We start from the raw sequence: 57,671 nt of genomic DNA on the forward strand, positions 1-57,671 counted from the left end.
ACGCATCCGCTCCGTCGGAGGCACGGACCGCGCGCACGCGCGATGATCCCGACACGATGTAGACCGCTGCATCGCTCCGCTGGATCAGCCGGACGCGCACGGCGTCCACGACCCCGCTCACAGCGACCGCCGCCGCAACCGGGATCCTCGCCGCTTCGCGATCCACCGGCGCCAGGCCGGCAAACCGTTCCGCTTCCGTCAGCGACGGAAACGGCACGAAGTGCATCACGATCCCCGTCGCGAACCACATCGCGAACAGCAGGCAGAACGCGATCCCGAGCCAGCGATGCGTAAGGACGATCGCGCCCATCATGCGTTCATGATCCTACCATTTGAACGCGGCCGAGAGCTCGTAGGTCCTGGGCGCGCCGAGCAGGATCTGGTCGGGATAGAACGGATCGCCCCAGATCGCATAGCGCTTATCGGTGATGTTGCGGACGCGGAAGGTCAGGCGTGCCTGGTCGACCGCGCTGAACACCGTCTTGGGGATATCGACGAAGGCATAGACGTCGGCGACGGTATACGCCTTCATCGTCACGACATTGGCATCGGTGTTGTAGCGGTCGCCGACATGGCGGCCAGTGATGCCGAGCTCTACCGGCCAGGGCGTGAAGAAGCGCCAGGACGCGCCAGCATTCGCCACAATGCGCGGCACGTTTGGCGGCGTATTGCCGGAGAACGAGCCGCCGGCGAAATTGTAGTCGGCATAGCGGGCATCGACATAGGCGATGTTGCCCCACAGACGCAGCGGATCGATCGGACGAACCGAAGCGGCAAGCTCGACGCCCTTCGATTCCTGGCGCCCGGCGATGTTGAGCGCCATGCCGCCCGCCGCTGCATAGACGTTCTTGCGCACGATGTCGTAGGCCGAGAACGACCACTCCGCCCTGTTGTCCCAGAACAGGTGCTTGACGCCGGTCTCGTAGGTACGCGAGGTCGTCAGATCGAGCGGCTGGGTCGGCAACAGCAGGAAGCTGGTGTTCGCGGAGACGTCGGCGCCGGTGGCGTACTGGCTGAAGAAGGTCAGGCCGGGCACGGCCTCCCAGCTGTAACCGATGCGGCCCGTCACCGGCGCCCAGTCTTTCGTGAACGGAAAGCCGGCTCTCACAAGCCCGGCGGAATCGGTCGAATTGCGGTCGAGCCCGATATGCTCGACGCGCAGGCCGCCGATCAGCGCGAAGGTCCGCGTCAGCTTCAGCCGGTCCTCGAACGACAGCGCCTCGTTGTTGATGCGCGCGGTCTGCTGCTGCGTCGTGAGCGAGCCGTAAAAGCCGCGGTTCGGATCGACCAGCGAGACATAATCGTTCGGGAAATTTGCCGCGCCCGGCCTGACGAAGTCGAGATAGCTCGATGACAACGTCGTGACCAAGCGATTGTCGAAGCCCGCGATATTCGCGTCCCAGATCAAATCGGTGATGTTGCCGACCAGGCGCTGGCTGTGCGCGACATAGAAGCGCTCGCGATACACCTGGTTGTTGGTGGAATCGAACGCCTCGATCTCGTTGTTGAACCAGGTACGCTCCGCGCCGTAGCCATAGGCTTGACTCTTCAGCGTCAGGTCCGGCGCCAGCTTCAGCTCGAAGCCGCCGCGCAGCCACACCTCCTGCGCGACATTGCGATTGTCGAGGACGTTGTAGTTGGTATTGAAGGTGCGGTCGTCGATCGTGACCGCGCCAAGATCAGTCCTGTTGAAGTAGTTGCCGGAGACGATCCCCGTCGTCGCGTGCGAGCCGCTGAAGGCGATCGGCACCAGCGGCGCGCCCCAATAGGCTTTCGAACGGTCCTCGCGATACTCGATCGCGCCCCAGATCTTGAGACTGTCGGAGATGCGGTAATTGAGCTGGCCGGACACATCGAGCATCTTGGTATTGGTGTCGTCGGCAAAGCCGTTGAGCGCCGAACGGCTGATGTCGAAGCGATAGTCGAGGCCTTGGACGTTGGTGCTGCCGCCCGAGCCGTAATGCGCGCGGAACGAATTCAGCGAATCCCAGGAGAAATCAGCTTCGTTCCGGATCGGTCCCGTGTGCGGCTGCTTGGTCACAAAATTGATCGCGCCGCCGGCGGCGCCTTCACCCGAGATCAGCGAGGCCGGGCCCTTCAGGAATTCCACGGCTTCCAGATTGGCGGTGTCCATGATCCGCGAGGTCATGTTCTGCGGGCCGATCTTGATGCCGTTGTAGAGCGTGTTGATCTGGCTGTTGGTGAAGCCGCGCATCGAGAAGGCGGAAGGTTCGGCCGGATTATCGCCGGCGGTGACGCCGACCGCGCCCTGGGCCACGTCGGACACAGTGCGATAGCCCTGCTCGCGCATGGTCTCGGCGGAGATCACCTCGACGGTCGCGGGCGTCTGTCGCACCGTCAGGCCGAGCCGCGAGGCACTTTCGGCGACGGCATTGCTGTTGAGCGGCGTCGGGAGTGCCGTAGCCGGCACGACGGGTTTCGGCATCGCTGCCGCGGCCGCCGGCCTGCGCGCTGCTGCCCGGCGCGTGCTCTGCGCCTCCCGGCCGGCAGGCTTGGCCTGCGTGCGGGATTGGGCCGGCGATACTTCGACGGGCGGCAGGGGTTCCCGGGCCTGCTGCGCCAGCGCAGCGGGCAGATCGAGTGCGGCAAGGGATGTGAGCGCAGCGGATGCGAGCAGGAATTGTCGCGGTCGTACGATACGGATGGAAGACACGGTTTTCGGACCTCGGTATGACGTCAGTGGCACGTCACAGCGAACGAGGTCTCACCTTTTGGCTCTTCAGCCGTCCGATGAAGCCGAATGTCTGTACTCCCCGACCGACATCTTCGCGTGTGACCACGGCTGACGGCAGGTCTCCTGGCTCGCGGGTCATCACCACTTCGTCGCCTTCCCGGGACCGAGGACCCAGTGGCTTCTGACGAAGGATTATCCGCTCACAGTTGCGGGGGCAGCCACGGCGTTGGGGACAATGTCCCCGCACCGTATTCCCTTTTCATCCCCTCTCGGGGAAACCGTCGCAAGCATCTAGGATTACCATCACAACAGAGTCAATGTGCCAGTTGCGGCGTTATGGCCACAACGACCAACTTCCTTGGAGATGAGCATGGAAGGCGAGACCTTCCTCTGGTTGATACGGCACGCGCCCGTCGCGGGCGTCACAGGCACCATCCATGCCGCCGACGCGCCGGCCGATCTCAGCGATCGCGTGCAACTGGACGCTGTGCGACGGCGCCTGCCACCGGATGCCGCCGGCTATGCCAGCCCGTCGCGGCGCACGATCGAGACGGCACGCGCGCTGGGACTCGAACCGAAGCTGGTCAGTGAATTCCGCGAGCAGGATTTTGGTGACTGGACCGGCCATCGCCATGACCAACTCGAGGCGACCCGCGGTGAGGCTTACGCGCAGTTCTGGAGCGATCCGGCTGGCGGACGGCCGCCGGGCGGCGAGAGCTTTGCGGATCAGGTCGCGCGCGTCCGGCTGGGTCTGTCGCGGATCGCAGCCGGATCGGCCACGCTCGTCGTGCATTCCGGCACCATCCGCGCCGCGCTCTGCATCGCGCTGGATCTGACGCCGCAGGCCGCCTTGCGCTTCGTGGTCGATCCGCTGTCGCTGACCCGGATCGATCGCCTTGCGAGCGGCTGGCGCGTCGTCTCCGTCAATCAGCCGATCAGTTAGGTCTGTCAGGCACATTGGCCTGCGCGAACGTCGCCATGCCGTTGTGAAGGCTACAGGCGAGCCGTACCAGCGGCAGCGCGATGGCGGCGCCCGATCCCTCGCCGAGCCTGAGATCGAGGCTGATCAACGGCTGCACGTTCAGCGCGCGCAACACCAGCCGATGCCCCTGCTCCGCCGATTGATGCGACGGCAGCAGGAACGGCTGGCACGACGGATTGAGCCGCACTGCTGCCAGCGCCGCCACCGAGACGATGAAGCCATCGATCAATACGGGAATACGGCGCTGCGCCGCCGCAATGATCGCACCTGAGATCGCCGCGATCTCCAGGCCGCCAACGGCGCATAGGATTTTTTCCGGCGAAGCGCCGCCAACGCCGTGACGCGCGATCGCCGCGTCGATCACGCGGGCCTTATGTGCGCGGCCGGCCGCATCGACGCCGGTGCCGCTGCCCGCGATCTCTTCGGCGCTGATGCCGAGCAGGCCCGCCGCGATCGCCGCCGACGTGGTGGTGTTGCCGATCCCCATCTCGCCGAAGATCAAGAGATCGGGCTGATTGGCTTGCGCGCGCGCAACCGCGCGCTGGCCGGCCTCGAACGCATACGCCAACTCGGCGGGTGCGAGCGCGGCTTCAACGCTGAAATCGCGCGTGCCATGGCGCGGCTTGTCGGTGATGACACCCGCCATCGCCTCTGTTGCCAGCGTGCCGGCGTCGACGACGTCCAGGCTCGAGCCAAGCTCGCGCGCCAGCACCGAGATCGCGGCGCCGCCGGAGGCAAAATTCGCCATCATCGCGATGGTCACGGCTTGCGGATAGGCTGAGACGCCCTGCGCGACGATGCCGTGGTCGCCGGCGAAGACAATGATCGGCACCCGTGCGGCACGCGGCTGTTCGGTCGCCTGCAGGCCCGCGAGCTCGATCGCGAGCTGCTCCAGCCGGCCGAGTGCGCCGGTCGGCTTTGTCAATTGCGCCTGCCGCGCGATCGCCGCCTCGCGATGCACGGCGGAGACATCGGGGCAATTTCGGGTGACCCATTCGGGGAGCATGCTGCCTCGCTTACGGCCTGCGCTTGAGAATGTAGCTGTCCATGATCCAGCCATGCCGCTCGCGCGCTTCCTGCCGCGTCGCGACGATGCGCGGGCCAACCTCGGCGAGCACGCCGGACATGACGATCTGGTCGGGCATGCCGAGATAGGCGCCCCAATAGATTTGAATCCCGGCTGGATCAAGCGACTGGAATGCCGTGCCGCCGTCGAGCATTACAACAACGGTATCCACACCGGCCGGCCAGCCGCCTTCACGCAAGCGCCGCCCCGTCGTGACCAGAAAAGGCTCGCCGATGTCGTTGAGCGGCAGCGCATGCGCCGCGCACAGCGCCTGGATCGAGGTGATGCCGGGCACGACCTCGATGTCAGGCAAGGGATTGAGCCGCCGCGCAATGCGCAGCGAGGAGTCGTAGAGCGAGGGATCGCCCCAGATCAGCAGCGCAACCTTGCCCTCGCCTTCGAGATGGTTCGCAATCGCTTTCGACCAAGTCGCGGCAACCGCATCGTGCCAATCGTCCACGCCCTTGCGGTATTCCGCCTCACCTGCATCGCGCACGGGAAGGTCGAATTCAGCGATGGCTGTGTTATCGCTGGTGAGCACATCCGCGCAGATCGTCCGCCTGAGATCGGCGAGATCGGACTTCGCGGCACCCTTGCGCGGGATCAGGACGAGATCGGCGGCGTTGATCGCTTGAACAGCGGCGCGCGTGAGCTGGTCGGGATCGCCGCAACCGATACCTATCAGGGAGAGCGTGAGCATCGCGAACGCGACGGGCGGCCCTGCTGGCCGCCCGTTCGCTTGTCTCTCAGGCCGCGTTATGCAGGCGCGGGGTGACGAGACCGGGCGCGGTGACGCCGCGCAGCGACTTCGCCAGCGCCAGTACCGCGAGATCGGCGAGCGGCTCGATCACGATGACCAGCGCATAGGACGCCGCGAACGTCGCGATGTTGGCGAGGTTGCTCATCGCAAAGCCCGAGCCATAGAGCGCCCAGAACGCCACCCAGGCGATCACGCCGGCCTGGTAGGTCGTCGAGAGCGCCAACGCCTGCCGATACTTCAAATCGACATAGGCGGTGTTGCGCGAGATGATCCGTGTGGCGATCGCCTGGATCGCGAACAGCGGCACCAGCAGCGTCGTGACGTTCATGCCGTATTGCGGGATGTCGACCGGCTCGAAGAATACGCCCTGGAGCAGCAGGCCGAATGCGAGGCCGAAGGCCGCGGGCGCTGCGCCGAACAGCAGGAACAGTGTCGAGCCGAGAATGAAGTGCACCTCGGAGACGCCGACCGGGAAGTGCGGCAGGATCTCGAAGAAGATGAACACAAGGACTGTGGTGGCGAGCGTCCGCGCTGCGAACGACGTGATGCCCTGCTCACGCACGGTCTCCACCGCAAGCTTCAGCGCAACGCCGCCTGCGGCGATGCCGGTTGCGTAACTCAACACGAGCTTGGCGCCCGTCACGACCCCGGGTTCGATATGCATGGCTCAATTCCTTCCTGCCGTCACACCCGACGGCCTTGGCCTCAAAACGTGCAGGGCCGGTCTCCTGGCTCGCGGTTCCCCGGGATTTCCGGCCTTCCCGGACCTTGCGGCCCAGTGGCTGTCGGAGTCCCTCACCGCTTACAGTCGCGGGGGCGGCTGGGTTTTGGGCGCCGCAACTGGGTCCGCCCACCCCCATTCCCGATTATGCTCCGGCGCTTTGCGCCGCGTCGAGCACCATGCCTCTCTTGTGTGCCCCTTTCGCTGAGCCTGCGTCAAGGGGCGAACGGCGGCCAAGGCCGTCATGACGGATAATCCCCCGCCAGCGCCCCAAACAGGATCACGGCGGCCGTCGACGCGGCGCCGCCGCGCGCAAGCTGCTCGGCAAGCTCGGCGATGGTGGTGCGGACCAGCCGTTCGTCGGGGCGGCCGAGGGATTCGGCGAACAGCGCGGGGGTATCCGCAGCGAGGCCGTGCGCGATCAACTTTGCGACAAGCGCGGGGAAGGTGCGCCGGCCCATATAGACCACGGTCGTCGCCTCAGGATCGGCCAGGGCCGCCCAATTCAGATTCGGCGGCAACTCGCCGGTGACATCAGCGCCGGTGACGAATTGCACCCGGCGCGAGGTGTGGCGCCGGGTCAGGGGGATGCCGGCTTGCGCTGCGGCAACGCAGGCCGATGTGACGCCGGGAACGATCTCGTAGCCGATGCCGGCCTCACGCAGCGTCTCCAGCTCCTCCTCGAGCCGGCCGAAAATGCCGGCATCGCCCGACTTGAGCCGAACCACGCGCGCACCTGTTGCGGCATAGTCGACCAGCAGGCGGTTGACGTGGTGCTGCTTGGTCGAGGGACGCCCTGCCCGTTTCCCCACCGCGACGAGATTGGCGCCGGGCCGGGCGAGATCAAGGATCGCGCCGGAGGCGAGATCGTCATAGAGCACGACGTCGGCCTCGCGCAGCCGCGCGGCGCCCTTGAGCGTGAGAAGCTCGGGGTCGCCGGGTCCGGCGGAGATGAAGGAGACGAATCCGCTCACCGGTCCTCCGCGATCAGATGAAAGAACGTGCCGGTGGCGTGGCCGCGCTGCGAGCCGGTCTCGGCAATGACCGCGCCGGTTGCATCGTGCACGACTGCCAACGGCGTATCAGGCTGGGCAAGAATGGTCGAATAGTGGAACTCATGGCCGCGCAGACGTGCACTGGGGCGATGTCCCGGCATCGGCGCGGCCAGCGTCGCGAGACGATAACCGAGATGCATGCGACGTTTGGCAAAGCTGGTCTCGAGGCCAAGCAGGCCTGTCATCTCATGGCGAACACCGTCCGCATCGGTCAAAGCGGTTCCCAGCACCATATAGCCTCCGCATTCGCCGTGCACCGGTCGCGTTTCGGCGAAGGCGCGCAGGCCGCTGCGAAAACGCGCATTGGCCGCGATCTTGCCGGCATGCAGCTCGGGATAACCGCCGGGCAGCCAGCACACATCGGCGCTCGCGTCGGGCGCTTCATCGGAGAGCGGCGAGAATGTCGAGATCTCCGCGCCCGCCCCGCGCCAGGCTTCCAGCATGTGCGGATAGACGAAAGAGAACGCCGCATCGCGCGCGAGCGCGATGCGCTGGCCCGGCGGCGTCACGTTCAGCCCATTCGCGGCGGGTTGTGGTGTCCAGGACGCAGCCGATCGCAGCACCGCATCGAGATCGACATGCTCGGCAACGAAGCGCGCGGCCTCGTCGATCAGCTTGCCGATCTCGGCCTGCTCCTCGGCCTGCACCAGGCCGAGATGCCGCTTCGGCAGGCTGATCTCGGCATGGCGCGGCAGCGCGCCGAACACGGCAATGCCGGCGTCGTTGAGCGCACGCCGCACGAGGTCTTCGTGGCGCGGGCTGGCAACGCGGTTGAGCACGACGCCGGCGAGCCGTACGCCGGGGCGATAATCACGAAGACCCGCGGCGATCGCCGCCGCGGTCTGCGCTTGTCCGGAAGGATCGATCACCAGCACCACCGGCCAGCCCAGCATCTCCGCAATGTCGGCGGTGGCACCGGTGCCGGAAACACCGGGCGCGGCGACGCCGTCGAACAGGCCCATCGATCCCTCGGCAAGCACGACATCGGCGTCCGCGCCGCGGCTGACGAGATGCGAGATCGCCCCGCGATCCATCGCCCAGCTATCGACGTTGACGGAAGCGCGCCCCGTGGCGGCGGCGTGGAAGGCGGGATCGATGTAATCGGGACCGCTCTTGAAGCATTGCACGTTCAATCCGCGATGGCGCCAGGCGCGCGCGAGCGCCAGCGTCAGCGTGGTCTTGCCGACGCCGGAGGCCGGTGCGGAGATGACGAGGCCTGCCGCCATCACGAGCCCTCCGGAAAACGCGGCTCGGCGCCGACCGGCCGATAGCGGCGATCGTAATCGGCGGCGTAAAGGCGGCTCTCGTCGAAATCCGCAGCGCCGAGCGTCTTGCCGACCAGAATGATCGCGGTGCGCTCCATCTCGGTGCCGACGGCAGCATCGAGCGTCGCCAGCGTGGCGCGGACGATGCGCTGATCCGGCCAGCTCGCGCGCCAGACGATCGCGACCGGGCAATCCGCGCCATAATGCGGCGCGAGCTCGGCGACGACCTTGTCGAGCAGATGGATCGACAGATGAATCGCGAGCACCGCGCCGGTCGCGGCGAAGGCGGCAAGCTTCTCGCCCTCCGGCATCGCGCTGGCGCGGCCCGGCGTGCGCGTCAGCACGACTGTCTGGGCAAGGCCCGGCAGCGTCAGCTCGACCTCGAGCGCTGCCGCTGCGGCCGAGAAGGACGGCACACCAGGCGTCACAGTGAACGGAATGCCAAGTGCGCGCAGGCGGCGGAGCTGCTCGCCCATCGCCGACCAGATCGAGAGATCGCCCGAATGCAGGCGGGCGACGTCCTTGCCCGCCGCATGCGCGGCGGCGATCTCGGCAATGATCTCGTCGAGCGACAGCGGCGCGGTATTGACGATGCGCGCGCCGGGCGGACAATGCGCCAGCACGCCCTCGGGGACCAGCGAGCCGGCATAGAGGCAGACCGGACAGGCCGCGATCAAGTCACGGCCACGCAACGTCAGGAGATCAGGCGCGCCCGGCCCCGCGCCAATGAAATGCACCGTCATGCGCCGTCTCCTTCCGCGATCGCGGCCGTCGCCGTGCGATCCTGCGAGACAACGCGTGTCGAAATCAGCCGAGCGCGAGGCCCGGCCGCAGCGAGCGCCGCGGCTTCCGCGACCGATCCAGTGCCGAACTTCTCCATCACGAGATTGGACTGGGTCGGCGTGGCGATGCCGGCCAACATATCGGCTGGAACAGCCTTGATCGGCACACCGCACTCACGCGCGAGCTCCTGCAGCGGCTCCGCATCAGCCTTGTCGCTAACGGTTGCAATCGCCATAAGACCTTCGGGATCACCCGCCGCCAGCAGTGCTTCGCGCAGCGAAGCGAGACTGACATCTCTCCTGAACCCAAACCCGGCCACCTTCATCGGACCGTACTCCACTGCACCACCGGCCGTGCCGTCTCCCAGGAGCGGTAACGGCCGAGCGGGCCAGCATAAGCGATGTCGACCCGCATCAGCTCGCCGCCGTGGCGCTGGTGCAGATCGCCGAGCAACGCTTCCGTCTCCAATGTGACTGAATGTGCAACCAGCCGCGTGCCCGGCGCAAGCCGCGACCAGATCGCATCGAACATCGCGCTATCGAGGCCGCCGCCGATGAAGACCGCATCCGGTGCTTCCAGGGCAGCAACAGCCTCGGGCGCCCTCCCTTTGACGACGGTGATCCGGTGCGAAAGTCCAAACGCCGCTGCATTGCTGCGGATGTTTGCGGCGCGTTCCTCGCGCGCCTCGATCGCAGTCGCCGTCCCGCCGCACAGCGCCCACTCGACCGAGATCGACCCCGAGCCGGCGCCGATATCCCACAGCCGCTCGCCCGGACGCGGCGCCAGCGCCGAGAGCGCGAGCGCGCGCACTGGCCGCTTGGTGATCTGGCCGTCATGGACGAACAGATCGTCCGAAAGTCCCGAGCTGCGGGGAATGCCTTGCGTGCCCCTCGCCTCAACGGCGACTGCGACCAGGTTTCCAGCGGGATCACCGGCGAAACCGTCGGCGCGATGTTCTTGGATGCTTTCGCGCGGACCACCGAGTGCGGCGAGCGTCCAGAAGGCCGAGGCGCCCCATCCGCGCTCGCTCAACCATTTTGCGAGATCGCTTGCCGCTTTCCCATCGCGCACGAGGCAGATGATGCGCGCTCCTCGCACCAGATGCGGAACGAGACGTTCGAACGGTGCGGCGTGAAGCCCCAGGCAGACGGTGGATTCGAGCCGCCAGCCCAGCCGCGCGGCCGCAAGCGAGAAGGTCGACGGTGCCGAATGCGCGATCCACTCGCCGGCCTGCAGCTTCTCGGCGAGAGCTGCACCGGCGCCATGCCAGAACGGATCACCGGAGGCGAGCACCGCCGTCGGCCTGCCGCGGCTGCTCAGAACGATATCGGCGTCGAACGGCACCGGCCACGGACGGCCGCGGCTGCCGACGCCGGCAAGCGCGAGATGCCGTTCACCACCGAAGACGGTTTCGGCCTCATTGAGCGCCTTTCGGCTTGCCTCCGACAGCCCGGCAAGGCCATCTTCGCCGATACCGATGATGGTCAGCCAGGGATCAGCCAAGGAATCAACCATGAGGCGCGCCCTCATTCTGGGCGGAACTGCCGATGCGAGCTTGCTCGCCGCGGCGATCGCGCGCGCAGGCATCGAGGCCGTCTACTCCTATGGCGGTCGCACCCGCGCGCCTGCCGATCAGCCGCTGCCGACCCGCATCGGCGGCTTCGGCGGCGTTAGCGGACTGGCCGATTACATCCGCCGCGAAGGCATCACGCACGTGATCGACGCGACGCATCCTTTCGCAGCCGAAATGAGCCGCAGTGCGGTCGAAGCGTGCGCGGAAACCGCCACACCGCTGATTGCGCTGGAGCGCCCGCGTTGGACGAAAGCGCCCGGCGACAACTGGATCGAAGTCACGGACGTCAGCGCCGCGGTCGCCGCGCTGCCCGAGGCGCCCGCAAAAGTGTTCCTCGCCATCGGACGCCAGCATATCGCGCCGTTTGCGAACAAGCCGCAGCATACCTATACGCTGCGGTTCGTCGATCCGCCGGAGGCTCCCCCGCCCTTCGTCGCCGACGTGATCGTGTCGCGCGGGCCGTTCACATTCGACAGTGAGCTTGATCTGTTGCGTAGGCGCGGCATCGGCTGGATCGTCGCCCGCAATTCCGGCGGCGACGGCGCGCGCGCCAAGATCGACGCGGCCCGCATGCTCGGCCTGCCCGTGATGATGATATCGCGGCCGGAGCTGCCCGAGCGGTTGCGGGTCGAGAGCGTGGCCGAGATCATGCAGTGGCTCGGTCATTCTACCCGCCTCGGCGCATAGACCCAGCGGCCGACCCGGCGCGTCTGCGAATTTCCCACGATCACCAGCGTCCGCATGTCGGCCATCTCGGGCCGAGCTTCGTTCAGCGTGACAGTTTCGATGCTCTCATCAGAAGCGCTGACCGCGCGCGCAAAGATCACGAGGCGCTCGCCGCAGCCGGCCTCTTTCAACACCGCAAGCGCGCGGCCGAATCCTTCCGGCCGGCTTGCCGAGCGCGGATTATACATCGCAATCGAAAAATCGGCTTCGGCGGCGAGCCGCAGGCGCTTCTCGATGACTGCCCATGGCTTGAGATTGTCGGAGAGATTGATCGCGCAGAAATCATGGCCGAGCGGCGCGCCGGCGCGTGCGGCCGCCGCCAGCATTGCCGTGATGCCAGGCAGCACGCGAATCGAAAGATCCCGCCATTGCGGCGCCTGTTCGAGCGCCTCGAACACGGCCGAGGCCATCGCGAAGACGCCGGGATCGCCGGAGGAGACGACGACGACCTGCCCGCCTTTGGCGGCAAGCCGCAGCGCTTCGCTCGCACGCTGCAGCTCCTCGCGGTTATCCGAGGGATGCAGCTTAAGCCCAGCACGCGGCGGCAAGCGCGCGACATAGGGCGCGTAACCCAGAATGTCGGTTGCGGCCGCCAGCGCAGCCGTGACCTCGGGCGTCACCAGCGCATCGCTGCCCGGCCCGAGGCCCGCGATGGTCAACGTGCCCGTCATTCGGCGGCGTCCAGGTGCCGGCCCTTGCCGTGCACGAGCACGATCGCGAAATAGGGACAGTCGGCGCCATCGACCTCGGCGAGCCGCACCACGCGCTCGCCCGCCATGGTGCCGCGCTCCACCAGCCAGGCATCGTCTAGCCGGCCGGCAGAGCTGAGCGCGCGGCGCACCTTTGCGAGATTGCGGCCGGTCTTCATGACGACGAGCGCATCGGAATCGCGCATACGCCGCTCGAGCTCGTCTTCAGCCAGCGTCCCCATCAGCACCGTCGTCACGTCATCGCCGAGCGCGATCGGCTGTCCGACGCCATTCCAGCAGCCGACCATGCCGGGAATGCCCGCGATCACCTCGATCTCGACGCGGCCCTGCAGGCGCGTGTGCAGATGCATGAAGGAGCCGTAGAAGTAGGGGTCGCCCTCGCAAAGCACGACGACATCGACGGCGCGCGCCAGCCGCGCCAGACGCTCGGCCCATTCGTCATAGAAGCCGGCCAGCAACTGAACATATTCGGGACTGTCGAATGCGATCTCCGTGGTGACAGGATACTCCATCGGATATTCGGTGACATCAGCAGCCAGGATGCCTTCGACGATGCGCCGCGCCTGGCCCGGCCGGCCCTTCTTGCGGAAATAGGCGACGTGCTGCGCGGCGCGCACGGTGCGATCGGCGCGCACGCTCATCAGATCAGGATCGCCGGGGCCGAGACCGCAGCAGATGATGCGTCCCATCGCTATTCGCTCCGGCTCGCCAGCGCATTGACGGCGGCGACGGTGATCGCGGAGCCGCCGAGGCGGCCCTGGACCGTCAGCGCCGGCACGGGCGGATTGGCCATCAGCGCGGCCTTGGACTCGGCCGCGCCGACGAAGCCGACGGGACAGCCGATGATCGCCGCGGGCCGTGGGCAGTCACGGTCCTCCAGCATGTTGAGCAGATGAAACAGCGCGGTCGGCGCATTGCCGATCGCAACCACCGCACCATCGAGATGCGGGCGCCACAGCTCTAGCGCCGCGGCCGAGCGGGTGTTGCGCATGGATTGTGCGAGTGCAGGCACGGTCTCGTCGCCAAGCGTGCAGATGACGGCGTTGGCTGCGGGCAACCTTGCGCGCGTAATCCCTTCCGAGACCATCCGCGCGTCGCAGAGGATCGGCGCGCCCTTCTGCAAGGCGGCGCGCGCAGCGATCGCCATGCCCGGGGTGAAGCGGATATGCGCCTCAAGACCCACCATGCCGGCGGCATGGATCATCCGCACCACGATTTGCTCCTCGTCGGGCGAAAAGCGCGCGAGATCGGCTTCGGCGCGGATGGTCGCAAAGGACTGCCGGTAGATCGCAGCGCCATCGGTCTCGTAAGTGTGCGGCATCAATGCCCTCCCACCAGGATGGAGGGATCGCTGACGATGTCGGCGCCGTTCAGGCCGCGCAGCACCGGCTCGTCGCGGATCGAGCCGTCACGGACGAGATCGAATCCGGCACGGGTCGCCACCAGCGTGACCGCGGCCGTGCCGGAATGGGCACAGCCCTTGCCGCAGCCGGAGACGTGGAGCCGCGTATCGGCGGCGATGCGCGGGGCGAGCGCTGCTGCGAGCGCACGCGTATCGGCATGGGCTTCGCGGCAGCGCGGTGCGCCACTGCAGGCAATGACGCGCAGCGCGGGATCAAACGGCTCGGTGATCAGGCCCGGCGCGCTCGGCATCTCGCGCTTGCCCTCGCTCAGCACCATCCGCCAGGGCGTCATGCGCAGCGCATGACCGCACCCGGCGAACTGATGCAGCGTCGTGTGCAGCATCTGCCCGAACGCGACGCCCACCATCGCGCCTTGCGGATAGTGCCCGGGACGCGAGGCGGCCATCACGGGCGCGGGCTCGGTCTCGCCGCGCAGCGATTGAGGCAATGCCGCGCCGGAGGCGATGTAGGCCGCCATGCGCCCTCGCCCGCCCGTCGCGCCGCCGGAGACCAGGAACCAGCTTGCGAGCGCGAGCGCCGTGCTCACGGCCTCTCCGCGTGCGACGGAGCGGCCGAGCTTTGCGCCGTTGGCCCGCACCAGGAGACCGCCTGTGCGATCGCGCTCGATGCGTATGTCAGCGGAATCGCCGGCGAGCACGCGCGAGGTCCCGTCATCGATCGCGAAACCGAACTTGGATGGAAGCGCGAGCGCGTTATCCTCGAGCGCTTCTTCGAGCTCGGCTGCTAGCGATTGAGTCGCGTCGCCAGCGCGCCAGAACGGCGTGACGAGGATGTTGCGACGGGCTTCCGTCGCCGGATCGGGATCGAGCAGCGCCAGTCGCGCAAGGCCGTCGATCAACGGCCGATGGCCTTCTTCGCTAACTCCCCTGATCTGCAGATTGGCACGGCTCGTCACGTCGATCAGACCATTGCCGTGTTGCCCGGCGAGCTCGGCAAGTCCTGTGATTTGTGGTGCTTCGAGCCGCCCACCGAACGGACGCACGCGCACCACGAGCCCGTCGCCCGAGAGCATCGGGCGCAGCGCGCCGGGACACCAGCCCTTGACCGTGGCCGCGCTCATGAGGCCTCCCGCAGCGCCGCCGCGATCGAATTGCGGCGCGTTTGCCAAAGCGCCGCATCGTGCAGGCGCGCGAAACAGGTTTCCATCGCGGCGAGTGCGGATGGATTTTCACGCGCCATGAAGGCGCGGACGTCGTCATTGCCGAGCGTCGCATCGTAGTAGAGATCGAACAGATGCGGCGGCACGGCGCCGGCGAGATGAGCGAAAGCGGCCATGTGCTCTAGCGTCGCGGCGATCTCGGCGGCGCCGCGAAAACCATGACGCATCATGCCGGCGATCCACGCCGGGTTGGCGGCGCGCGCTCGGACGACGCGCGAGATCTCCTCGGTCAGCGTGCGCGCGTGGGGCTGCTCGGGACGAGTCGTGTCGAGGTGATAGAGCGAGGGTCCTGCCGCGCCGAGATGCGCTGCAGCCGCCGCAACGCCGGCTTCATGCGCGGCATAATCGGCCGCGAGCAGCAGATCAGTTTCCGGCAAGTCCTGGACATGGACGAAGCCATCAGCCGAAGCAAGGCGCTGCTCGATGCCGGCGCGATTCAGCTGCATCTCGCCGTCGGCCGAGAACGCCCAGGACGATGCCGACAACCAGGCTTCGCCCGCGGCTTCGCGTGTCTCGGGCGTGAAGGCATCGGGGATCGCCGATAGACCGACGCCGTATTGTCCGGGACGCGGCGCGAACACGCGGGAGGCGCGGTGGCGGTACGGATTCTCGTCGCCCTCGTCCTCGCGCGTCGCAAGCGCTTCGGAGGCGGCCTCGAACAATTGCGCAAGGCCTGAGAAGACGTCGCGGAACAGGCCCGACACCCGCAGCGTGACGTCGATGCGGGGACGGCCGAGTTCGGCCGGCGCGACGATGTCGTATCCGATGACGCGGCCGGAGGCGTGATCCCAGCGCGGCGCAAGGCCAGCCAGATGCAGCGCCATCGCAAATTCCTCGCCCGCGGTGCGCATCGTTGCCGAGCCCCAGAGATCGACCACGAAGCCCTTCGGCCAGTCGCCATGATCCTGCAGATGGCGGCGCAGCAGCTCTTCGGCAAGCTTGATGCCCTGCGCATGCGCCGACGGCGTCGGCACCGCGCGCGGATCGACGGCAAAGAGATTGCGTCCAGTCGGCAACACGTCCTGACGGCCGCGATAGGGCGAGCCCGACGGTCCCGGCGCAACGCGCTTGCCGGCAAGTGCCGAACGCAACGCGTCGCGCTCCGCATCGCCGCAGGCGCCGCGGCCGAACACATGCAGGCCGTCGCCGAACTGGCTTTCCTTGAGATCGCAGACGAAGCGATCGATCCGCGGAATGGCTTCGGCGGGCGCGGCCGAGGCATCCAAACCGAGATCGTCCTCGAGGCCCGCCGCGCGCGCCTCGTCGCGGATCGCAGCGATCAATCGCTGGCGGCGCGCGGGATCGAGACCATCGGCGGTCGAATATTCGTCGAGGAGCTGTTCGAGCCGGCGCAAGCCTTCCGGCACGGCGGATGCGGTGAGCGGCGGCGGCAGATGGCCGATGGTGACGGCCCCCAAGCGCCGTTTCGCCTGCGCGGCCTCGCCGGGATCGTTGACGATGAAGGGATAGATCACGGGAAGATCGCCGATCAGGGCTTCCGGCCAGCACGCGGACGACAGCGCCACGGATTTCCCGGGTAGCCATTCCAGCGTGCCATGTGCGCCCATGTGCACGACGGCGTCACAGCCCTGCTGCCGAAGCCAGAGATAGAACGCGACATAGGCGTGGCGCGGCGTGCGGGCGAGATCGTGATAATCGGTATCGCGCGTGGTCGCATCGCCGCGTTCCGGCTGGACCGCGATGACCGACTTGCCGCATTGGATCGCGGCGAAATGAAACGCGCCGTCGCGGCAGCTCGGATCACTCTCCGGCGCGCCCCAGGCTTGCGCAAGATCATCCTGCAAAACTTGCGGCAGGCGCGAAAGCGCCGCGCGATAATCGGCGATGCCCCAGGTGAGCTGCTGCCTCAGCAGCGCCTCGCCGAGCGCATGGACCGGCACAACATCGAAGCCGGCCTCAGCGAGATCGGACACCAACGCCTCGACCGAGGCCAGCGCATCGAGCCCGACCGCATGCGCGATCTGGTGCGGCCGGCCCGGATAGTTCGAGAGCACGAGCGCCAGGTGCTTCTCACCGGCCGGCGTCTCCGCCAGTCGCCGCCACGCCGCGACGCGCGCTGCGACGGCCGTCACGCGCTCCTCATCGGCGCGATGCGCCAGGTGCGCGAATTGCAGATCGGGATCGCGCATCCCTGCCGACTTGAAGCTCACCACGCCCGCGAACAGACGGCCATCGACCTCGGGCAGCACCACATGCATCGCGAGATCGCCGGGCGACAGGCCGCGCAGCGAGTCCGCCCAATCCTCGCGCCGCGCAGTGGAGAGCGCGACCTGGAACACCGGGCACGCTGCGGCATCGAACGGCGTCGTGCCGTCGTCGCCAGCCGCGGAGAACGCCGTCGCGTTGACGATCGCCGCCGAAGGATTTTGTGCAAGATGCGCCCGCAACCAATCCGCGACGCCCGCGGCCTTCAGCGAGGTCACGAACACGCCGCAGGCTTCAAAGCCGCGCCCGCGCAGCTCTGCGATCAGGGCATCGACCGGGCCCGTATCCGCGGCGGTGAGATATGAGCGATAGAACGTTACCAGCACACGCGGCTTGCCCTCGCCGTGCGCCGGTGCCGCAATGACGCCGCGGGCGGGATCGTAGAACCCCATCTCGGGCACGGCGGTGTCGCCGATAACAGGCCCGGCATAGAGTCCCGAAGCCAGTGCGAGCTGTGCGATCGCGGCTTGCGCGGCGACCGGTCCGCCGGTGTCGCAGAGCACCTTGAGCCGGCGCAGCGTCGAGACAGGCACGGTCGAGTATCCATCCAGCCGCGGATCGTCGCGGCCGTCGGCCGGCAGCACGGCCAGCACAATGCCACGGTCCTTGGCGAGCTGCCGGAGCACAGCCAGACCATACGGCCAGTAGGACTCACCACCAATCAGACGAACCAGAATGCCACGCGCCTGAGACAGCGTGCGCTCGATATAGGTGTCCACTGACAGCGGATGGCGCAGCTCCGCGAGATTGGCGAGCCGCAGCGACGGCAGGCTACTCCGACCACGCCGCCAGCCGGCTGCGAACGCCGCAAGATCGGAATCCGAATACGAGAGCACCACGAGATCGGCCGGGTCCTGGCCGATGTCTCTAGGCGTCGCGGTCTCCTCCAGACCACGGCTCTCGCGGAAGACGACGTGCATCAGATACCAAGTCCTGCCTTGATGGCGGCCTCGTCGATATCGCCGTGCTCGCCGATCACGACGAGCTTCGACCGCCTGTGACCTGCGCCCCAGGGCTTGTCGAACTGGTGGCGCACGCGCTCGCCGACCGCCTGCAGCAGCAGCCGCATCGGCTTGCCCGCGACCGCGATGTAGCCCTTAGCGCGCAGCACGTTCTGCTCGCGCGCCAGCTTCTGGACGGATGCGACCAGCGCATCGACGTCGGCGACTTCAGGGAGGTCGACCACGACCGAGGCGAAATCATCGTGCTCGTGCTCTTCCTCGCCGTCATGATGCGAGGGACGCGCGGCGAGATCGTTCTCGGCGGCAGCGCCAAGACCGAGGATGACGCGCGCATCGATCGCACCGTCGGTCACGGGGAGCATCGGCACGCGGCGCGGCATCTCGGCGGTGATGGCAGCCTTGGCCGCTTCAAGTCCCGCCGCCCCCGCGAGGTCGGCCTTGGTCAGCAGCACGATGTCGGCGCAGGCGATCTGATCCTCGAACACTTCCGACAGCGGCGTCTCGTGATCCAGGCTCTCGTCCGCCGCGCGCTGCGCTTCGACGGCGTCAGGATCCGGCGCAAAGCGGCCAGCGGCGACAGCCTCGGCATCCGCGAGCGCGACCACGCCGTCGACGGTGATGCGCGAACGGATCTCCGGCCAGTCGAATGCCTTCAGCAGCGGCTTGGGCAGCGCCAGGCCCGAGGTCTCGATCAGGATGTGATCGGGCCGCACGGGCCGCGCCAGTAGTTTTTCCATGGTCGGAATGAAATCGTCAGCAACGGTGCAGCAGATGCAGCCATTGGCGAGCTCGACGATGTTCTCCTCCGGGCAATTGGCGTCGGCGCAGGATTTCAAGATCTCGCCGTCGACGCCCTCACTACCGAACTCGTTGACGAGCACCGCGAGCTTCTTGCCGCCGGCATTGCTGAGCAGATGCTGGATCAGCGTCGTCTTGCCCGAGCCGAGAAAACCCGTGACCACCGTAACCGGGACTTTTGCGAGCGAGTTCATTCGGCGGCCTCCGGCACGACGGCAATGGGGGGAATGCGGGCAAGCGACTGCTTGCGGAATATTTCCGGCCGGCTGCGCCAGGGCACAAGGCCGTCAGGCGCGGCCGCATAGGCCGCGGCGCCCGCGACCACGTCCTGCGCATTCGCATCGGACAGGCGGCCATAGACGTAGGACCAGCGGCCGGGCGCGCTCAGCGCCACCGAGCAGCCCTGGTTGCATGCCGACAGGCATTCGACGGGAACCACATTGACACCCTCGGGCACGCCCGCGTCGAGGATCGCCCCATGCAGGCGCTTGCCGGGCGTCGCCTCGCCCTCGCCAGGCGTCTCGCCGGCACGGCAGGTGATGCAGACGTGAAGTGTGACGGTCATCGCCTCTTCCAGATAACAGCGGGAGGCGATGAGGCACACGGACCGCTCTTTTGGAGGCCCGTTTTCCCCGTCGCGGAACACCCCGTCCGCCGGTCCAAAACTCGTCCGCGCTGGCAGGTCTCCCGGCTTGCGGAGCAGGGTTTTCCCCTTCGATCCCCGCCTTCCCGATTCCCTGAGGGAATCAGTGGCTTCGGACATCTCTCCGGTCACGGTCGCGGGGGCGGCTGCATTTTGGACCCAAATCTTGCCGATTCGGACCCTATCGCATTCCCTCTTCGCCTGTCATAGGACAGGAACCAACGCCGGGCCACCATTTGCCGGTGGCCGCCACTTGTCAAGCCGAAGGACCGGGACCCGATGACGCCTGAACCGGATACAAAAACGGCCGAAGAAACCGACGCCCGCCACGCCACGAAAATGGCGAAGAAGAAGGCCGCCCGCGACAAGATCATGGCGACCAAGAGCGGCGAAAAGGGCCTCATCATCGTCCACACCGGGGCCGGCAAGGGCAAGTCCTCGTCGGCCTTCGGCATGATCGTCCGCTGCGTCGCGCATGGCTTTCCCTGCGCAGTCGTGCAATTCATCAAGGGCGCCTGGGATACCGGCGAGCGGCGCCTGCTCACTGGCCATTTCGGCGACCTCTGCCAGTTCCACGCCATGGGCGAAGGTTTTACGTGGGAGACGCAGGACCGCGCCCGCGACATCGCCGCCGCGCGCGCCGGCTGGGAGAAGGCCAAGGAGCTGATCCTCGATGAGAGCCTGCGCATGGTCGTGCTCGACGAGATCAACATCGCGCTGCGCTACGACTATCTCGACATCGCCGAGATCGTCGAGTTTCTGACCACCTCGAAGCCGCCGATGACGCATGTCGTCCTCACCGGCCGCAACGCCAAGGACGAGTTGATCGAGATCGCCGATCTCGTCACCGAGATGACGCTGGTGAAACATCCCTTCCGCTCCGGCATCAAGGCACAGGCCGGCGTCGAGTTCTGAGTTCGATGGCACGCGCGCTGATGATCCAGGGGGCCGGCTCGGACGTGGGCAAATCGCTCATCGTCGCCGGTCTCGCGCGTGCCTTCACCCGGCGCGGCCTGCGCGTGCTCCCGTTCAAGCCGCAGAACATGTCGAACAATGCCGCCGTCACCGTTGATGGCGGCGAGATCGGCCGCGCCCAGGCGCTGCAGGCGCTGGCCGCTCGCGTCGAACCGCACACCGACATGAACCCCGTGCTGCTCAAGCCCGAGACCGACATCGGCGCGCAGGTGATCGTCCACGGAAAGCGCATCGCGACCGCGCGTGCCCGCGACTATGCCGCGATGAAGCCCTCACTGATGGGCGCGGTGCTGGAGAGCTTTGAGCGGCTGAAGGCGCGGGCCGATCTGGTGCTGGTGGAAGGCGCCGGTAGCCCGGCCGAAGTGAACCTGCGCAAGGCCGACATCGCCAATATGGGCTTTGCGCGCAAGGCGGACGTGCCGGTCGTGCTGGTCGGCGACATCGACCGCGGCGGCGTCATCGCCCAGCTGGTCGGCATCAAGACCGTGATCGACCCCGACGATGCCGCGATGATCCAGGGTTTTGTCATCAACAAGTTCCGCGGCGATCCCTCGCTGTTCGACGATGGCTACAGGCTGATCGAACAAAGAACGGCCTGGCTCGGCTTCGGCGTGCTGCCCTGGTTCGCCCGCGCCGGCGAGCTGCCGGCCGAGGATGCGCTCGGCCTCAGCGACGCGCGCAAGCCGGGCCAGTGCAAGATCGCCTGCCTGGCGCTGTCGCGGATCGCCAATTTCGACGATCTCGATCCGCTCAAGCTCGAGCCGGGCGTCGACATCGTGATGGTGCGCCCGGGCGAGCCGATCCCGGGCGATGTCCGCCTCGTCATCATTCCCGGCTCAAAGTCGACCCGCGGCGATCTCGCCTTCCTGCGCGCGCAGGGCTGGGACATCGATTTGCTCGCGCATCACCGCAGGGGCGGCCATGTGCTCGGTCTCTGCGGCGGCTATCAGATGCTCGGACGCAGCGTCGCCGATCCTGACGGCATCGAAGGCACCGCAGGCGACACGCCGGGCCTCGGACTTCTGGACGTGGACACGGTGATGAGTCCGCAGAAGACGCTGACGCGTGTCGCGGCCGTGCATACCGACACGGACCAGCCAATCGAGGCGTACGAAATCCACATCGGCCGCACTGACGGGCCGGATCGCGCGCGCCCGTTTGCGAAGCTGAACGGCGAGCCCGAAGGCGCGATCTCGCGCGATGGCCGCGTGCAGGGCAGCTATCTGCACGGCCTGTTCACGTCGGATGATTTCCGCAAGGCGTATCTGGCCAGGCTCGACATTCCCGCAGGTGGCGAGCCCTATCAAGCCAGGGTCGAAAGCGCGCTCGATACGCTGGCCGATCACATCGAAAAGCATCTCGACGTGGAAGGACTGCTCGCGCTAGCGCGCTAGCACCTCGGCAAGCCGCGTCCATTCGGCTTCGCTACCCGGAAGCCCGAGGCGCAGCCATGTCGGCCTTTGTGCGAAGACGCGCGACCAGATATGGCTTCGTGCCAATCTCTCTTGCGCGGCGAGCGCGCCGGGCGTCTCGTAGAGACGGAACAGCGGCGTCCCCCCAAGCAGCATCCAGCCTTGCGCGTGCGCTATGGCATCGAGGCGAACACAGTCCCGGGCAAGTCGCGCTGACGTGGCCTCGGCCCAGGCGTCGTCACGCAACGCGCGACAGCCGATCGCGATCGCCGCTCCCGAAACCGGCCATGGACCCGACATCGACGAAAGCTTGCCTATGTCGGCGGCATTGCCGATCGCGAAGCCGAGCCGCAGGCCGGCAAGACCAAAGAACTTTCCGAACGAGCGCAGGATCAGCAGTCCCCGCCGACCGGCTTCCGATGCAAGCGACAGCAGCGGAACGGCGTCGACAAAGCTCTCGTCGATGACGAGGCGGCCGACGCGCGGCAGCAGTGCGAGCAGATCCTTCGGTGCATGATGCTGACCGCCGGGGTTGTTGGGATTGACGACGATGGCGAGATCCGCGCCTGCCAGCGCGTCGAGCTCGCTGGCCTCCTGGACATCCCAGCCTGCAGCCGACAGAACCCCTGCGTACTCGTTATAGGTCGGCGCGAGGATGCGCGCGCGGCCGGTCGGCACCAGTTGCGGCAGCAATTGAATGGCAGCCTGCGCGCCGCCCATCGCAACGATCGGCGCGCTGGTGCGATAGGCCTGCTGCGCCGCCTGATGCAGGGCGTTGAGGTCGGATCGCGAAGGCAGTGCGTTCCAATAGCGCGGATCGATCTCGGCCACGGGATAAGGCAGCCGGTTGATCCCTGTCGAGAGGTCAATCCAGTCTTCCGCGCGCCCGCCAAAATGCTGCTGTGCCAGATCCAGATTTCCACCGTGCTCGCGCATGCCCCGTTCTTTCACGCGAAGGCCAGGATCGCAAGGGTGCCAGCGAGCAGCACCATGGCGCGGCGGTAGACCGTCAGTGCCTCGGCGATATCAGCGGCGCGCGGATCGCGTGCGCCTTCGTTGAGCCAGGGCTCGTCGGTCGCGCTGCCGTAATAGATGCGCGGGCCGCTGAGCCGGACGCCGAGCGCGCCGGCCATGGCCGCTTCCGGCCAGCCGGCATTGGGCGAGCGGTGACGGCGTGCATCGCGCGTCATGCATGACAGCGCCTCCGATCGCCGAGGAGCCAGCAGCACGAACAGACATCCGGTCAGCCGCGCCGGAATGAAATTGGCGACATCGTCGATGCGCGCCGCCGCCCAGCCGAAGGCTTCATGCCGTTCACTGCGATGGCCGATCATGGAGTCCAGTGTGTTGATCGCCTTGTAGCCGATGATGCCCGGCAGCCCGAGCAGCGCGCCCCAAAACACCGGTGCCACGATGCCGTCGGAGGCATTCTCCGCAAGGCTCTCGATCGCCGCGCGCGCGATCCCGGCTTCATCGAGCGCTGCGGGATCACGGCCGACGATGCGCGAGACTGCCTCGCGCGCGGCGGTGATGTCACCGGCCATCAGAGGATTCGCGACGGCGGCGACGTGGTCATGTAGCGAGCGCGAAGCGACCAAGGGCCAGGCCAGGATGCCGATCAGCACGATCTGGATCCAACCCGAGGAAAGCAAGGCCTGAAGCGCGCAGCCGAGTGCGACGGAGAGCGCAATCACCAGAAGCGCGCCAGTAAGGCCCGCGACGCGGCGGAGCGCCGGCGGATCGGACGAGCGGTTCCAGGTGATATCGATGGCACCGATCAGCCGACCCAGCCAGGTCACGGGATGACCGATCCGCGCGAACAGCCACGACGGCCAGCCCAGGAGGGCATCCACCGCCATCGCCACCACCATCGCGCCCGCAAAGCCCACACACGCCTCCTGTCCCCGCCCCTGTTGCGCAAAGCCAAGGCAGAGCGCAAGCCCCCGCCCGGCTGATTTCGGCTTTGTCTTTGGCCGCGTTTGGTGATTAGTCAGGCCCACAGGAGACCTTCATGGCCGTCATCTTGATCACGGGCGGAGCGCGATCGGGCAAGAGCAAGCGTGCAGAAACGTGCACGCGCGCTTTTCCCGGGCAGCCCGTCTATGTCGCGACGGCGGAGGCACTCGATACCGAAATGGAGGCGCGCATCGCAAAGCATCGCGCGCGCCGCGGAACCGACTGGATCGAGCGCGAAGTGCCGCTCGATCTCGTGCCCGCGCTGATCGCAAGCGATGGCGGCGGCGCACGGCTGGTGGACTGCCTGACACTGTGGCTTTCCAACCTGATGCATGCGGAACGCGACTGGGAGCGTGAAGTGACCGAACTCGCGGCCGCCCTGCCCCGCCTGAAAAGCCCGGTCGTCCTCGTCACCAACGAGGTCGGTCTCGGCATCGTCCCCGACAACGCGCTGGCGCGCAGCTATCGCGACGCCGCCGGCATCATGAACCAGATCATCGCCGAAGCCGCCGACGAGGTCGAGTTCGTCGTCGCCGGTTTGCCCATGAAATTGAAATGATGCCGCGCGCCGAGCTCTTCAAGGACGTCGTCGCCGATCTCAGGATGGCAGCGTCGTTCGTCACGATCCTTCCCGTCGCATCGTCGAAGCCTGCAGGCGACGGCGCCGTCGCGCGCGCGACCTGGGCACTACCCGTCGCGGGACTGGCGGTCGGCCTTGCCGGCGCTTTCGTCTACAAGGTCGCCATCCGCTTCGGACTGACACCGAACATTGCTGCCCTGCTTGCACTCGCGACGACCGCCCTCATCACGGGCGCGCTGCACGAAGACGGTCTCGCCGATACCGCCGATGGGCTCGGCGGCGGCCGCACGCGCGAGCGCAAGCTCGAGATCATGCGTGACAGCCGGATCGGGACCTACGGCGTCTGCGCGCTGATTGTGTCGTTCGGCCTGCGCTGGAGCGCACTCGCCGCGATCGCCGATCCCTTGCTGGTGGCATGTGCACTGTTGTCAGCGCATGCCGCCGCCCGCGCCGGCGTGCCGGCCTTCATGTCATTGGTGCCGCCAGCGCGGCCTGACGGGCTGTCGGCGAGCGCGGGACCGCCGCCGGGCCGTAGCATCGCCATCGCCTTCGCTCTTGGAACGCTCGCTCTCGCTCTCGCGTTGGGGCCGGGCAAGGCGTTGGTCGGCCTGATCCTGCTGTCGCTCGCCGGCCTGTTGCTGGCGCGGCTTGCCGTGCGCCAAATCGGCGGGCAGACCGGCGACATCCTCGGTGCCTTCGAGCAGATCGGCGAGATCCTCATTCTGCTGGTCGCGGCATCCTTCCGGATGGGAGGCTGATCTCATGGTCGAGTTCGACGACACCTTCCGTCAGCACTTGCGCGAGCTGTTCGTGTGGCGTCGCGACGTCCGCCGCTTTCGAGCTGACCCGCTGCCGGCCGGCGCCATCGATCGCCTGATCGAGACCGCTTGTCTCTCGCCCTCGGTCGGCCTGAGCCAACCCTGGCGCTTCGTCACCGTCGATGATGCTGCACGACGTCGCGCCATCATCGACGATTTCACGGCGTGCAACGCCGACGCGCTGAACTGCTATTCCGGCGAACGTGCGGCCCGCTACGCCACGCTGAAATTGTCGGGCCTCGAACAGGCCCCCGGCCACCTCGCCGTGTTCGCCGACAAGGCCAGCGACATCGGCCACGGCCTAGGCCGCGCGACCATGCCGGAAACGACCGAGTATTCAGTGGTCGCCGCCATCACCGCGATGTGGCTCGCCGCACGCGCGGAGAGCATCGGCATCGGCTGGATCTCGATCCTCAATCCGGATCGTATCCACGCCGTTCTCGACGTGCCCGATACCTGGAAGTTCATCGCCTATCTCTGCATCGGCTATCCGGAAGTCGAATGCGACCAGCCCGAGCTGGAGCAGGCGAAATGGGAGCACCGGCGCGGCGCGGACGAGTTTACGTTGCGGCGTTGACCCCAAGCTCGTCATGCCCGGGCTTGTCCCGGCATCCACGTCTTCGTTTCCACGTCAAAAGAACGTGGATGGCCGGACACGCCCGGCCATGACGGAGACGCTACGACCTGCTCCTGCCAGCCATCGCCGCCACAGGCGCGGGTGGCTCCGGCTTCTGGAACATCAGCAGCGGCCGGAAGATGACGCGGCCATAGGCCTCGTAATGGTTCTGGGTCGAGACCGCCATCTTCAGCGGCGTCGCGTAATTCGCCTCGAACGTCATGAACGACGCATAAGTCCAGGAGAAGCCGACGCCGACAGAGGCCATTTCGGTGACGCCGGGGAAGGTCGAATACACCGCACCCCAGTCGGTGAAGACGTAGGTGTCGAAACCCCTCAGCCATTGCGACCAGTTGTAATGCAGTTCGGCGTTGAGATAATAGCCGCTGTCGCCGGAAGCTGCATTGGAGGGATAACCGCGTACGGTGGTGGGGCCGCCGATCGAGAAGATCTGATCGCCCGGCAGCAGCTTCTCCTGCGTGTACTGCCAGCTCGCCAGCACATTGGCGCTGAAGTTCTGGGGCCCTGCGGCGCTCGTCGCGATCAGCGAGCCGGTATAGGTGTTGAACGCGCGGTTGTTGCCGAGCACATAGTCATGCCACGCGATGTAGTTCACTGCCGGTGAGACCGTGATCGAATAGGTGTTGCCGGACTTGGTCACCGAGATTCCGGCCGTGGTCTTGTCGTAGTGGTCGTCGGTGACGGCGACCGTGGCAAAGCGGCTGACGGTCTTGCCCTCGGTCAAGGCGGCGTTGAGCAACACCAGCCAGTCCTGCGTCACCCAGACCGGCTGGCTGAAATTGACAGCGGCCTGGCTCGAGCGACCGGTGACGTCGAGCGCGACGAACGGTCCCTGGACGATCTTGATCTTGCCTTCGGTATAGCTGACGCCGGCGCGGCCGCCCCAGGGATTGACCGGGATGCTGTAGGCGACGTTGCCGTTGAGATTGCCGTCGGAACGGACGCCGTAGAAGGTCAGGCGGTCGTCGACGCCGAACAGGCCGTGGCGCTTGTAGAAGGCACCACCTTCCCAACGCCCCGTGTTCTCGGAACCCTGGTTGTCGGTGAAGAGCTGCAAGGTGTCGACCGGCGGCTCGATCACCGCGAATTGGAGGTCGGTGAGGCCGAAGCTCGTGCCGGGCTGCAGCAGCGCCTTGATCTGGACGTCGTTGGTCCGGTTGAACCAGATCACGTCGCGGTTGAGCTTTGGAACGTCGAGGACCTCGCCTTCGGGCTCCTTCACGCGATCGAGGATGTAGTCGGTGCGGGTCTGCTTGTTGCCCTCGACCGTCGTCTTCTGCAGCCGGCCTTCGGTCAGCTTGACGCGGACGACGCCGCCCTTGGCGTCCTGCTCGGGCAGGGTCGCGATGCCCGTGACGATGCCGCGCGCGGCATAGATCGCGTTGATGTCGGCAACGAGCTGCAACAGCGAGGCGATGTCGACGTCCTTGCCGACATATTTCTTCGCTATCTCATCCAGCTCCGCCGGCGTGATGAACTTGGACTCGTCGAACGTGACCTTGCGCAGGCGAAATTTCGGCCCGCCCGGCTTCAGGAGCTGGGACTTTTCCCGCTCGCCGCCGATCACCGCCGGCCCGGTGAGCTTGGGCGGCGCGCTCTGCTGCTCGAGCTGCCGCCGCTGCCGGTCGACGTCATTCTGGATCACGCCGGGATTGATCGACTGGGCGCGCGCAGACGCGATGCAGCAAGCTGCAAGCCCGATCCCCAACGATGCCCCCAGAATCCGCATCTCGAATCCAATTACCATGCCTGTGCGAGACGGCCAACGGCCGGCTTCGCCGATTCAACCGCCGCATCCTTCCAGCCCGGACGTCCCGCACGCTGCCCCTTCTGGCGCAGCTTGCGCATGTCGCTGAGCCCTTCGATGTTGACGGCGGGGCCGGACCCGACGGCCTCGACCGGCCGTGGCGTCAGCAGCGCATCGAGCCGCGCCTGACCGGAGAGACCGAGCAGGTAGAACGTGCCCCCATCCTTCTTCGCGAGCCAGGTCTCGATGCTCTCTTTGCCCTCGCCGTCGACCGAGATGTTGCGCGCCATGCTGGCGCCGGTGAAGACATTGCAGCAGGTGTGGGTCGGGCCGTAATTGGTGACGGTCGCCGAGACGTCCCCGGTGTAGAACACCACATAGGCGTTGCTGATATTGGCGTTGCCGGTCTGGCTCATCGTGAACACGCCGCCCGGCTGGTAGAGCTGGAGCGTCGGCCAATTGGACGGCGCCGGCGTACGGTTGTTCAGGAGTATCTGCTGGGTCGCCGTGGTGAGCATGAGCTGGCCCGGCACGTAGCCGTTCAGGATCGAGACAGCCGGCGCATCGGTCCAGAAGGTCGCGTCCACCACCCTGAACTGGTTGACGATGATGTGGTCGGGGTCGATCGAGATGTTGGCGGACTTCGCGACGCCGCCGTTATAGCCGGTGACGTTCAGGATCAGCGGGACCGCCGGGTTCGAACGAATCTGCTCGCCCTTGACGTTGATGGTATCAGCCGCGAGGTCGAGCTCCCGCACGACGCTGACCCAGTTGATCGTCAAATCACCCGACGAGGTCATCTTCACGATGTCGCCGCTGATCCGGTCGAGCGAGACCGGTCCGACGACATCGAAATGCGTGTCGCCGTGCGCGGAGATCGATCCGCCGCGGAGCGAGCCGGTGTCGGACTTGATGTTGAGATCGCCGGCATCACCGGGGATCCCCGTCGTGGTGAGCTGGCTGAAGACGACGTCGTTCACGGCATGCAGGGTCTGCGTGCCGCCGCTGATTGCGGCGCCGACGATGATCCCTCCGGTCGTCGCGGTGACGTCGAGCGTGCCGCCAACGTTGAGATTATCCCAATGAACGACCGTGCCGCTGAGGACTGCGTTCCCGGTCGTGGCCGTGAGGTTATGACCGGTGTTGGTACCCGCCGCGATCAGCCTCGCCGAGCCGTGGGCCGAGACCGAGCCGAGTGTCGGCACGCCGCCTGACATCACCGTCTGCGCGAGGATGAAACCGTTGTCCGCGGTGACGTTGATGCTGCCGGCATCGCCGTTGATGCCCGTCGCCGTCAACGCGTTGAAGCTGACGTTGTCATGGGCGCGAATGGTCTGCGTGCCGCCGCTCTGCGCGGTCTGGAACGTGATGCTGCCCTGGCTCGCGGTCGCGCCCAGCGTCGTCCCTACGTTGAGCGTGTTCCAGTTGACCGGGCCTGTGGCCATCAGCAGCCCCGAGCCGGTCGTGGCGGCGAGCGTGTTGCCGGTGATGGTCGTGGCGGCGAGCAAGCTCGCCGAGCCGTGGGCCGAGACCGAGCCGAGCGTGGTCACGCCGCCCGAGGTCACGGTCTGCGCCAGGATGAAGCCGGTGTCGGCGGTGACGTTGATGTTGCCGGCATCGCCATTGATCCCCGTCGCCGTCAGCGCGTTGAACGTCACGTTGTCGCGTGCGCGGAGGGTCTGCGTGCCCCCGCTCTGCGCGGTCTGGAAGATGATGCTGCCCTGGCTCACCGTCGCGCTCAGCGTCGTGCCGGTGTTGAGCGTGTTCCAATTGATCGGCCCGGTCGCGGTCAGCAGGCCGGAGCCGGTCGTTGCGGCGAGCGTGTTGCCGGTGATGGTCGTGGCGGCGAGCAAGCTCGCCGAACCGTGGGCCGAGACCGAGCCGAGCGTGGTCATGCCGCCCGAGGTCACGGTCTGCGCCAGGATGGACCCGGTGTCGGCGGTAACATTGATGTTGCCGACGTCGCCGCTATTGCCGGTGGTCGCGAGCGACTTGAACGTCACGTTCTGGGTCGCGTGGATCGTCTGCGAACCGCTGCTGTCGGCGGTGCCGATGAGAATGCTGCCATTGTTCGCGACCGCGCGGAAAGATCCGCTCGCGCCCGTCGCCGTGCCCGCCAGCACCTGGTCGAGCGTCAATCCGCCGGTGCCGATGATGTCCACACTGCCCTTCACCGCGGACAGCAGGCTCGTCTCGGTGTCGGTGAGAACCTTGACGTAGATGTCGCCGGCGCTCGCGCTCGCCGACAGCCGCGCGGCACTGAGAGTGAACCGACCGGTCGCGCTACCGATGCCGTTCGAGGCGCCCAGCGAGAGTTCGGCGCCCGCGCCGGAGGCGATGAACTTGGTCTGGCCGTCGGCATTGTCGATGATCGCGCCGAGCGAGGCGACGCCGCCGGCGGTGACGATGATCGACGGGGTGTTCGAGGCGGCCGCATAGGACAGCGACGAATTCAGCTGGCCGATCGTCGCATCGCCCGTGGTCGTCACCGAGATCAGCCCGGCCGCGTTGATGGCGGAGTAAGCGCCCATCGACAGGGTGGAAGCCACCAGCGTCACGCCGTCCGCGCTGCTGGTCGCAACCACCGGCGCCGCGCTGGTGCCGGCCGCGAAGGTCATGCCGCGGTTGGCGAGCAGCTGCATCAGGCCGTCGCTGGTGATGCCAGTATTGATGGTGAGCGCGCCGCGCGCCGCGTTCAGCGTCAACGCGCCGCCGGCCGTCAGCGCCCCATAGGGACCACTGGTGCCGACCGCGAGATCGCCGGTCACCGCGAGGATGCTGAGATCGCCGACCGCCGAGCCGGTCACCGCGCCGGAGATGTTCACCTGCAGCGGCTGGAAGGTCGAGCCGTTGAAGCCGATGCTGCCGCCGGCGCGCAGATCGAGGTCGGTGCCGAGGATGTGGATCGCGGAGCGGTCCGTGAAGCCGGCTTCGGCGTAGATGCTGCCGGTCGCGGCGAGCTGGATCGCATTGCCGGCGGCGATGTTGCCGAGGATGAGATCGCCGGTGGTCTGCTTCACATAGATGCCCTGGGCCGACGAGACCTGATCGAGCTGGTCGTTGCCCGGGTCGGCAAACGCGATCTGAAGCGCGTTCGCGTTGGTCGCGGGATTGCTTCCGGCCGCGCCGGGCGCGCCGACATTGCCGCGCTCGGCGATCAGGGTCAGGTTGGCAATATCGCCTGAAATCACGGCGCCGGCCACATTGGCGGAGATGTTGCTGACGGCGTCGAGCTTGACGTCGCCGCGGCCGGTCACCTGGATGCCGTTGGCCTGGGCGGCCGTGATCGGGCCGTAATTGGCGGTGACGCCGCCGAGCGCGAGGCTGTTCTTGCTGCCGAGATAGACATTGGTCAGCGCCTTGGCCGAGATCGCGATCGGGTTGTCGACGACGACGAGGTTCTGCTGCGACAGGCTGACCGTATAGGTCGTGACATGGGTCGTCGGGTCCGTCACCGCGCCGACGGTGAGCTGGCCGGGACCGGCCGAGGACAGCAATGCCCGCTGCTCCGTCGTCAGCGAGGAGGCATCGACACTGGTGAAGGTGAAGGTCTGAGGCGCCGCCGAATTGCCGACCGAGCCGCGCGGCGCGTAGAGCATGATCTGGTTGGCGCTGACATTGGCGACGACGTTCTCGTCGATCGGCGGCGGCGCCGCGCCGATCGAGGACGACGAGACGGTGTAGGCCAGCTGGCTCTGCGTCCACTGCGCACCCGCGGTGATGATGCCATAGACCCGCTCGGTCGATGCCAGCGTGTAGCTGTAGCTCGCATTGTACGTGTTCAGCGCGGTCTGCAGCGCCGTGTTGGTCGGCATGCGCTGGTTGGCGGTCGAGACGCCGTCGAACAGCTTCGTGAACAACGTCGTCGACAGCGAGCTGCCGAACAGCGTGCCCAGCGGATCCGAAGGTGCGGTGCCGAGCAGGCTCGTCAGCGAGGTCTTGAGCTCGTCGGTGGTGATCTTGCCGAGCAGGAACTGATCCCGCAGGAACCGCGTCGTGGCCTCGGTCTTCATCTGCGTCGTCGTAACATTCGCGGGGTCGATACCGAGCTTGGCCGCCACCTGCGCCCGCAGCACCGTCTGCCCCACCGAGGTCGGGGCGTAGGTGCTGCCGTTCGGGAAGGCGATGTTCTTGAGCTGGAAATAGTCGTTGTAGGCTGACGTCACCATCGACTGATAGCTGTTGACGGCGTTGGTGGCGGCGTTGCCGCTGAGCAGGTCGAGGCTGGCCCAGACGTCCTGCAGATGCTGGCTCTGCGCCTGGGTGAGACCGACCGCCGCCCGGCCGTTCAGGATGCTGGCCTGGTTGCCGTCGGAGCCGGCGGCCTCCAGGAAGACCGGGCCGCCGGTCGACTGGATCGTGCCGAGCCGCAGATCACCCTTGGACTGGATGATGTAGGTACCGGTGGCCGAGGCACTGTCGAGCACGCCGCCATCGACGGCGCCGCCCGCCTGCACCGTCCCCGTCGCCTGGATCACCAGCGGATTGATGTTGGTCAGGGTGGAGGCGTTGTTGACGACGGCGCTCGTCGCGCCGATCGCACCGGAGGTGGAGTTGATCTCGATGTTTTTGCCGATCACGACGGGTGTCGCGACGTTGTAGGCGGAGGCCGAGTTGATGTCGCCCGTCGCCGAGAGGAAGACGCTGCCCTGCGGCGTGGCGCCCGCCGAATTCACCTTCACCTGGTTGATCGACAGCGCGCCGACGGCCGAGATCGCGATGTCGCGGTCGATCGAGCTGGCGGTCAGGCTGCCGCCATAGAGCTGCACCTGGACGGGAGCCTTGGTGGTGCCGAGCGTGCCGATGCCGCCGTCACCCCGGAGCGAGACGCTCGTGCCCGAGATCACGGGGTTATTGGCATTGGCGCCGACCGTGATCGACGAGTTGACGCCGGTGGCGGCCAGCGTCGTCGTTCCCTGCTGGTTGTTGATCGACCCGTTGATGACGATGCCGGAGGTCGAATTGACCACGACGTCGCTGCTGCTGCCACCGGTGAACTTGATGTTGATCGGGTTCGACGCCTTGACCGTGTTGGTCAGCGAGAGCGTCAGGTGATCATAGATCGCCTGGTACCAGTTGTACTGGGCATCCGCGCCGCAGCACGCGTTGGAGTGGGTGTTGAGTCCAACGGGGCTCCCGTCCGGGTTCACGCCCCCCGCCCAGTGATAGCTGCCGGTGGCGGTCGTGACCTTCTGGTAGTTGGTGCTCTGCACGCCCGAAACCAGGCTGGTCGTGGTGGTCCAGTTTGCCCCGGTGGCCTGATTGGGCGTGAACTGCCAGCCGTAGTCGAACTGCGTGCTCGCGGTCGGACGATCGAGGGTCGCAGTGTCGACCCATTGATAGAGCATGTTCTCCTGCGTCGCGTACTGGATGCCTGCCGTACCGGTCCTGGCTGTAAGCATCGACGGGTCGATCGCGGCCGCGTTGACGCTATTGACCTCGTACTTTGAGACCTGCTGGTTGCTCGCCGCCTTGGGATCGTAGACCCACCACGTCGTTTTCCCTTTCAGCTGATCGACGATCTCGACCACGCTTTGGGCGGTGGCGCTGGTATTGATGGTATTGGTGACCAGCTGGAGCCCGCTGGTGTTGTTGACCGTGACCGTGCCGGCGCCGCCCTTGATCTCGATGTTTCCCTGGGTCTGGGTGCTGTCGGTCGAGGTCGAGATGATCTTGCCGTTCAGATAGACGTAGCCGCCGGCGCCCTGCGCCACGCCGTTCAGGATGAGCTGGTCGGTGAGAGCGTTGTACCTGACCCCGATCTTGGCGTCGCCGCTGGCCGACGCCGTCACGGAGCCGGAGACGTCGTAGTAGACGCCGTTCCGCGCATTGGCCTGGGCCGCAGCAAAGTCCGCGCCGCCGTTGCGGTTCTTGAGGCCGTTGCTGCCATAGATGGCATCGTACGCCGCGGCGCCGATGTTAACCGAGTAATTGCTGCTCGAGCCGGCCTGGATGGTGCCGTTGATGTTGATCACCGACGCCGAGATGATGACCGCCTGGCCGGTGATGGTCCGGGAGGCTGTCGCAGTGGCCGGCGAATTCGCGGTCTTCGGCGTGATCGCATCCGGCTGGATGTTGATCACCTGGAAGAAGCCCGAGCTGTCGCAGGCTGACGCACAGTTGAATGGCGTCTTGTACGGACCGCTATCGGTGTAAACGTTTCGGCCGTCATAAGTCGTTTTCTTCCACTGCGCGAGCACGACATTGGTCGAGTCCTGCGACTGCCCCTCGATGATCTTGAGGGTCGCGACGTCAGGCACGCTGCCGGCATCGGGAGTGCTGGTGTTCCCAGGCGTACCCCTGCCCACCGGCAGGAAGATCGACGAATAGAGCGAGGTGCCGTCGTAATACGTCATCAGCATGCGCGCGGTGAAGATCGTGCTGGCATCGGCGTTGCCGACGGGTTGATAAATGCCGTGGCTGCCGTCGGCGCAGCAGTAATAGAAGTATGGATGATCGGCTCCGGAGCCGATATGTGGAGCGGTATAGTAGTCACCGTAGGCGCCGAGATAGGTCGCCGCCGTCATCACCGCCGTCAGCGCGTCTTCCGGCCTGTTCTCGGTGCTGGCCCATTGCGAGGTGACCGCGCTGCCGCTGTCGTAGAAGCTGCCGATGCCGCCGAGGAAGGTGAAGGTGCCCTTGGGCACGACGATCTGCACGGTCGCGGCGCTGAGCGACTGCGATGCGACGACGCTGCCGAGATTGTTGATGATCTTGAGCAGACCGTTCGCGTTGCTGACCGCGCCATTGAAATAGATGTCCGGCGTGCGGGTCAGCACGTTGCCGTTCTGGTCGATGCCCTGGCCGCTGTCAGGATCGAGGCGGTTGTAGGTAGCCGAGATGTCGATGGTCGGCGAGGCGCTCGGCATCGCGGTGAAGGTCACGTTGGAGTGCGAATCCGGGTCGACATGGTCGGTCTGGCGATAGGTGATGTTGCCTCCGGTCACGTCGGTGACCGTGAGGTTGCCGAGGCTCATGAAGTCGAGCCCCTTGTTCTCGATCTTGATCAACGGCGAGCTGCGCGCGATGACCGCGGGCGCGGCCGGGTTCGTGCCGCTGTTGCCGGTGAGCTTCTGCGCCAGGATCGAGACGTTGCCGGCCGACACCAGCATGTCGCCGAACGCGAAGGCGTTGCCGGGCGCGTCGGAGGTGAACGGCGCCTGCTTGATCAGCGTGTCGATCTGGCGCTGGATGTCGCCGGTCGGATCGGTGCCGGACGGCGACATGCTGGCGGGCGACGTCGGCGTCGCCGCTGCAAGCTGGGAGCGGACCTGCGCCTCGGTCAGGCCGGTCAGCGACGCCAGCTGGTTGACCACCAGCTGGTAGGGATTGAAGTTGCCGACGATGGCGTACTGGACCGTCTGGTGGTTCCAGCTCATCACCGGGCTGAAGTGGTTGACGTCGGCGACCGACTCGAGGGTCAGCGCGGAGTAAGGGCTCGTCGTGCTCAGCGTCGGCGTGCTCGCGCCGAGCTGGATCGTGATCGTCACGTCGTTGTTGATGCCCGCCACCACCAGGCCGTTGAGCGCGACATCGCCGGTTCCGCTGGTATGGCTGTGGTTGTCGCTGTTCTTGGCGCTGAAGATGTCCAGGTACGGGTTGTAGTTGCTGCCGTTGCCGACGGCCGTGACCTGCCCCTGCGTGGCGCCGAGATAGATGTCGCGCGCCCCGAGGATGCTCGAGGTGGACGCGAGCGTCAGGCTCGTGGTGTCGTCGGCATTGGCCGTGCCGCGGTACAGGGTCGAGATCGGAATGGCAGTGTTGTTGTAGACGACCGTCGTCGCCGTCGCCTGCACGCTGCTGAAGACGCTGCCGTCGCCGGCAAGGCCGGCATAGATGTTGATGTCGCGCCAGGCCACGATCTTCGCGTTGGCGCCGACGTTGACGGACTGGTTGGCGTGAACCCAGCTGTTGGTGCTGGCGCCGACGCCCGCGATCGCGCCATAGAGGCTGGCATTGGCGTTGTTCGCCGCCGCCATCTTGGCCGCCGTGCCGACATAGATCTTGCCGGCGCTGAACAGCTCACGGGCGTTGATGTTGACCGCGAGTGTGGCATTCGCCGTCATGTTGGATTCAGCACCACCGCCGGCGAAGAAGCTGGCGGTGGCGAGGCTCGCGGTGTCGTTGGTGTTCAGGGTGTTGTAGGCCTCGATGTTGATCACGGCCGTCGAGGTCCTGGGATCGTCGTTGAGGCTCAGCACCGTGCCGGCGCCGATATTAGTGGTGACGTTCTGCGTCACATAGGACTCGCTGAGCGCGGCCGCTCCCGAGAACGAGCCGCCCGAGCCTGAACGCGCACCGCCGCCAGCCTGATTGACGACGTCGTTGGCGATAACGACCATGTCGCCGGCCGCCGAGTTGATGATCAGATGCGTCCCGACTTCCGCCGTGGTGGTGGAATCGACGTCATTCCTCGTCTTTCCGGCAGACACGCCGGCCGTGGAGGCCTGATAGGCGTCGCCGCTCGCGAGGTAATTCGTGGTGTGCTTGGCGTCGATGCGGAAGCCGCCGAAATAGAGCGTGTCGTCCGTCGAGCCGCCATCGAACCGCGCATTGGTTACCGCGGTCGAGCCGGTGGTGGCGACCGCCGCCGCGCCGGCATAGGTGCCGCCCGCGCCGACCTTCGCGTTGGAGACATTGGTGTCCGTGCCGGTGGCCTTGATCCAGAGGACGCCCGTGTAATTGCCGTGGCTGAGGACGTCCATGTCCGCGGGCGCACCCAGATAGGCATAAGTGTGCGCGCTGGACGAGGTCTGCGCGACGGTAGCGCCGAGCGCGAGGAAGCCGCTCGAAAGGCCGGTTGCCTCGGCGTATTGGGCACTGTCGTTTTCAGCTTCGACGGTCACGTTGGCGTTGGGCAGCCTGATCCCCATTCCGCCATAGGCGTTGACGGTCGCGTTCTGCGAGGCCTTGGCGTAGCTGCCCTGCGCGCCGATCAGCGAGCCGCCGCCGCCGGCGAGCGCCTTGGCCCAGGTCGTCGTCCCGCTGGTCGGAACCAGCGCCTTGGCGCTCACGTCGAGCGCGCCGCCCGAGAAGCTGACATTGTCGCCGACATCGGCGGTCACCGTGGCCCCGACCGTCGACTGGGCGATGGCGACGCCGACGGCACCGCCGCCGACCGAAACGCCGATCGCCTCGCTCGACAGGTTGGGCGCGATCGCCGCTGCCACCAGCGTGCCGATCCCGGTCGCGGACGTCGTGATCGAGGCGCTGGCGCCGATCTCGGCCAGCACCGAGGAGTTCTCGGTGGCCTCCGCATCCGCACCTGTACCGGCGATAATGCCGCCACCGAGGGCGGTTGCCGTTGTGCTCAAGGTGCCTGCGCCGGCTGCGCCAATCAGCAATTGCGAGGTGTTGATGGTGGCGCCGTCAAGAACCCGCGCTGCGACCGAGCTGTGCCGGCTTGCCGTCGCCACCGAAGCGCCGACGGCCGCGGCACCCGCGGAGACGCCGCCCGTGAAGACCACCTGGGTCGTGGAATCCTGCGCCATGACGGCAGCACCGGTCCCGCCGGTGCCGTTAACATTGCCGCCGAGCAGCGCCGTGACGGTGTTGGTGACATTGCCGACCGCCACGGCGGCCTGGGCGCCGAAGTAGAGAGCTGCCCCGCCGGCGATCGCCTCGGTGTCGATGGTCTTGCCGCTATAGGGACCGGTGTTGGCGTCCTGGACGACCGCGGCGACGGAGATTGACGGCGCCACGACAGCCAAAGGCGTATCCGCGGCGACCAGCACGCCGGAGCCGTTGCGTCCGTAGTCACTGAGATTGGCGAGCACGGTGCTGTTGACGCTGGTGTAGCCGATGCCGGCACCAATGCCGACATTCTTGGCAAAGCCCGCGCCCAGCAGATACATCTTGGCCGCATTGGCGCTGGTCGCCCCGACATTGACCTGCGAGCCCCTGATGTTGCCGCCCGCAATCTGCGCGACCACGACGTCGCTGCCGCCGCTCAGCACATTGCTGACGTCATAGGTCGAGCTGACATTGGCGCTGTTTGGATTGCCGGCCGTGCCGCTCGCGACGGCGCCACTGCCATGCGTGGTGCTGGTGCCGCTGTTCACGGACGCGATGGTGCCGCTGCCGCCCTGATTAAGTTGGCCGGTCTGTTGGCCCTGGGTGTCGGCGTCGGCGGTGTTGGTGCCGATGATGATGACGCCGACGGTCGCGCCGATGCCGACGCTGCCGCCGATGCCGGCGGTGACCGCGTAGGACAGCACCTCCTTGGTGCTGAGCGCATTGACGTTGATCGCGCCTGACGAGTTCAGATTGCTGTTCCAGCTCTCGGCAACGGTCCGGCTCTTGAACACGATGACGTTTGCGGCTGCGCCGACGCCGACGCCTCCCCCGCTGGCGCCGACCGCGAGCGCACCCGCGATCTCCTTGATCGCCACGTCCTCGTTCGCGTTGATCGTCACCGCGCCGGCTGTGCCGCCCGTCACCCCTTGCAGCGTGGTGTCATAGACGCCAGCGATGGTGGTGTTGTTGGCGACCTCGATATTCGCCATGCCCGCGATCGCAGCCGTGCCGGTCGAGAGCGCGCCGCCGATCGCATAGGCCTCGAAGCGGTTCTTGGTCTTGGCCTCGACGTCGAGCGCGCCGCTCAAATTGAGCGCGGTGGTGTGTGCGGCGCTGTTGCCTTGATAGTGGAACTCGTCGCCGACATAGGCCAGAGTCCGGTTCGAGGAGACCTGGACCAGGAACGCCGCGCCGATCGCGGCCTGGCTGCCATAGGCGCCCGAGCCGTTCGCGGAGAAAATACCGGTGTTGTTGGTGGCGTTCACCGTCAGTGACGCGGCCGTCAGCGCGCCGCCGTCGACATAGGCTTCCGTGGTCGCCTGGAAGACGTTCAGCCCGACCGAGCCGGTGTTGAAGCCGACGGCGATCGACGAGGCATCCTGCTCGGCATTGGCCTTCACGGTCACGGCGCCGACGGTCGCGCTCGACGACTGCACGCCGCCGACCGTGGCATTGGTGATATAGGCCAAGGTCTCGCGTGACATCGTCGTCGAGATGATCGTCGCGCCACCGCCGCCGCTGCTGCCGTAGGCGATGCCGGCACCGAACGCGCCGGAATAGGAGAAACTGGACGCGGCGACCTCGATCTGCGGCGCCAGCGTCGACGAGGCCAGGCGCGTGTCAATGGCCGCGCTATCGATATAGGCCCTCGTTGCTCCGCTCATCACGTTGGTGATGGGATTGATCATGATGGCGATGCTGGAGCTCGCAGCAAGCGAGGCGACGTTAGTCACGACCGCCTGGTGCGAGCTCGCGACCACGGCAAGGCCGCGCACGGTGCCCTGGTTCTCGGAGAGGTCGGGCGTGGTGTCGGTCGGCGCGTGGGCGGTGCCGAGATCGAACGCGTGGACGAGCGTGCCGTTGTTGACCGACAGCGTATCGGACGAACTGGTTCCGAGCGCATCGACCTTGGTGTTCGCCCCGCTGATATAGGCCGCGGTGGTTCCCGTGATCTGGTTGGTCACCAGCGAACCTGCGCCGCCGGCCGCGCCCTTGCTGATCGACAAGGCGCCGGCGAACACGGCCGCCTTGTCGTTATTGCCGGCGATCACGCCGACATTGTTGGTGGCGGTGACGTCGGCACCGTTGATGCCGTTGATACCGGCAGCGGTGATGCTGGCCGTGACGTTGGTCCCCATCAGATTGGTGGCGACCGAGCCGGCCAGCCCGACCTGCGAGGATATCGCAATACCGACGGCGACGGTCGAGATGCTGGCATTCGAGTTCGCATTGACCCCGACATTGCCCGAGGCGGTCAGCTTCGAGCCGGTGACGCCGGCACTGACATTATTGGCGATGCTGCTGTAGACCAGCGCGAGGCCCGCGGCGCTGCCTTGCGTCGAGGCGCCGGCGATCGCGGCGGTTCCGGTGATGCTGGAATTGTCGGTCGCGTTGACGGAAATGTTCTTGGCCGTGACGCTCGACTGCGTCGTGCTGGACAAATTGTTTCCGATCGCCGCCGAGACGGTGTTGGCGATCGAGCTGATCGTCGTGCCGCCGACGCCCGCAAACTGTCCGGTCGCAAGACCGAAGCCAATCGTGACCGCCTGGATCTTGGAGGAATCGACGGCGCTCACGCTGACAGTACCGTTACTGCCGGCCGCCATCAGCACGTTGGCGATAGAGGCCGAATGCGTCGTCGCGATCGTGTTGTAGACGATCGAGGCGCCGACATTGTTCTTGCCGGCCTGGATCAGGCCCGCAACGGAAACGATGCTCGCGCCCGGACCGTTGCCCGTGCCGTCGTTGAGCGCAGCCGCGCTGAAGTCGATGCAATTCTGCCCGCCCGTGCCGCCGGCGACCGTGCAGGTGTCCGTGGCGAGATGATTGTTGTTCGACTTCTTGACGAGATTGCCGAGCGCAGTGTCCAGCGCCGACACCGCGCCGCTGTCCGCCAGCACCGTCACGCGGCCGACATTGATGCTCACCGTCGAGCCGCTGTTGATATAGGCCGTCGTGGTGGGCGTGATCTCGCTGACGACGACCGCGCCGGCAAGACCGTTGGACCCCGCCCCGCCCGAAGCCGCGCCGGCCGCAATCACGCTGGCGCTGTCGGCCAGCACCAGCAGCGTGTCGTAGTTCGAGATCGAGGTGCTGCGGATATGCGCGTCGGTCGCGTTGCCGCCCGTGGGATCGGCGATCGACGCATAGGTCAGCCCGATGCCGACGCCGGCCTGGCCGCCCGAGATATAGAGCGAGCCGCCGCCGATCGCGATGTTCGTGGTCTGATAGGCGTCCACCTCGAGCGCGCGGTTGACGCCGCTCGCCTGCCCCGTGATCGTCGAGCTCTCGATATAGGCGTTGGCGCTGTCCGTGATGATGCCGACGGACGCCGACAGCGACGCCGCATTGGATTTCGATCCCGCCACGCCGATGGCGACGACGGTCTCCGAGCCGCCGTTGAGCGCCTGCACCGTCACCGAACTCTGGTTGTTCAGGGTGGTGCCGTAGATGTAGGCGAGCGTCGCGTTGTTCGACATCGCCGCCGCGATCGCGCCGCCGATTGCGGCGCCCTGGGCGGATGCCCCGGCCAGATTGAGCGCCGCCGAACCGGAACCACTATTGAGCATGGTGTCGTTCAGTGCCTGAACGATCGTGTTGGTCGTGACGGTGCCCGCCGTCGTGTACTTGTTGACCGTCGTGTTCCTGATATAGGCGCTGGTGCCGAGCGCGACGTCGCCGATCGCCGAACTGCCGGCGAGATCGATACTGAAGCCGTCAGTGCTCGATCCCGAGGTCGAGCCGATCTTGCTCGCGGCCGTCGCCGCGCCGGCGGCCCCGCCGGTCGCACCTGCACCGGCGGCTCCCGCCTTGTCCGAGAAACTGGAGGCCTGCGGCTCGGAGATCGAAGCCGCGACCGCGGCGGTCGTGATGCGTCCGGAGGTGGTCGCGCTGAGCGTGAGATTGTCGACGTTGACGGCCCCGCTGCCGCCGCCATTGCCGGCGAATGGATCATCGGCGCTGAAGGGACCGGGCCGGATATCGGAATGATTGTCGCCGATATAGGCCGACGTGTCGGTGTTCGCACCGAGATAGGCGACCGCCAACCCGACTGCCGAACCGCCGCTGGTGTTCCGGCTCATTGCGCCGGCCAGCGTGATGACCGATAGGTCCTGCTGCGCCAGGATTCCGACCGTCGGAGCGTACACGGTTGCCTGGCTCGATATCGACGCATGGGTCGTGTTGTTGAGGAAACCGAGCGCGGTGATGCCGTTGAGCGCCAGTGCGCCCGCAGCCTTGCCGGACGTCGGGGCGACGGCAATGAACTGATCAGCGGTGATGGCGTTGACGGCGATATCGTCCGCCGCTCGCACCGTTGCGCCGTCCGAAATGCCGGCGATGGTCTTGGTGTTGAACTGAACGAGATTGAGCGCGCCGCCGACCGCGGAGCCGCCCGACGTGTTGCCGGACAGGAAGCCGAGCGTACCGACATTGCCTGCCGCGTCGATCGACGCCATGGTCGTCGTCGCTGCGACCTGCAGGCTGGCGTTGTAGGTGTGGACGTCGCCATTATCCATGCCCACCGACCAGCCGGTGCCGCTGCCGCAAGCCGCGGCCGCGCAGGTCGTGGTCAGGTTCGCACCGCCCGCGACCCAGGCCGTCGTGTTGTTGTTCACGACGAAATGGTTCAACGAGCCGGCGATGCCGATGGTATCGCCGGCATCCGCAGTGGCGTTGGCGTAACTGGTTAGAATGTTGCCGCCGACACCGAGATTGCCGTTCAGGTGGCTCAGCACGGCGCCCAGGCCGTCCCATTTCAGCCAGGAGTTGGTGATCGGCATCTCGGTGGTGGCATCGACAGCGATGTTCGCCGCGTTGATCAGCGTTCCGCCGCCGATATAGGCGTTCGAATTATGCGTGAAATTGCCCCAGGCGACGGCCGCGCTGATCGCCGTGCTCTCACCCGACACCGGGTCCTTCGTGATCGCGCTGGACGTTGCATTGCTGCGAACGCCGCGATCGATGACGTTGCTGGCGACAGCGACGTTGCCGCTGGCATAGATGCTCGGCGCGCCGCCGCTCGGATTCTGCGCGATCGCAGCGGTCGCGCTCTGGGCACTGTTGGCCAGCGACAGCGCGCCTGCGACCTTGAAATCGAAGCTTAGCGGCACCAGCGATCCCATGTGGTCCCTGATGATCGACGTCGGCGAGGTGACGGAGCGCAGTCCTCGTTCGATCGCCGCAATCAGCGCGGGCAGACCGGCGATGGACGAAGCCATCGTGGAATTGCTTGTGGTGTCGGACGTCGCTTCGACCAGAACGGAGCCGTTCATCCGGTTGTTGACGTCGGTTCCGAGCGATGCGCCGAGCGTCGCGGTCGCAGACGTCGTGATGTCGCTAATGGCGAACGCCCCGCCGACGGCGCCGCTCGCGCCCGTCCCGGGCGCCGCTACCGACGTTGCGCTGGTCGAGAACGAGTTGTTGTTGATCGCGCGCACCTTCAGGGTGCTGCCGCTCGTATTCACCAGACCCGCCGCAAGATGCGCGCCCGTCTCGACGTTGGCGGTCGTCGTCACCGAGCCCTTCGAATAGGCCACCGTCGGGACGATCTGCGCGCTCGTCGATGCCGCGAGGGCGGAGACGGCAATGGTCGCATCGTTGAGCGCCTTGATCTCGAGGTTGCCGCCGGCGTTGATCGTCGCGCCCGAGGCCACATTGGTCGTGACGTTGCCGTCGATCTTGCCGACGACCACACCGGCCGCGACCGGCGTGAGGCTGCCGAGCAAGGTGCTGGCGACCGCCGGATCCGACGCGGTCTCGGTGGCATGCGCGGAAATGGTGACATCGCCGCGACCGTTGATGTCGGCATGGCTGTTGATGTTGATGGTCGCCGTGGCGCTTGCCGCGACATAGCCGCCGTTGAGCCCGAGCAGCGAGGCGGCAAGTGTCGAGCCGACAAGGGCGAAATCACCGGCCACCGAACCGTTCAGGAAACTCGATACCGCCGTCGAGGTCGCGGAGATCGAGATGATGCCGCCGGTGATCTTGCCGTCGACCGTGATCGACGTCGCGGCGGTGGCTTGGCCGGACAGCTTGATGTCGCTCGCCGTTGCCGTCAGCGTGACGTTGCCGTCGGTGTAGCTGGTCCCACCGAAATTAACCGACTGCGCCAGGATCTGCGCGCCATTCTTGATATCGATGTTCGGCGCGTCGATGATGACGTTGTTGGCGTTGCCGGTCGAATGGCCGGAGCCGTCGAGGCGGCGGGCATCGATCACCGCATGTGCGGCGAGTGTGATCGAATGATCGGCTTGGATGAGGTAGTTGGCACCGGCGCTGAGCCCGGCGAGCGCAGCCGCGACGGAGCTGTTCGAAAGCGTCACGCCGGTGTCGCCCTGGGCGGCATCGCCGACGACCAGGTCGGTCGGATCGATCAGCAGCGTGCCGGCCTTGCCGTTCTCCGCGCTGAGCTTGACCTTGATGCCCTGGCCGATGTCGATGATCCCGTTCGCGCTGAAATCGACCAGGCCCGCATTGCCGGTCTTGGCGCTGGCGTTGAACCTGGCCCCGCCCGCCACGGTCAGGTTCTGCGCCGCCTTCAGGCGGATCTCGCCGGCATCGCCGGTCTTGCTGGCGATGTTCAGCCTGGCGTTCTTGCCGATATCGATGTTGTTGCCCGCCTGCACCGTGATGTTGCTCGGCGTCGAGGTCTTGCTGTGCGCGGTCAGGCGGCCGTTGACGCGAGCGTTGTTGACGGCGCCGATATGGATCGAACCGTTGCTGACGGTGATCGAGCTGGCGCTGCGCAGGCCCTTGGAATTGACCGAGGCCGCGAACTTTGCGGCGTGGTCGAGATTGGCGATGTCGCGCTGGGTCGCGCCGCCGACGAAGACGTTCTGCCCGGTCAGGCGCACGCCGTCCTGGGCATTGACGCGGCCGTAGATGCGGATGTTGCCGTCGGGCGAGACCGGGAACGAGCCCGCCATGAGATTGCCGACCGCCGTGCCGTTGATCGCGCCGCCGGGACCGATCAGGCTGTCGGTGAACTCGCGCGTCGGGGTCGAGACGTTGAGGCTGCCGACATTGACCACGCCGCTGCGGCCGACCACGAACCCCTTGGGGTCGGCGAAATAGACGTTACCGCCGATCGAGCCGTTCATGTAGGAGTTCAGCGTGCCGTTGACGTAGACCGGCGCGTCGCGAACGATGTTGACGAGGTTTCGCGTCCCGGTCGGCAGTTGCAGGTTGACGGTGTTGCCCTGCCCGACGCTGAACTGCGAGAACGAATTGAAGGCGTTGTTGCCCGAGACCGTCGACGTCGTGACGTTGGTGACGCTGCCGGAGGTCTGAAGGCTGGTCCCGGTCCGTCCATCGGGGACGATGACGTTCGCCGTCTGCGCCTGAACGCGGACGCTGAACACCGGCAGGAAGACCATCTGCATCGCGCAGAGCAGCGACATCGAACGAAACCGCGCCAGCCGGCGCAGCGTCGTCAGTTCGTCATTGTCTCGCGCCGCAGATGGTCCGCGCATTTCAGATCCTCGTCATCGGCATTGGCGCCGATCCACAACCGGGTGGGAGAATGTCGTGCGATCCCGGCATCAGAACTGGCCGGGCGGCAGCTTGAAGATGTCGGGGCTCTTGGCGTCGGCCACGTAGAACAGCAGCAGGCTGGTCGGCGTCAGCACACGCTGGTTGTTCTCCTTGTTCTCGAACGTGCCCTGGAGCAGCAGGATGACCGAGCGATCCTTGGCGTCGCTGCCGCGGAACATCACGATGCCGCCGGCGACGGGCATGTTGACGGCGATGGAGTCCGGCTTGAAGCCCTCGCCCATGAAATGGGCGCGCAGGATGTTGGCGTTGGAGAACAGCTTCTCCGGCGTGATCGCGGCATCAGTCCCCTTCGACCAGACCGCGCCGACCTGGATCAGCGACTTCGACTTGTAGCCGAACACGTAGGAGAGCTCGGCGGTGCCGCCGTTCGGCAGCAACTCCGGAACGGACAGCAGAATGCTGTGCGTCAGCTCGGACGCGTTGTCCTGCGCCTTGATGGCGTCGGGCTTGGCGTTGAAATCCTTCGTCATCGCCGCGCGCACATCGGCCTCGTTCATGCCGAACTTGGCGGAGCGGAAACCATCGATCGCCTTGATCTTGTCGTCCGCGGCCGGTGTCTCGGCTGAATTCGCCCCGGCGGCGACGGACGTGCCGGCTGCAGCGGGAGCGCCGGCCGCGGCGGCCCTGGGTGCCGGCGCAGCCTTCTGCTTCGGTACGGCGCCCTGGGCCGCGAGCGGTCCGGCTGCAAGGGAGGTGAGCAGGCCGACGACGGCCGGAATGAGATAGATTTTGCGCATCGAGAACCTTCGAAACAACTTGAAACAACGCTTCAAAAATCGGCAGCTGCGAAATCACCTTCCGCGGACCGTCGTCGCAACCGAGACGGAAAATGTTGCAACGCGAAGGCGTTACAAGGCGTCACGAAGGAGACAACGCTCGAAACAGCGACTCTTTGGCAGCGTAGGAATACGGTATCGGGCTGCCAAACGCTGCGAATGAGCATTCATAAGCGCTTTTTTTCATCAATTGTGGATGCCGGCCGTTCGCGCTAAGCATCCGCTCCGGGGCAAGCCATCATGCAAAGAGTTTCATGACCGAACGGCCTTCCGCTCTCGCGGTCGATCGCCGCGGGTTCATTCGCCTTGCGGGCGCAACTGCCGCGGCATGGGTCGCGCTCGGCGCAACGTCGGATCGCGTGCGGATCGTCGCATCGTTGACCGCGTTGCCGCTCGACGACGAACTGACCCGGCGGAGCCTGATCGACAGCACGACCTCCCGCCTCGGTGGCCTCGTCGCCGGCTTGAGGCAGCGCGGCTGGGTCGAAGGCGTCAACTTCCGCCTCGAGCTCCGTTCGACCTTCGGCGGACCGGAGCGGCTGAAGGCCGCGATTCAGGAGTTGCTGGAGCTGAAGCCGGACGTGATCCTGACAGGGTCGACGGTCGAAACCGCTGCGGTCCTTGCCGCCACCAGGACCATCCCGATCGTCTTCGCGACCGCCAACGATCCCGTCGGCAATGGCTTCGTCGAAAGCCTTGCACATCCCGGCGGCAACGTCACCGGCTTCACCAACAGCACCGCCGAGATGGGCGGCAAATGGCTGCAGCTGATCCGTGAGGCCGTGCCCGACCTCGCGCGCGTCGGTATCCTGTTCAACCCGGCGACCACCCCTCGCGGCGGGCGTTTCTTCCTCGACTCGATCGAGCAAGAGGCGGCCGGGTCCGGAGTGACCGCAATCCCCGCCCCCGTCAACACGCCGACGGACATCGAGGAAGCCGTCAAGCGCTTCTCCGAGCCGCCCAAGGCGGCGTTGATTGCGCTGGTCGACAGCTTCCTGGTCGTCAACCGGAAGGCGGTCGTTGAGGCGGCCGCCAAGTATCGCGTGCCCACGGTCTATCCATTCCATTACTTCATGGACGCCGGCGGATTGATGAGCTACGGGCCGACGCTGGAAGTGCGCTCGGCCGACTATGTCGATCTCATCCTGCGCGGCACCAAGGCCGGCGACCTGCCGGTGCAATCGCCGCGGAAATACGAGCTGCTGATTAACCGCACGGTCGCCCGCACGCTGGGATTGACCATACCATTCACACTGCTCGCGCGCGCCGACGAGATCCGCGAGTGAACGAAACGGTCGACCAGGGACATTTGCGAACGCCTCCCGGCCGGCTGTTCCGCAAATATCTCTACTCGATCGTCGCCCTCGCCTTTGCCGCTCTCGCCATCAACACCGGCTTCGACGTCTGGTTCTCCTATCGCGAGCAGAAGCAGCTTCTGGCGGCGACCCAGCGCGAGCAGGCGGCGTCCGCGGCGATTCAGATCGGCCAATTCATCGGCCAGATCGAAAACCAGATCAGATGGCTCTCGCGCCTGCCGCCGGAGCTGTCGACCAATGAAGACGAGCGCCTGAACGCCATCCGTCTCCTGCGCCTCTCTCCGGCGATCGCGGAAATCGCCGAGCTCGACTCGCACGGGCTTGAACAGATGCGCGTGTCCCGCCGTGTGGCGGACAGGATCGGCAGTAAAGCCGACCTCTCCGCCTCGCCCGCCTTTCGCGGTGCCAATGAAAGCCGTGCCTATTACGGGCCGGTCTACTTCTTCGGCGACACCGAACCCTTCATGACGCTCGCCACCCGCGGAACTGGCCGCAATCCCAATGTGATCGTCGCCGAGGTCAATCTGCGTTTCATCTGGGACCTCGTCGCCGGGATCAGGGTCGGCAACACCGGCAAGGCCTACGTGGTGGACCGCACGGGAGTCCTGATCGCGCATCCCGATTTGTGGCGGGCCCTGCAGCGCAGCGATCTCTCCGGCTATGCCGACGTCCGCGCCGCACTCGACGGCGTGGGGCCGCCCTCCGGCGGCCTGGTCAAGGAGGACCTGTCCGGTCAGCGCGTGCTGTCGACCTATGCAACGGTCCCCTCGCTCGGCCTGCTGGTGTTCGTCGAGCTGCCGCTCAGCGAAGCCTATGCGCCGATCTACGCGTCGATTGGCCGTTCCACCTTTCTCCTCGTCGTCCTGCTGGCCGGTGCGGTGCTGGTCTCTCTCTTTCTCAGCCGCCGCATGACGGGGCCGATCCAGCTCCTGACGCAGGGCGCACGGCGGATCGGGAGCGGCGATCTCGGCCTACGGCTCGCGATCAAGACCGGTGACGAGCTGGAAGCGCTCGGCGACCAGTTCGACCGGATGGCCGCGCAGCTGCGCTATTCCTACGCGACGCTGGAGCGCAAGGTGATCGAGCGCACCTCCGAGCTGGAGAAAGCGCGCGATCAGGCCCTCGCCGAGCACGATGCCGCCGAACGCGCGCGCAGCGCGGCCGTGGCGGCCAATGAGACCAAATCGCGCTTCCTCGCCGTCGTCAGCCACGAACTGCGCACGCCGCTGAACGGCGTCATGGGCGTGCTGCAGCTGCTCGACGACGGCAAACTGGGCGAGGCGCAGCGGCGCCACCTCACGACCGCGGCCGCATCGGGTGAGACGCTGATCGCGCTGGTCGATGCCATCCTGGAATATGCGCGCCTGGAGGCCAGCGCCGAAACCCTGGAGCCGCGTAATTTCCACCTCGACCAGCTGATCGAAACGGCCGCCGACCTGATGCGGCCCCAGGCCTTCGGCAAGGGACTGACCTTCGACCTTGCCTGCGATGCCTCGGTCAGGACCTCGGTGCACGGCGATCCCGTGCGGCTCAATCGCATCCTGCTTAATTTGATCGGCAACGCCATCAAGTTCACGCCGTCAGGCGCGATCGCCGTCAACGCAGCCGCCGAGCGCCGTGACGGTCATGTCCTGCTGCGCGTTACCGTTCGCGACACCGGCATCGGCATCGCCCCCGACATGCATGAGCGGATTTTTGAGGATTTCGTCCAGGCGGACGACAGCATTGCGCGGCGGTTCGGCGGCACCGGCCTCGGACTTGCAATCGCGCGGCGCCTCAGCCGTTTGATGCGCGGCGAGCTGACGGTGGAGAGCACGCCGGGCGCAGGCAGCACGTTCACACTTGAAGTAACGCTCGATCCGGCCGCCAGCGGCATCGCCCAAGGTGCAGTACAGCCGCCATCGCGACGGCTTCGCGTGCTGCTGGTCGACGACGACCCCGTCAATTGCGAGGTCGGCGAAGCCATGCTGAACCGGCTCGGCCATCATGCCACGATCGCCAGAAACGGCGCCTCGGCCATAGAGCTTGCCCGCGATCAGGCGTTCGACGTCATCCTGATGGACCTGCACATGCCCGACATGGACGGCGTGGAGGCGGCGTCGCGGATCGGCAAGCTCGGCCTGCCGAGAATGCCGCGCATCATCGCCGTCACCGCCGACGTGTCCTCCAGCGCGCGCGAACGGCTCGCCGAGGCAGGTATTGTCCAACTCGTCAGCAAGCCGATCCTGATCAACGCGCTGCGCGAGGCGATCGAGGACGACCCGGAGGTGGAGCCGGCCGCGGCGCAACTCGCTGCAGGTGCGTTGATCGACCGGCACTATCTCGACGACCAGAAAGAGCTACTCGGCGCAGCGCAAATTACAAAGCTCCACCACTTGCTGGAGGAGACCAGCGAAAACCTGATCGACGACATCACCAAGGCTGCCGAGACCGGCGACCACAAACAGCTCGCCCGACACGCCCATCAGCTCGGCAGCGCCGCTGGCGCGCTCGGCCTTGTTCGCCTGTTCGAGCGCTGCCGCGAGGTCGAGCTGGCGGCGCCCTCGATGTCTCCACGCGAGTGCCAGAGCGCCGCGCGCGAGCTCGCCGAACTTCAACGGGCATCCATGCAGGCGCTGGATGATCTACTTCAACCTACCGAGCAGCGATCGGTCAGCTAGATTTGCTCAGAACGGAGCTCCCAAGCGTTCTCTCCTACGGGACCCAGTCAGCTGGCCAAGCGGGAACATCAATCTCACGACTCGAGCCGGCTCTTCAGCAGGTCGCCCGGCCAGCGATGTGTTTCCGACCGGGCCAACTTGCCACCCAGGGGATCAACTACCTTTGTGCGGGACCTGTTAGCATCGTCACGAACCGGACGTTTTAACGACCAGCTTTATGTTTAGCAGGTTGACGCCCTTGAACGGGTTCGGCGCGCTTTCGATCGTTCCCGTACCCGTGGCGTTCGCATAGGCACCTGTGCCCGACAAGATTGTGTATTCGCCCGTTGATTTGCCGTCCTTGGCCGAACCGGTGTAGCGCGCGGTAATCGAGCCTTCCTCGAACGTGTACGTGCTGTAGCCGAAGAAGGGCCCCGATCCTTTGAGCAAGTCCGAAGTATTGACGAACTCTTTCACTCCGATACGGCCATCGGTGAAGACAGCGACCCCAAAGAATTTCCCAGACACAACCGTCTGTCCTTCGACGTTTGCGGCCTCTATGACCTTGAGGTCGATCGGCTTCGTGATCAGCTTGAACTCGAGCACCCGCTCACCGGCTACGGCTGTTGACGCCGCAACGGCCAATGCCACGCCAGAAAGGAAAAAGGTGAGAGACTTCCGCATAGCTTCCTCCTGCGCTTGTTGAAATCAAGTCGAGAAGTGTGAGCTACTCATCGTGCCCGGCTCTTCGCGGTGGCACGGAAGAGAGCCCTCGGAACGCCCTGACAGCGGCTGAACTCTCTCTGTCCTGAGGCGCGAAGTCGGGACGCTAATATGAGTCCGAGGCACGGGAAGAAAGTTCAACTTTTCGGTCTGGTATAATCGTATCCAGCCACTGCGCGACTCACAGCAAAGGCACAATCATCATGGCCTTTGCTGGTCGCCGGACTTCATCCAATCGTTCGCGGGAGAGCAATTCCGAGGAATCACTGTCAGCAACATTGACAATAGGAGCACCCTTGCCGCTCACCCTTTCAAAGGCAAATCCCCTGAGTGTCCGCCGTGTAGCTCGCCTTCTTGACTCATCGCGATAGATCGCTGCGAGCCGTTGCCCGGGCAGAGCCATGGCTTCGCGACCCAGCCTCAGCCCGCCTGCGCGCCGGCTTCTTCATCGCGCCCAAACCGCTCGACGAGAAAGTCGATGAACAGCCGCACCTTCACCGACAAATGCCGCGTCGGCGGATAGACCGCATAGAGCGCGAGCGGCGGCGCAAAATAGTCTTGCAGGACGGCGCGCAGCTTGCCTGTCCGCAACGCGTCAGCGGCGATGAACTCCGGCAGCAGCGCGAGCCCCCTGCCCTTGATCGCGACGTCGCGCAGCACCTCGGCATTGTTGACGCAGAGCGACCAGGCCGGCTGGATCCAGTGATCGCCATCCGCGCCGGTAAGCTTCCACTGATTGCCGGTGAGCAGGAAGCCGTATGTCAGCGAGGCGTGCTCGCGCAGATCCTGCGGGTGCTTTGGCGTGCCGTGACGTGCGAGATAATCCGGCGAAGCGCAGATCATGCGCGCCACCGGCGTGATTTTCCGCGCGATCAGGCTCGACGATTCCAGTTCCGCGATCCGCAAGGTCACGTCAAAACCGTCCTGGACGGGATCGAGCAGATCGTCGCTGAGCACGATCTGGAGCTGAAGCTCGCCATAGCGCGCCATGAAATCGGCCAGCACCGGCCCGAGCCGCATCGTGCCGAACGACATCGGCGCGTTGACGCGGAGCAGGCCGCGCGGCGCCGACTGGGCCTGCGTCACCGCCTGGTCGGCGGCCTCGATCTCCGAGAGGATGACGAGTGCGCGCTCGAAATAGCGCTGGCCGTTCTCGGTCGGGCTGGCATGCCGCGTGGTCCGGTTCAGGAGCTGCACGCCGAGGCTCTCCTCTAAGTCGGCGACATATTTGCTGATCGCCGAGCGCGACAGCCGCAACTGCCGCCCCGCTTCGGCAAAACTGCCGCTTTCGACCACTTTCACGAACGCGCGGAGGCTGGCGACCTTATCCAAAGGCCGGCCCCGGTGATTGTTTCCATATCGTAGACATAGCCGTCATATTTGCATGGATTGTCTCCAATACAAAGCGGAACGATATTTCCGGCCAGAGCAAGACGCTCCCCGAACTCTGGAGGACGAAAATGTCTGGACTGCACCATGTGACCGCGATTGCCGGCGACCCCATCAGGAATTTCCGCTTCTACACGCGGGATCTCGGCCTGCGCTTCGTCAAGAAGACGGTCAATTTCGACGATCCCGGCACCTATCACTTCTACTACGGCGACGAGACCGGCCGCCCCGGCACCATTCTGACCTTCTTTCCGTGGGCGGGCGTTTCGGCCGGGCGACGCGGCGTCGGCGAGACCCATCAGACCGCCTTCCGCGTGCCGCAGCGCTCGCTCGGCTACTGGACCCAGCGCTTCACCGAGAAGGGCATCGCGTATGAGGCGCTGGAGAAGCGCTTCGGCGAATCCGTGCTGCCGTTCACCGATCCCGATGGCATGGCGCTCGCGCTGGTCGGCGTGCCGGGTGCGGAGAACGAGCCCGGCTGGAGCAATGGCGACGTGCCGGCCGAGCACGCGATCCGCGGTTTCCATGGCGTGACCTTGCTGCTCGACAGCGCGGCGAAGACGGCAGCCGTCCTCACCGACGTGTTCGGCTTCAAGGAGACCGGCCGTGAAGGCTCGGTGATCCGCTTCAAGGCGCCTGGCGATGTCGAGGGCAGCGTCGTCGACATCTACGAGGCCAAGGGCTTCCTGCGCGGGCATCAGGGCGGCGGCTCGGTGCATCACATCGCGTTCCGCGCGGCTGACGATGCCGAGCAGGGCAAGATGGCGCAAAGGCTCGTGAGCAATCACAGCCTGCATCCGACCGAGCAAAGGGATCGCAATTACTTCCGCTCGATCTACTTCCGCGAGCCCGGCGGCGTGCTGTTCGAGATTGCGACCGACATCCCCGGCTTCGCCGTCGACGAACCTGTCGCGACGCTGGGGAAAGACCTCAAGCTGCCTGCTTTCCTCGAAGCACAGCGCAAGCAGATCGAAGGCGTTCTGCCGAATCTGGAAGAGACCGTGTCATGACCGAGACTGAATTCATCCATCGCTTCGAGCCCGCGGCCAGCGCGGGCTCCCCTCCGCTGCTGCTGCTGCACGGCACCGGCGGCGACGAGAACGACCTGCTCGGGCTCGGCAAGATGATCTGGCCGGGGTCAGCCCTGCTCTCGCCGCGTGGCCGCGTGCTCGAGCACGGCATGCCGCGCTTCTTCCGCCGCCTCGCCGAAGGTGTGTTCGACGAGGACGACGTCCGCCGCCGCGCGAACGAGCTCGGCGACTTCGTCAACGAGGCTCGGCAGCGCTACGGCATCGCCGCGCCGGTCGCGGTCGGCTTCTCCAACGGCGCCAACATCGCAGCCGCGCTGTTGCTGCTGAAGCCGGAGGTGCTGGCCGGCGCGATCCTGCTGCGCGCGATGGTGCCGCTGTCGGATCCGCCCACGGCCGATCTTGCCGGCAAGCCGGTCCTGCTGCTGTCCGGGCAGGCCGATCCGATCGTGCCGGCCGGCAATTCGGCCAAGCTTGCGGCCCTGCTTTCGCAAGCAGGCGCAAGCGTGACCCATAGGGTCGTGCCGGCGGGCCATCAATTGTCGCAAGCCGATTTGACACTCGCCCGCGACTGGATCGGCAACGTCCACGCCAGGGCAGCATGACCTAACTAGCGGCGCATCGTTTCCAAACGGTGCGCCGCCGCCTTCGCTCGAACCGCCCGTCGTGGGTCGCACCCATACGGCCTTGATCGCGCCGAAGGGATGCTCGACTGTCTCACGTCGCGTCCGCATGGAGTGGAATCGAGCAGTCTCTCAACTCTCAAGAAGCGAGCGTCTCGCTACTAGCAAACGTATTGCCTACGCGGTGGGCGTCGCGCCGAGCGCTGAGTGCGATGGTACACCCCTTACGAAGTCTATGAATGCGCGCAACGGCGCCGGCACGAGACGTCTGCCAGGATAGTATAGAAAGGGACCCGAAAAGCTTTGCCACCAGGGTTCGAGGACCGGCTCGAGCTGACCACTGGCGAGATGGGGACGAAGCCAGTCCTCGAAGAGGGTGACAATGCCGGTACCGGCGATGGCGGCGGCAACGGCGAGATCTGTCGCCGCCCCGACGCTGACCAGCAGCGGCCCTTTGGGTTCGACGCGAACCATTTCGCCCTCCCGTTCAAACTCCCACGGAGCCACCATCGCGCCGGACGAAAGACGACTGCCAAGGCAAGCGTGGTTGACAAGCTCGCGAGGATGATTGGGCCGGCCGTAGCGATCCAGATAGTTTGGAGAGGCAGCGGTTGCAAAGCGCTGAACGGGAGGACCGATTGGAATCGCCATCATGTCCTGCTCCAGGCGCTCGTCGTACCGGATGCCAGCATCACAACCAGCGGCCAGAACGTCGATAAAGTTATTCTCCGCAATCACTTCAAGCCGGATGTCAGGATAAGCGGCGAGAAAGGGCGGCGCGATGGTGGGCAGCACGAGGCGTGCCGCACTGACCGGTACGTTCAGACGCAGCGTACCTGCTGGCCTGTTGCGGGAGCTGTTGACAACATCGACGGCAGCTTCCACCTCGGCGAATGCTGGCCCGAGCCGCTCGAGGAGACGTTGACCTACCTCAGTGGGCACCACGGTTCGCGTCGTCCGGTTCAACAATCTGACGCCGAGTTGCGCTTCCAGCCTGGTTACCGCCTCGCTGAGTCCTGACGCACTCGCCCCGCTCGACCGAGCTCCGTCCCGAAAGCCTGCAGCCCGCGCGACGGTCACAAAAGCGTTCAGTTCTCCCAGATCGACTTTCACTGTTCGTTTCTCCGAACAACCCGTTCGGATTGTACCCGGTTATCGAGCGCGCGGGCAACGTCTACCTACCGGCCATTGGTTCTTATGGAGATGACCTATGCCCAACACCGCCCTAACTGCCAGCTTTGACCTCGGAGACCGCCGCGTGAAGCGGCTTGGCTACGGTGCCATGCAGCTTGCTGGCCCGCACGTGTTCGGTCCGCCCAGGGATCGCACCGCCGCATTGGCTGTGCTGCGAGCGGCCATCGCGTCCGGCGTGAACCATATCGACACAGCCGACTTCTACGGCCCACATGTCACAAACCAGTTGATCCGTGAGGCGCTGCACCCCTACCCCAGGGATCTCGTTATCGATACCAAAATCGGGGCTCGGCGTGGCGCGGACGCCTCATGGAATCCGGCCTTCTCGCGCGAAGAGCTCACCCAGGCGGTCCACGACAATCTGAAAAATCTCGGGGTCGACGCACTCGATGTCGTCAACTTTCGCGTCATGATCGACCGCCATGGCCCCGCCGAAGGCTCGATCGAAGCCCCGCTGAACGTCTTGGCCGATCTCCAACGTCAGGGCCTGATAAGGCATATTGGGCTGAGCAACGTGACCGCGACGCAGGTCGCGGAAGGACGCAAGATTTGCAAGATCGTCTGCGTTCAGAACCAATACAATCTGGCCCACAGGTCTGACGACTCCTTGATCGACGACCTTGCCCGGGACGGCACTGCCTACGTGCCGTTCTTCCCGCTCGGCGGGTTCACCCCCCTGCAATCGTCTACTCTAACCGATGTCGCCGCTCGCCTCGGCGCAACGCCCATGCAGGTCGCGCTTGCTTGGCTCCTTCGTCGCTCACCTAACATCCTGCTTATCCCCGGCACTTCGTCCGTCGCGCATCTGCGCGAGAATCTCGCCGCGGCCGAACTCGATTTGCCGGATGATGCGATCGATAAGCTGAATGGCCTTGCCGGGAGCCCCGGTTGAGGCGGTTTCCGGGCGCAGCATGGTGACAGTGCTGCCTCGTGCCAAATTGGGCCGACAGTATGAAAATGGAAACGCTCAAGGACATCGGACGTCGCCATGCCCTCAAGACCCTGGCCGGCGCCGAGGTTGGGGGTATGGCGCTGCGGCGGTTGGCGCAGCCGCTGCAGCCGGTGCTTACGGCTACTACAACTCCCGCTGCGACTATGACAGCTACGGACAGTATATTTGTCCGGGGCAGTATACTTACCGGTATTTGATCAGCCAAAGTTTAGGTCGGCGGTTCGAAGCCGCCGTACTCATGCCTCGGCCAGGGCGCCGCTTCGTCAGCGGCCATCGTGAGTTTGTAAGATGGCCAAGATGCCCACCCGTGGCGGCGTCTACAATCTGAGACTGGGACCTGAGTTGCAGCTTTTGCAGCAGCCGCTTCCGCTGTTTGCCAACTTGATCAGCTCTTCCGCCGATCTGAACCGCAATGGTGCGCTGAACCCGGGGAGCAACAGCCGATAATGCTCCTTCCGTCACCGTGAGACTGTTCACTTTTGGCCACAGCCGCCATTGCTGATGCAATTCGCTTATGCGCAGCAAGCGCGGGACGAACCGATCATAATTCGATAGAAACGGTCATATGACCGACCAAACTGCTGACGTCCAGGCTGCTATGCAGTATTTGACCTGGGCACTGGAAAAGATCGAAACGGTGGGCAACCAGAAAGCAGCCCACCACGCCCGTATAGCCTTAGAGGCGCTGCGCAAGGGTTCAGCTGATAAGACTGAATAATCAGCTTCGGCCTGGCACAGCAAGCCCGCTTCGGGTCAGAAGCGGTCGTCCAAGCGCCGAAGTGGTAGCGCTGCTGGGCGGCCAAGATGCAACCCGAGTCTCGCCCCGCCGCAGGCGGGGCGAGATCGTTGCTTCCAGAGCAACTCGCTCAGATGAGGAAGTCGGTCTGGTGCAGGCTCGCCGCGTGGACGCCGTCGAGCGTGATGCTGTCGCTCGCCGACAGATGAATCACGGCGTCGCCGGCGGCATTGTCGCTGATCAGGCTCGACAGCGCCGTCCAGTCCGCAAACCCGTAATCGTGCACATTGATCAGGTCGTGCTCGGTCACCGTGCTGCCGACCGCCTTGTTGCCCTGATCGAAATCGGTGATCAGGTCATTGCCGGAGCCGGTGTTGAAGACGAAGGTGTCGCTGTTTCCGCCGCCGGAAAGCTGGTCATCGCCGGTGCCGCCGTTGAGAATATCCCTGCCGCCGGTGATCGAGCCCGGCGTCGCGGGGGCATAGTTCGCGGCATCACCATAGAGGTGATCGTTGGTTGCTCCGCCGGTGAGAATATCGTTACCGCCTTGGGCATTGCCGGACATGGTCCGCGCATCGCCGAAGAGCTCCGGGTTCGTATAATGGAGGCTGTCGATGCCATCGAACTCGATTGTGAGAATATCATCTCCCCCTTGGGCATTGTCGGTCAGCGAGGTCGCCGAATCTCCGTAGCCGAATCCAGCGGTCCAGACGACGTCGGTGCCGAAGGTGAAGGTGATGTTGTCGTTGCCACCATGCGCATCGCCGCCGATGGCGCCGATGGAATCGCCGCTAGCTGTCGCAAAGCCCTGCATGGTGTTCACAGTGATGTCGAGCGTGTCATTGCCGCCCTGCGCTGTGCCGCTCATGGAACCGCCGGCATCGCCGGCGTACACATGGTCGTAGCTTCGCCAGCCCACCGCGCTCGTGATGGTGTCACTGCCGCCGTGCGAATTGCCCGACATGTCGCCGGCGACATCACCGAAAACATGCACGTCGGTGTAAAGCGAATCGGCCCCGACACTGATCGTGTCGTTGCCGCCCCTGGCGTCGTCGGTCATTGCCCGGGCGTCGCCGACCACGAGGAAGGCATTCCAGCCGTAGCTCCCGGTAACGGTCAGGGTGTCGTTGCCGCCGCGGGAGTGGCCATGCAACGTCGTGTCGTCCTCGCCGAAGATCGTGACGTCAACTTCCGGCTGGGTGACGGTGACCGTCACGGTGTCGTTGCCGCCCCAGGCATCCGTGGTGGTCGGAAAATTCGGATCACCGTAGAGGGTTTCGATCTGACCAAACTGGTCGAGCAGGACGTCGATGGTGTCGTTCGGCAGATATTGCATGGCGTAACTCCCATTTCATTGTCGGAAGCGGGGCTCATGTCGCTGGAATTTTTGCGCGACGTGCTGTGACCACGCTTCACGGAGACGAATTTAGTTCTGGTCGATGGCGGAGGTTTGCTGGAATTCGGGACAGAGTTTGATGGCGACGGGTTCGTTGCGCCGTGCGGCGAAACTCGTCATTGCGCAGCCGCGATGGCGCTCCGCGTCGCGGGGCGA

At 65.9% G+C, this 57,671-nt stretch carries 40 protein-coding genes and 3 riboswitches (1 of these 43 running past the window's edge); of the genes, 14 read left to right on the plus strand and 26 right to left on the minus strand.

Annotation, left to right across the window (positions count from 1 at the left end; genetic code table 11):
* Positions 1–313: the start of a PepSY domain-containing protein gene (locus tag GGD65_RS17825; protein WP_183236079.1), read on the minus strand. 1,127 nt of this gene lie to the left of the window's left edge; 313 of the gene's 1,440 nt are visible here — the first part of the coding sequence; its start codon is at positions 311–313; the stop codon falls past the left edge of the window.
* A gap of 12 nt (positions 314–325) precedes the next feature.
* Entirely contained in the window at positions 326–2,674 is a 2,349-nt protein-coding gene (locus GGD65_RS17830) for a TonB-dependent siderophore receptor (protein WP_183236080.1), read from the minus strand.
* Between the two features lie 116 nt (positions 2,675–2,790).
* A riboswitch (cobalamin riboswitch) is annotated at positions 2,791–2,993 on the minus strand.
* Between the two features lie 72 nt (positions 2,994–3,065).
* Between GGD65_RS17830 and GGD65_RS17835 the strand changes: the two genes are divergently transcribed.
* Positions 3,066–3,638 carry a histidine phosphatase family protein gene (locus GGD65_RS17835; RefSeq protein ID WP_177237092.1) on the plus strand — a complete coding sequence of 191 codons (573 nt, stop codon included), beginning with the start codon at positions 3,066–3,068 and terminating at the stop codon, positions 3,636–3,638.
* Here the strand turns inward: GGD65_RS17835 and cobT are convergent.
* The 8 genes from cobT to GGD65_RS17875 form a co-directional block, all read right to left on the minus strand.
* The gene (gene cobT, locus GGD65_RS17840) at positions 3,631–4,683 is read right to left on the minus strand and encodes a nicotinate-nucleotide--dimethylbenzimidazole phosphoribosyltransferase (protein ID WP_183236081.1); all 1,053 of its coding nucleotides are present in this window, start codon (positions 4,681–4,683) and stop codon (positions 3,631–3,633) included. The two genes, GGD65_RS17835 and cobT, sit on opposite strands and share 8 nt — an antisense overlap.
* Before the next feature lie 10 nt (positions 4,684–4,693).
* The gene (gene cobF / locus GGD65_RS17845) at positions 4,694–5,443 is read right to left on the minus strand and encodes a precorrin-6A synthase (deacetylating) (protein WP_183236082.1); all 750 of its coding nucleotides are present in this window, start codon (positions 5,441–5,443) and stop codon (positions 4,694–4,696) included.
* Between the two features lie 46 nt (positions 5,444–5,489).
* Positions 5,490–6,167, minus strand: a complete 678-nt coding sequence (locus GGD65_RS17850) for an energy-coupling factor ABC transporter permease (RefSeq protein WP_092256176.1) — start codon at positions 6,165–6,167, stop codon at positions 5,490–5,492.
* 36 nt (positions 6,168–6,203) lie between these two features.
* Positions 6,204–6,421, minus strand: a riboswitch (cobalamin riboswitch).
* A 45-nt stretch (positions 6,422–6,466) separates the two neighbouring features.
* Positions 6,467–7,198, minus strand: a complete 732-nt coding sequence (gene cobA / locus GGD65_RS17855) for a uroporphyrinogen-III C-methyltransferase (protein WP_092256179.1) — start codon at positions 7,196–7,198, stop codon at positions 6,467–6,469.
* On the minus strand, positions 7,195–8,505 hold the full coding sequence (locus GGD65_RS17860) for a cobyrinate a,c-diamide synthase (RefSeq protein WP_183236083.1): 1,311 nt from the start codon (positions 8,503–8,505) through the stop codon (positions 7,195–7,197). Before GGD65_RS17860 ends, cobA begins: the two co-directional genes overlap by 4 nt.
* Positions 8,505–9,287, minus strand: coding sequence for a precorrin-4 C(11)-methyltransferase (cobM, locus tag GGD65_RS17865; protein ID WP_183236084.1), 783 nt, complete (start codon positions 9,285–9,287; stop codon positions 8,505–8,507). The genes GGD65_RS17860 and cobM overlap by 1 nt, the downstream gene beginning before the upstream one ends.
* A complete protein-coding gene (locus tag GGD65_RS17870) occupies positions 9,284–9,652 on the minus strand; it encodes a cobalamin biosynthesis protein (protein ID WP_018315966.1) in 369 nt (122 codons plus the stop codon). The genes cobM and GGD65_RS17870 overlap by 4 nt, the downstream gene beginning before the upstream one ends.
* The gene (locus GGD65_RS17875; RefSeq protein ID WP_020508598.1) at positions 9,649–10,830 is read right to left on the minus strand and encodes a bifunctional cobalt-precorrin-7 (C(5))-methyltransferase/cobalt-precorrin-6B (C(15))-methyltransferase; all 1,182 of its coding nucleotides are present in this window, start codon (positions 10,828–10,830) and stop codon (positions 9,649–9,651) included. The genes GGD65_RS17870 and GGD65_RS17875 overlap by 4 nt, the downstream gene beginning before the upstream one ends.
* A 10-nt stretch (positions 10,831–10,840) precedes the next feature.
* Between GGD65_RS17875 and GGD65_RS17880 the strand changes: the two genes are divergently transcribed.
* Positions 10,841–11,587, plus strand: a complete 747-nt coding sequence (locus GGD65_RS17880; protein ID WP_183236085.1) for a cobalt-precorrin-6A reductase — start codon at positions 10,841–10,843, stop codon at positions 11,585–11,587.
* Here GGD65_RS17880 and cobJ read toward each other — a convergent pair.
* The 7 genes from cobJ to GGD65_RS17915 are packed head-to-tail and all read right to left on the minus strand — an operon-like array spanning position 11,563 to position 19,470.
* Positions 11,563–12,297: a precorrin-3B C(17)-methyltransferase gene (gene cobJ / locus GGD65_RS17885; RefSeq protein ID WP_183236086.1), complete on the minus strand. Its 735-nt coding sequence runs from the start codon at positions 12,295–12,297 to the stop codon at positions 11,563–11,565. The two genes, GGD65_RS17880 and cobJ, sit on opposite strands and share 25 nt — an antisense overlap.
* Positions 12,294–13,025 (minus strand): precorrin-2 C(20)-methyltransferase, encoded by a 732-nt coding sequence (locus GGD65_RS17890; RefSeq protein WP_183236087.1) that lies wholly within the window; start codon positions 13,023–13,025, stop codon positions 12,294–12,296. The genes cobJ and GGD65_RS17890 overlap by 4 nt, the downstream gene beginning before the upstream one ends.
* Before the next feature lie 2 nt (positions 13,026–13,027).
* Positions 13,028–13,657: a precorrin-8X methylmutase gene (locus tag GGD65_RS17895; RefSeq protein WP_183236088.1), complete on the minus strand. Its 630-nt coding sequence runs from the start codon at positions 13,655–13,657 to the stop codon at positions 13,028–13,030.
* The gene (cobG, locus tag GGD65_RS17900) at positions 13,657–14,820 is read right to left on the minus strand and encodes a precorrin-3B synthase (RefSeq protein WP_183236089.1); all 1,164 of its coding nucleotides are present in this window, start codon (positions 14,818–14,820) and stop codon (positions 13,657–13,659) included. Before cobG ends, GGD65_RS17895 begins: the two co-directional genes overlap by 1 nt.
* A complete protein-coding gene (cobN, locus tag GGD65_RS17905) occupies positions 14,817–18,065 on the minus strand; it encodes a cobaltochelatase subunit CobN (protein WP_183236090.1) in 3,249 nt (1,082 codons plus the stop codon). Before cobN ends, cobG begins: the two co-directional genes overlap by 4 nt.
* Positions 18,065–19,099: a cobalamin biosynthesis protein CobW gene (gene cobW / locus GGD65_RS17910; protein ID WP_183236091.1), complete on the minus strand. Its 1,035-nt coding sequence runs from the start codon at positions 19,097–19,099 to the stop codon at positions 18,065–18,067. The genes cobN and cobW overlap by 1 nt, the downstream gene beginning before the upstream one ends.
* Positions 19,096–19,470 carry a DUF1636 domain-containing protein gene (locus GGD65_RS17915; RefSeq protein WP_018315957.1) on the minus strand — a complete coding sequence of 125 codons (375 nt, stop codon included), beginning with the start codon at positions 19,468–19,470 and terminating at the stop codon, positions 19,096–19,098. The genes cobW and GGD65_RS17915 overlap by 4 nt, the downstream gene beginning before the upstream one ends.
* Before the next feature lie 94 nt (positions 19,471–19,564).
* Positions 19,565–19,786, minus strand: a riboswitch (cobalamin riboswitch).
* 41 nt (positions 19,787–19,827) lie between these two features.
* Here GGD65_RS17915 and cobO point away from each other — a divergent pair.
* Together cobO and GGD65_RS17925 are read left to right on the plus strand one after the other, a co-directional pair.
* Positions 19,828–20,463, plus strand: a complete 636-nt coding sequence (gene cobO, locus GGD65_RS17920; protein WP_183236092.1) for a cob(I)yrinic acid a,c-diamide adenosyltransferase — start codon at positions 19,828–19,830, stop codon at positions 20,461–20,463.
* Positions 20,464–20,468: 5 nt separating this feature from the next.
* Entirely contained in the window at positions 20,469–21,917 is a 1,449-nt protein-coding gene (locus tag GGD65_RS17925; RefSeq protein ID WP_183236093.1) for a cobyric acid synthase, read from the plus strand.
* On the opposite strand, the gene cobD is transcribed toward GGD65_RS17925, so the two are convergent.
* Together cobD and cbiB are read right to left on the minus strand one after the other, a co-directional pair.
* Positions 21,906–22,871, minus strand: coding sequence for a threonine-phosphate decarboxylase CobD (gene cobD, locus GGD65_RS17930; RefSeq protein WP_183236094.1), 966 nt, complete (start codon positions 22,869–22,871; stop codon positions 21,906–21,908). The two genes, GGD65_RS17925 and cobD, sit on opposite strands and share 12 nt — an antisense overlap.
* A gap of 11 nt (positions 22,872–22,882) precedes the next feature.
* On the minus strand, positions 22,883–23,824 hold the full coding sequence (cbiB, locus tag GGD65_RS17935; RefSeq protein WP_183236095.1) for an adenosylcobinamide-phosphate synthase CbiB: 942 nt from the start codon (positions 23,822–23,824) through the stop codon (positions 22,883–22,885).
* A 122-nt stretch (positions 23,825–23,946) separates the two neighbouring features.
* On the opposite strand from cbiB, the gene cobU reads away from it, so the two are divergent.
* Genes cobU through bluB form a run of 3 tightly spaced genes read left to right on the plus strand, consistent with a single transcriptional unit; the run spans position 23,947 to position 25,866 of the window.
* Complete coding sequence (gene cobU / locus GGD65_RS17940) at positions 23,947–24,450, plus strand: bifunctional adenosylcobinamide kinase/adenosylcobinamide-phosphate guanylyltransferase (protein WP_018315952.1); 504 nt, start codon at positions 23,947–23,949, stop codon at positions 24,448–24,450.
* Positions 24,447–25,229 carry an adenosylcobinamide-GDP ribazoletransferase gene (gene cobS, locus GGD65_RS17945; protein WP_183236096.1) on the plus strand — a complete coding sequence of 261 codons (783 nt, stop codon included), beginning with the start codon at positions 24,447–24,449 and terminating at the stop codon, positions 25,227–25,229. Before cobU ends, cobS begins: the two co-directional genes overlap by 4 nt.
* Positions 25,230–25,233: 4 nt before the next feature.
* Positions 25,234–25,866: a 5,6-dimethylbenzimidazole synthase gene (bluB, locus tag GGD65_RS17950; RefSeq protein WP_092256221.1), complete on the plus strand. Its 633-nt coding sequence runs from the start codon at positions 25,234–25,236 to the stop codon at positions 25,864–25,866.
* A 100-nt stretch (positions 25,867–25,966) separates the two neighbouring features.
* Here the strand turns inward: bluB and GGD65_RS17955 are convergent, their stop codons facing one another.
* The 3 genes from GGD65_RS17955 to GGD65_RS17965 all read right to left on the minus strand — a co-directional run bounded on the left by GGD65_RS17955 (position 25,967) and on the right by GGD65_RS17965 (position 45,480).
* Positions 25,967–27,655: a ShlB/FhaC/HecB family hemolysin secretion/activation protein gene (locus GGD65_RS17955; RefSeq protein WP_183236097.1), complete on the minus strand. Its 1,689-nt coding sequence runs from the start codon at positions 27,653–27,655 to the stop codon at positions 25,967–25,969.
* 11 nt (positions 27,656–27,666) lie between these two features.
* Entirely contained in the window at positions 27,667–44,661 is a 16,995-nt protein-coding gene (locus tag GGD65_RS17960; protein ID WP_183236098.1) for a leukotoxin LktA family filamentous adhesin, read from the minus strand.
* Positions 44,662–44,730: 69 nt separating this feature from the next.
* Complete coding sequence (locus GGD65_RS17965; protein WP_183236099.1) at positions 44,731–45,480, minus strand: hypothetical protein; 750 nt, start codon at positions 45,478–45,480, stop codon at positions 44,731–44,733.
* A gap of 293 nt (positions 45,481–45,773) precedes the next feature.
* Here GGD65_RS17965 and GGD65_RS17970 point away from each other — a divergent pair, with 293 nt between their 5' ends.
* Positions 45,774–46,805, plus strand: a complete 1,032-nt coding sequence (locus tag GGD65_RS17970) for an ABC transporter substrate-binding protein (RefSeq protein ID WP_183236100.1) — start codon at positions 45,774–45,776, stop codon at positions 46,803–46,805.
* Positions 46,802–49,495 (plus strand): hybrid sensor histidine kinase/response regulator, encoded by a 2,694-nt coding sequence (locus GGD65_RS17975; RefSeq protein WP_183236101.1) that lies wholly within the window; start codon positions 46,802–46,804, stop codon positions 49,493–49,495. Before GGD65_RS17970 ends, GGD65_RS17975 begins: the two co-directional genes overlap by 4 nt.
* A gap of 186 nt (positions 49,496–49,681) precedes the next feature.
* Here GGD65_RS17975 and GGD65_RS17980 read toward each other — a convergent pair whose 3' ends face one another.
* Together GGD65_RS17980 and GGD65_RS17985 are read right to left on the minus strand one after the other, a co-directional pair.
* Positions 49,682–50,158: a hypothetical protein gene (locus GGD65_RS17980; protein WP_018315943.1), complete on the minus strand. Its 477-nt coding sequence runs from the start codon at positions 50,156–50,158 to the stop codon at positions 49,682–49,684.
* A gap of 459 nt (positions 50,159–50,617) precedes the next feature.
* On the minus strand, positions 50,618–51,529 hold the full coding sequence (locus GGD65_RS17985) for a LysR family transcriptional regulator (RefSeq protein ID WP_018315942.1): 912 nt from the start codon (positions 51,527–51,529) through the stop codon (positions 50,618–50,620).
* Positions 51,530–51,657: 128 nt separating this feature from the next.
* Here GGD65_RS17985 and GGD65_RS17990 point away from each other — a divergent pair, with 128 nt between their 5' ends.
* Positions 51,658–52,596, plus strand: coding sequence for a ring-cleaving dioxygenase (locus GGD65_RS17990; protein ID WP_183236102.1), 939 nt, complete (start codon positions 51,658–51,660; stop codon positions 52,594–52,596).
* Positions 52,593–53,219 (plus strand): alpha/beta hydrolase, encoded by a 627-nt coding sequence (locus tag GGD65_RS17995; protein WP_183236103.1) that lies wholly within the window; start codon positions 52,593–52,595, stop codon positions 53,217–53,219. Before GGD65_RS17990 ends, GGD65_RS17995 begins: the two co-directional genes overlap by 4 nt.
* Positions 53,220–53,414: 195 nt before the next feature.
* On the opposite strand, the gene GGD65_RS18000 is transcribed toward GGD65_RS17995, so the two are convergent.
* Positions 53,415–54,350 carry a LysR family transcriptional regulator gene (locus GGD65_RS18000; RefSeq protein WP_183236104.1) on the minus strand — a complete coding sequence of 312 codons (936 nt, stop codon included), beginning with the start codon at positions 54,348–54,350 and terminating at the stop codon, positions 53,415–53,417.
* Between the two features lie 97 nt (positions 54,351–54,447).
* Here GGD65_RS18000 and GGD65_RS18005 point away from each other — a divergent pair, with 97 nt between their 5' ends.
* The 3 genes from GGD65_RS18005 to GGD65_RS18015 all read left to right on the plus strand — a co-directional run bounded on the left by GGD65_RS18005 (position 54,448) and on the right by GGD65_RS18015 (position 56,101).
* Positions 54,448–55,323, plus strand: a complete 876-nt coding sequence (locus GGD65_RS18005; RefSeq protein WP_183236105.1) for an aldo/keto reductase family oxidoreductase — start codon at positions 54,448–54,450, stop codon at positions 55,321–55,323.
* A 348-nt stretch (positions 55,324–55,671) separates the two neighbouring features.
* On the plus strand, positions 55,672–55,830 hold the full coding sequence (locus GGD65_RS18010) for a hypothetical protein (protein WP_183236106.1): 159 nt from the start codon (positions 55,672–55,674) through the stop codon (positions 55,828–55,830).
* A 118-nt stretch (positions 55,831–55,948) separates the two neighbouring features.
* Positions 55,949–56,101: a hypothetical protein gene (locus GGD65_RS18015; RefSeq protein WP_018315939.1), complete on the plus strand. Its 153-nt coding sequence runs from the start codon at positions 55,949–55,951 to the stop codon at positions 56,099–56,101.
* Between the two features lie 148 nt (positions 56,102–56,249).
* On the opposite strand, the gene GGD65_RS18020 is transcribed toward GGD65_RS18015, so the two are convergent.
* On the minus strand, positions 56,250–57,455 hold the full coding sequence (locus GGD65_RS18020) for a calcium-binding protein (RefSeq protein ID WP_183236107.1): 1,206 nt from the start codon (positions 57,453–57,455) through the stop codon (positions 56,250–56,252).
* Positions 57,456–57,671 lie beyond the last annotated feature (216 nt).

The organism is Bradyrhizobium sp. CIR18 (assembly GCF_014198295.1).
Classification (GTDB): Bacteria; Pseudomonadota; Alphaproteobacteria; order Rhizobiales; family Xanthobacteraceae; genus Bradyrhizobium.

Bases quoted from the DNA above. Each gene is read 5' to 3' on its own strand.
- GGD65_RS17835 (WP_177237092.1), top strand. From the start codon at position 3,066: ATGGAAGGCGAGACCTTCCTCTGGTTGATACGGCACGCGCCCGTCGCG.
- cobT (WP_183236081.1), bottom strand. From the start codon at position 4,683: ATGCTCCCCGAATGGGTCACCCGAAATTGCCCCGATGTCTCCGCCGTG.
- cobF (WP_183236082.1), bottom strand. From the start codon at position 5,443: ATGCTCACGCTCTCCCTGATAGGTATCGGTTGCGGCGATCCCGACCAG.
- GGD65_RS17850 (WP_092256176.1), bottom strand. From the start codon at position 6,167: ATGCATATCGAACCCGGGGTCGTGACGGGCGCCAAGCTCGTGTTGAGT.
- GGD65_RS17860 (WP_183236083.1), bottom strand. From the start codon at position 8,505: ATGGCGGCAGGCCTCGTCATCTCCGCACCGGCCTCCGGCGTCGGCAAG.
- cobM (WP_183236084.1), bottom strand. From the start codon at position 9,287: ATGACGGTGCATTTCATTGGCGCGGGGCCGGGCGCGCCTGATCTCCTG.
- GGD65_RS17870 (WP_018315966.1), bottom strand. From the start codon at position 9,652: ATGAAGGTGGCCGGGTTTGGGTTCAGGAGAGATGTCAGTCTCGCTTCG.
- GGD65_RS17880 (WP_183236085.1), top strand. From the start codon at position 10,841: ATGAGGCGCGCCCTCATTCTGGGCGGAACTGCCGATGCGAGCTTGCTC.
- cobJ (WP_183236086.1), bottom strand. From the start codon at position 12,297: ATGACGGGCACGTTGACCATCGCGGGCCTCGGGCCGGGCAGCGATGCG.
- GGD65_RS17890 (WP_183236087.1), bottom strand. From the start codon at position 13,025: ATGGGACGCATCATCTGCTGCGGTCTCGGCCCCGGCGATCCTGATCTG.
- GGD65_RS17895 (WP_183236088.1), bottom strand. From the start codon at position 13,657: ATGCCGCACACTTACGAGACCGATGGCGCTGCGATCTACCGGCAGTCC.
- cobG (WP_183236089.1), bottom strand. From the start codon at position 14,820: ATGAGCGCGGCCACGGTCAAGGGCTGGTGTCCCGGCGCGCTGCGCCCG.
- cobN (WP_183236090.1), bottom strand. From the start codon at position 18,065: ATGCACGTCGTCTTCCGCGAGAGCCGTGGTCTGGAGGAGACCGCGACG.
- cobW (WP_183236091.1), bottom strand. From the start codon at position 19,099: ATGAACTCGCTCGCAAAAGTCCCGGTTACGGTGGTCACGGGTTTTCTC.
- GGD65_RS17915 (WP_018315957.1), bottom strand. From the start codon at position 19,470: ATGACCGTCACACTTCACGTCTGCATCACCTGCCGTGCCGGCGAGACG.
- cobO (WP_183236092.1), top strand. From the start codon at position 19,828: ATGACGCCTGAACCGGATACAAAAACGGCCGAAGAAACCGACGCCCGC.
- GGD65_RS17925 (WP_183236093.1), top strand. From the start codon at position 20,469: ATGGCACGCGCGCTGATGATCCAGGGGGCCGGCTCGGACGTGGGCAAA.
- cobD (WP_183236094.1), bottom strand. From the start codon at position 22,871: ATGCGCGAGCACGGTGGAAATCTGGATCTGGCACAGCAGCATTTTGGC.
- cobU (WP_018315952.1), top strand. From the start codon at position 23,947: ATGGCCGTCATCTTGATCACGGGCGGAGCGCGATCGGGCAAGAGCAAG.
- cobS (WP_183236096.1), top strand. From the start codon at position 24,447: ATGATGCCGCGCGCCGAGCTCTTCAAGGACGTCGTCGCCGATCTCAGG.
- bluB (WP_092256221.1), top strand. From the start codon at position 25,234: ATGGTCGAGTTCGACGACACCTTCCGTCAGCACTTGCGCGAGCTGTTC.
- GGD65_RS17955 (WP_183236097.1), bottom strand. From the start codon at position 27,655: ATGCGGATTCTGGGGGCATCGTTGGGGATCGGGCTTGCAGCTTGCTGC.
- GGD65_RS17960 (WP_183236098.1), bottom strand. From the start codon at position 44,661: ATGCGCGGACCATCTGCGGCGCGAGACAATGACGAACTGACGACGCTG.
- GGD65_RS17965 (WP_183236099.1), bottom strand. From the start codon at position 45,480: ATGCGCAAAATCTATCTCATTCCGGCCGTCGTCGGCCTGCTCACCTCC.
- GGD65_RS17970 (WP_183236100.1), top strand. From the start codon at position 45,774: ATGACCGAACGGCCTTCCGCTCTCGCGGTCGATCGCCGCGGGTTCATT.
- GGD65_RS17980 (WP_018315943.1), bottom strand. From the start codon at position 50,158: ATGCGGAAGTCTCTCACCTTTTTCCTTTCTGGCGTGGCATTGGCCGTT.
- GGD65_RS17990 (WP_183236102.1), top strand. From the start codon at position 51,658: ATGTCTGGACTGCACCATGTGACCGCGATTGCCGGCGACCCCATCAGG.
- GGD65_RS17995 (WP_183236103.1), top strand. From the start codon at position 52,593: ATGACCGAGACTGAATTCATCCATCGCTTCGAGCCCGCGGCCAGCGCG.
- GGD65_RS18005 (WP_183236105.1), top strand. From the start codon at position 54,448: ATGCCCAACACCGCCCTAACTGCCAGCTTTGACCTCGGAGACCGCCGC.
- GGD65_RS18010 (WP_183236106.1), top strand. From the start codon at position 55,672: ATGGCCAAGATGCCCACCCGTGGCGGCGTCTACAATCTGAGACTGGGA.
- GGD65_RS18015 (WP_018315939.1), top strand. From the start codon at position 55,949: ATGACCGACCAAACTGCTGACGTCCAGGCTGCTATGCAGTATTTGACC.
- GGD65_RS18020 (WP_183236107.1), bottom strand. From the start codon at position 57,455: ATGCAATATCTGCCGAACGACACCATCGACGTCCTGCTCGACCAGTTT.